General features: G+C 36.3%; 54 protein-coding genes, 1 tRNA gene, 1 other RNA gene and 2 pseudogenes. 32 read left to right on the top strand and 26 right to left on the bottom strand.

Going from position 1 to position 53,822, the window contains the following annotated elements:
- The first annotated feature begins 186 nt into the window (after nucleotides 1-186).
- The 4 genes from IGQ45_08820 (at nucleotide 187) to IGQ45_08835 (ending at nucleotide 3,798) form a co-directional block, all read left to right on the top strand.
- Nucleotides 187-417 (top strand): YgiT-type zinc finger protein, encoded by a 231-nt coding sequence (locus IGQ45_08820; protein MBF2057312.1) that lies wholly within the window; start codon nucleotides 187-189, stop codon nucleotides 415-417.
- Nucleotides 418-699: 282 nt separating this feature from the next.
- Nucleotides 700-1,086 carry a hypothetical protein gene (locus IGQ45_08825; protein ID MBF2057313.1) on the top strand — a complete coding sequence of 129 codons (387 nt, stop codon included), beginning with the start codon at nucleotides 700-702 and terminating at the stop codon, nucleotides 1,084-1,086.
- Nucleotides 1,087-1,422 carry a hypothetical protein gene (locus tag IGQ45_08830; GenBank protein ID MBF2057314.1) on the top strand — a complete coding sequence of 112 codons (336 nt, stop codon included), beginning with the start codon at nucleotides 1,087-1,089 and terminating at the stop codon, nucleotides 1,420-1,422.
- 24 nt (nucleotides 1,423-1,446) lie between these two features.
- Nucleotides 1,447-3,798 (top strand): glycosyltransferase family 4 protein, encoded by a 2,352-nt coding sequence (locus tag IGQ45_08835; protein MBF2057315.1) that lies wholly within the window; start codon nucleotides 1,447-1,449, stop codon nucleotides 3,796-3,798.
- Nucleotides 3,799-4,654: 856 nt separating this feature from the next.
- Here IGQ45_08835 and IGQ45_08840 read toward each other — a convergent pair.
- The 3 genes from IGQ45_08840 to ffs all read right to left on the bottom strand — a co-directional run bounded on the left by IGQ45_08840 (nucleotide 4,655) and on the right by ffs (nucleotide 6,139).
- Nucleotides 4,655-4,894 (bottom strand): 2Fe-2S iron-sulfur cluster binding domain-containing protein, encoded by a 240-nt coding sequence (locus IGQ45_08840; protein MBF2057316.1) that lies wholly within the window; start codon nucleotides 4,892-4,894, stop codon nucleotides 4,655-4,657.
- 44 nt (nucleotides 4,895-4,938) lie between these two features.
- The gene (locus IGQ45_08845; GenBank protein ID MBF2057317.1) at nucleotides 4,939-5,925 is read right to left on the bottom strand and encodes a hypothetical protein; all 987 of its coding nucleotides are present in this window, start codon (nucleotides 5,923-5,925) and stop codon (nucleotides 4,939-4,941) included.
- 116 nt (nucleotides 5,926-6,041) lie between these two features.
- Nucleotides 6,042-6,139: signal recognition particle sRNA small type (gene ffs, locus IGQ45_08850), an RNA gene on the bottom strand.
- Nucleotides 6,140-6,203: 64 nt separating this feature from the next.
- Between ffs and IGQ45_08855 the strand changes: the two genes are divergently transcribed.
- From IGQ45_08855 to IGQ45_08865, 3 genes are all read left to right on the top strand, one after another.
- Nucleotides 6,204-7,436, top strand: a complete 1,233-nt coding sequence (locus IGQ45_08855) for a MarR family transcriptional regulator (protein MBF2057318.1) — start codon at nucleotides 6,204-6,206, stop codon at nucleotides 7,434-7,436.
- A 482-nt stretch (nucleotides 7,437-7,918) separates the two neighbouring features.
- Entirely contained in the window at nucleotides 7,919-9,640 is a 1,722-nt protein-coding gene (locus IGQ45_08860) for a diflavin flavoprotein (protein ID MBF2057319.1), read from the top strand.
- Between the two features lie 338 nt (nucleotides 9,641-9,978).
- Complete coding sequence (locus IGQ45_08865; protein MBF2057320.1) at nucleotides 9,979-10,083, top strand: photosystem II reaction center protein M; 105 nt, start codon at nucleotides 9,979-9,981, stop codon at nucleotides 10,081-10,083.
- Between the two features lie 54 nt (nucleotides 10,084-10,137).
- Here IGQ45_08865 and IGQ45_08870 read toward each other — a convergent pair whose 3' ends face one another.
- The 3 genes from IGQ45_08870 to IGQ45_08880 form a co-directional block, all read right to left on the bottom strand.
- On the bottom strand, nucleotides 10,138-11,055 hold the full coding sequence (locus IGQ45_08870) for a branched-chain amino acid transaminase (GenBank protein MBF2057321.1): 918 nt from the start codon (nucleotides 11,053-11,055) through the stop codon (nucleotides 10,138-10,140).
- A 387-nt stretch (nucleotides 11,056-11,442) separates the two neighbouring features.
- On the bottom strand, nucleotides 11,443-12,354 hold the full coding sequence (locus IGQ45_08875) for a homoserine kinase (protein ID MBF2057322.1): 912 nt from the start codon (nucleotides 12,352-12,354) through the stop codon (nucleotides 11,443-11,445).
- Between the two features lie 117 nt (nucleotides 12,355-12,471).
- Nucleotides 12,472-12,759, bottom strand: coding sequence for a YggT family protein (locus IGQ45_08880; protein ID MBF2057323.1), 288 nt, complete (start codon nucleotides 12,757-12,759; stop codon nucleotides 12,472-12,474).
- 39 nt (nucleotides 12,760-12,798) lie between these two features.
- Here IGQ45_08880 and IGQ45_08885 point away from each other — a divergent pair, with 39 nt between their 5' ends.
- The 4 genes from IGQ45_08885 to IGQ45_08900 all read left to right on the top strand — a co-directional run bounded on the left by IGQ45_08885 (nucleotide 12,799) and on the right by IGQ45_08900 (nucleotide 14,091).
- Nucleotides 12,799-13,233 (top strand): PIN domain-containing protein, encoded by a 435-nt coding sequence (locus tag IGQ45_08885; protein MBF2057324.1) that lies wholly within the window; start codon nucleotides 12,799-12,801, stop codon nucleotides 13,231-13,233.
- Nucleotides 13,223-13,420, top strand: coding sequence for a hypothetical protein (locus tag IGQ45_08890; protein MBF2057325.1), 198 nt, complete (start codon nucleotides 13,223-13,225; stop codon nucleotides 13,418-13,420). Before IGQ45_08885 ends, IGQ45_08890 begins: the two co-directional genes overlap by 11 nt.
- A gap of 123 nt (nucleotides 13,421-13,543) precedes the next feature.
- Nucleotides 13,544-13,660, top strand: a complete 117-nt coding sequence (locus IGQ45_08895) for a photosystem II reaction center X protein (GenBank protein MBF2057326.1) — start codon at nucleotides 13,544-13,546, stop codon at nucleotides 13,658-13,660.
- Nucleotides 13,661-13,761: 101 nt separating this feature from the next.
- Nucleotides 13,762-14,091 carry a winged helix-turn-helix transcriptional regulator gene (locus tag IGQ45_08900; protein MBF2057327.1) on the top strand — a complete coding sequence of 110 codons (330 nt, stop codon included), beginning with the start codon at nucleotides 13,762-13,764 and terminating at the stop codon, nucleotides 14,089-14,091.
- A 30-nt stretch (nucleotides 14,092-14,121) separates the two neighbouring features.
- On the opposite strand, the gene IGQ45_08905 is transcribed toward IGQ45_08900, so the two are convergent.
- On the bottom strand, nucleotides 14,122-14,787 hold the full coding sequence (locus tag IGQ45_08905) for a PEP-CTERM sorting domain-containing protein (protein ID MBF2057328.1): 666 nt from the start codon (nucleotides 14,785-14,787) through the stop codon (nucleotides 14,122-14,124).
- A gap of 283 nt (nucleotides 14,788-15,070) precedes the next feature.
- On the opposite strand from IGQ45_08905, the gene IGQ45_08910 reads away from it, so the two are divergent.
- From IGQ45_08910 to IGQ45_08920, 3 genes are all read left to right on the top strand, one after another.
- A complete protein-coding gene (locus IGQ45_08910) occupies nucleotides 15,071-15,436 on the top strand; it encodes a hypothetical protein (GenBank protein ID MBF2057329.1) in 366 nt (121 codons plus the stop codon).
- Between the two features lie 396 nt (nucleotides 15,437-15,832).
- Nucleotides 15,833-16,804, top strand: coding sequence for a protochlorophyllide reductase (locus tag IGQ45_08915; protein ID MBF2057330.1), 972 nt, complete (start codon nucleotides 15,833-15,835; stop codon nucleotides 16,802-16,804).
- Nucleotides 16,805-17,146: 342 nt separating this feature from the next.
- Entirely contained in the window at nucleotides 17,147-17,857 is a 711-nt protein-coding gene (locus IGQ45_08920; protein ID MBF2057331.1) for a PHP domain-containing protein, read from the top strand.
- A 215-nt stretch (nucleotides 17,858-18,072) separates the two neighbouring features.
- Here the strand turns inward: IGQ45_08920 and IGQ45_08925 are convergent, their stop codons facing one another.
- Together IGQ45_08925 and IGQ45_08930 are read right to left on the bottom strand one after the other, a co-directional pair.
- Nucleotides 18,073-18,354, bottom strand: a complete 282-nt coding sequence (locus tag IGQ45_08925; protein ID MBF2057332.1) for a YggT family protein — start codon at nucleotides 18,352-18,354, stop codon at nucleotides 18,073-18,075.
- 275 nt (nucleotides 18,355-18,629) lie between these two features.
- On the bottom strand, nucleotides 18,630-19,679 hold the full coding sequence (locus tag IGQ45_08930; protein MBF2057333.1) for a hypothetical protein: 1,050 nt from the start codon (nucleotides 19,677-19,679) through the stop codon (nucleotides 18,630-18,632).
- A 171-nt stretch (nucleotides 19,680-19,850) separates the two neighbouring features.
- Here IGQ45_08930 and IGQ45_08935 point away from each other — a divergent pair, with 171 nt between their 5' ends.
- On the top strand, nucleotides 19,851-21,044 hold the full coding sequence (locus IGQ45_08935) for a glycosyltransferase (GenBank protein ID MBF2057334.1): 1,194 nt from the start codon (nucleotides 19,851-19,853) through the stop codon (nucleotides 21,042-21,044).
- Nucleotides 21,045-21,098: 54 nt separating this feature from the next.
- On the opposite strand, the gene IGQ45_08940 is transcribed toward IGQ45_08935, so the two are convergent.
- Nucleotides 21,099-21,947: a glycosyltransferase gene (locus IGQ45_08940; GenBank protein MBF2057335.1), complete on the bottom strand. Its 849-nt coding sequence runs from the start codon at nucleotides 21,945-21,947 to the stop codon at nucleotides 21,099-21,101.
- Between the two features lie 77 nt (nucleotides 21,948-22,024).
- Complete coding sequence (locus IGQ45_08945; protein ID MBF2057336.1) at nucleotides 22,025-23,449, bottom strand: EpsG family protein; 1,425 nt, start codon at nucleotides 23,447-23,449, stop codon at nucleotides 22,025-22,027.
- Between the two features lie 268 nt (nucleotides 23,450-23,717).
- Here IGQ45_08945 and IGQ45_08950 point away from each other — a divergent pair, with 268 nt between their 5' ends.
- Nucleotides 23,718-24,890: a glycosyltransferase gene (locus tag IGQ45_08950; protein ID MBF2057337.1), complete on the top strand. Its 1,173-nt coding sequence runs from the start codon at nucleotides 23,718-23,720 to the stop codon at nucleotides 24,888-24,890.
- 79 nt (nucleotides 24,891-24,969) lie between these two features.
- Here IGQ45_08950 and IGQ45_08955 read toward each other — a convergent pair whose 3' ends face one another.
- A complete protein-coding gene (locus IGQ45_08955) occupies nucleotides 24,970-25,785 on the bottom strand; it encodes a hypothetical protein (protein MBF2057338.1) in 816 nt (271 codons plus the stop codon).
- 182 nt (nucleotides 25,786-25,967) lie between these two features.
- Between IGQ45_08955 and IGQ45_08960 the strand changes: the two genes are divergently transcribed.
- The 7 genes and pseudogenes from IGQ45_08960 to IGQ45_08990 all read left to right on the top strand — a co-directional run bounded on the left by IGQ45_08960 (nucleotide 25,968) and on the right by IGQ45_08990 (nucleotide 33,835).
- Nucleotides 25,968-26,768 carry a D-alanyl-D-alanine carboxypeptidase family protein gene (locus IGQ45_08960; protein MBF2057339.1) on the top strand — a complete coding sequence of 267 codons (801 nt, stop codon included), beginning with the start codon at nucleotides 25,968-25,970 and terminating at the stop codon, nucleotides 26,766-26,768.
- A 334-nt stretch (nucleotides 26,769-27,102) separates the two neighbouring features.
- Nucleotides 27,103-27,318, top strand: a pseudogene (locus IGQ45_08965) (hypothetical protein).
- Between the two features lie 271 nt (nucleotides 27,319-27,589).
- Nucleotides 27,590-28,747 carry an 8-amino-7-oxononanoate synthase gene (gene bioF / locus IGQ45_08970; GenBank protein MBF2057340.1) on the top strand — a complete coding sequence of 386 codons (1,158 nt, stop codon included), beginning with the start codon at nucleotides 27,590-27,592 and terminating at the stop codon, nucleotides 28,745-28,747.
- Nucleotides 28,748-28,896: 149 nt separating this feature from the next.
- Nucleotides 28,897-30,345 (top strand): family 10 glycosylhydrolase, encoded by a 1,449-nt coding sequence (locus tag IGQ45_08975; protein MBF2057341.1) that lies wholly within the window; start codon nucleotides 28,897-28,899, stop codon nucleotides 30,343-30,345.
- Between the two features lie 431 nt (nucleotides 30,346-30,776).
- Nucleotides 30,777-31,277 (top strand): diacylglycerol kinase family protein, encoded by a 501-nt coding sequence (locus IGQ45_08980; GenBank protein MBF2057342.1) that lies wholly within the window; start codon nucleotides 30,777-30,779, stop codon nucleotides 31,275-31,277.
- Nucleotides 31,278-31,299: 22 nt separating this feature from the next.
- The gene (locus IGQ45_08985) at nucleotides 31,300-31,899 is read left to right on the top strand and encodes an aminodeoxychorismate/anthranilate synthase component II (protein MBF2057343.1); all 600 of its coding nucleotides are present in this window, start codon (nucleotides 31,300-31,302) and stop codon (nucleotides 31,897-31,899) included.
- Nucleotides 31,900-32,203: 304 nt separating this feature from the next.
- Nucleotides 32,204-33,835 (top strand): alpha-D-glucose phosphate-specific phosphoglucomutase, encoded by a 1,632-nt coding sequence (locus IGQ45_08990; GenBank protein MBF2057344.1) that lies wholly within the window; start codon nucleotides 32,204-32,206, stop codon nucleotides 33,833-33,835.
- A 200-nt stretch (nucleotides 33,836-34,035) separates the two neighbouring features.
- Here the strand turns inward: IGQ45_08990 and IGQ45_08995 are convergent, their stop codons facing one another.
- Both IGQ45_08995 and IGQ45_09000 read right to left on the bottom strand, forming a co-directional pair.
- Nucleotides 34,036-34,209, bottom strand: a complete 174-nt coding sequence (locus IGQ45_08995; GenBank protein MBF2057345.1) for a hypothetical protein — start codon at nucleotides 34,207-34,209, stop codon at nucleotides 34,036-34,038.
- A 304-nt stretch (nucleotides 34,210-34,513) separates the two neighbouring features.
- Nucleotides 34,514-34,586: transfer RNA gene (locus tag IGQ45_09000), tRNA-Arg, on the bottom strand.
- Nucleotides 34,587-34,906: 320 nt separating this feature from the next.
- Here IGQ45_09000 and groES point away from each other — a divergent pair.
- From groES to IGQ45_09030, 6 genes are all read left to right on the top strand, one after another.
- Nucleotides 34,907-35,218 (top strand): co-chaperone GroES, encoded by a 312-nt coding sequence (gene groES, locus IGQ45_09005; protein MBF2057346.1) that lies wholly within the window; start codon nucleotides 34,907-34,909, stop codon nucleotides 35,216-35,218.
- A 151-nt stretch (nucleotides 35,219-35,369) separates the two neighbouring features.
- A complete protein-coding gene (gene groL / locus IGQ45_09010) occupies nucleotides 35,370-36,995 on the top strand; it encodes a chaperonin GroEL (GenBank protein ID MBF2057347.1) in 1,626 nt (541 codons plus the stop codon).
- Nucleotides 36,996-37,162: 167 nt separating this feature from the next.
- Nucleotides 37,163-38,014, top strand: coding sequence for an AAA family ATPase (locus IGQ45_09015; protein ID MBF2057348.1), 852 nt, complete (start codon nucleotides 37,163-37,165; stop codon nucleotides 38,012-38,014).
- A gap of 9 nt (nucleotides 38,015-38,023) precedes the next feature.
- Nucleotides 38,024-38,251, top strand: coding sequence for a hypothetical protein (locus tag IGQ45_09020; protein ID MBF2057349.1), 228 nt, complete (start codon nucleotides 38,024-38,026; stop codon nucleotides 38,249-38,251).
- Entirely contained in the window at nucleotides 38,251-38,475 is a 225-nt protein-coding gene (locus IGQ45_09025; GenBank protein MBF2057350.1) for a hypothetical protein, read from the top strand. Before IGQ45_09020 ends, IGQ45_09025 begins: the two co-directional genes overlap by 1 nt.
- Before the next feature lies 1 nt (nucleotide 38,476).
- The gene (locus tag IGQ45_09030; protein MBF2057351.1) at nucleotides 38,477-38,887 is read left to right on the top strand and encodes a hypothetical protein; all 411 of its coding nucleotides are present in this window, start codon (nucleotides 38,477-38,479) and stop codon (nucleotides 38,885-38,887) included.
- A 205-nt stretch (nucleotides 38,888-39,092) separates the two neighbouring features.
- Here IGQ45_09030 and ilvC read toward each other — a convergent pair whose 3' ends face one another.
- Complete coding sequence (gene ilvC / locus IGQ45_09035; GenBank protein ID MBF2057352.1) at nucleotides 39,093-40,085, bottom strand: ketol-acid reductoisomerase; 993 nt, start codon at nucleotides 40,083-40,085, stop codon at nucleotides 39,093-39,095.
- 120 nt (nucleotides 40,086-40,205) lie between these two features.
- Nucleotides 40,206-41,168 carry an EamA family transporter gene (locus IGQ45_09040; protein MBF2057353.1) on the bottom strand — a complete coding sequence of 321 codons (963 nt, stop codon included), beginning with the start codon at nucleotides 41,166-41,168 and terminating at the stop codon, nucleotides 40,206-40,208.
- 197 nt (nucleotides 41,169-41,365) lie between these two features.
- Between IGQ45_09040 and IGQ45_09045 the strand changes: the two genes are divergently transcribed.
- Together IGQ45_09045 and IGQ45_09050 are read left to right on the top strand one after the other, a co-directional pair.
- Nucleotides 41,366-43,111, top strand: coding sequence for a diflavin flavoprotein (locus IGQ45_09045; protein MBF2057354.1), 1,746 nt, complete (start codon nucleotides 41,366-41,368; stop codon nucleotides 43,109-43,111).
- A 358-nt stretch (nucleotides 43,112-43,469) separates the two neighbouring features.
- Nucleotides 43,470-44,039 (top strand): annotated as a pseudogene (locus IGQ45_09050) (transposase).
- A 194-nt stretch (nucleotides 44,040-44,233) separates the two neighbouring features.
- Here IGQ45_09050 and ispG read toward each other — a convergent pair.
- From ispG to IGQ45_09090, 8 genes are all read right to left on the bottom strand, one after another.
- Nucleotides 44,234-45,442 carry a (E)-4-hydroxy-3-methylbut-2-enyl-diphosphate synthase gene (ispG, locus tag IGQ45_09055; GenBank protein ID MBF2057355.1) on the bottom strand — a complete coding sequence of 403 codons (1,209 nt, stop codon included), beginning with the start codon at nucleotides 45,440-45,442 and terminating at the stop codon, nucleotides 44,234-44,236.
- 189 nt (nucleotides 45,443-45,631) lie between these two features.
- Nucleotides 45,632-45,997: a type II toxin-antitoxin system HicB family antitoxin gene (locus tag IGQ45_09060; GenBank protein MBF2057356.1), complete on the bottom strand. Its 366-nt coding sequence runs from the start codon at nucleotides 45,995-45,997 to the stop codon at nucleotides 45,632-45,634.
- Nucleotides 45,998-46,001: 4 nt separating this feature from the next.
- Nucleotides 46,002-46,226 (bottom strand): hypothetical protein, encoded by a 225-nt coding sequence (locus IGQ45_09065; protein ID MBF2057357.1) that lies wholly within the window; start codon nucleotides 46,224-46,226, stop codon nucleotides 46,002-46,004.
- A gap of 194 nt (nucleotides 46,227-46,420) precedes the next feature.
- A complete protein-coding gene (locus tag IGQ45_09070) occupies nucleotides 46,421-47,533 on the bottom strand; it encodes a glycosyltransferase (protein MBF2057358.1) in 1,113 nt (370 codons plus the stop codon).
- A 2-nt stretch (nucleotides 47,534-47,535) separates the two neighbouring features.
- Entirely contained in the window at nucleotides 47,536-47,883 is a 348-nt protein-coding gene (locus tag IGQ45_09075; GenBank protein MBF2057359.1) for a single-stranded DNA-binding protein, read from the bottom strand.
- An 84-nt stretch (nucleotides 47,884-47,967) separates the two neighbouring features.
- The gene (locus tag IGQ45_09080; GenBank protein ID MBF2057360.1) at nucleotides 47,968-48,339 is read right to left on the bottom strand and encodes a hypothetical protein; all 372 of its coding nucleotides are present in this window, start codon (nucleotides 48,337-48,339) and stop codon (nucleotides 47,968-47,970) included.
- Between the two features lie 85 nt (nucleotides 48,340-48,424).
- On the bottom strand, nucleotides 48,425-49,078 hold the full coding sequence (locus IGQ45_09085) for an SDR family oxidoreductase (GenBank protein MBF2057361.1): 654 nt from the start codon (nucleotides 49,076-49,078) through the stop codon (nucleotides 48,425-48,427).
- Nucleotides 49,079-49,293: 215 nt separating this feature from the next.
- Complete coding sequence (locus IGQ45_09090) at nucleotides 49,294-49,674, bottom strand: DUF4346 domain-containing protein (GenBank protein MBF2057362.1); 381 nt, start codon at nucleotides 49,672-49,674, stop codon at nucleotides 49,294-49,296.
- 546 nt (nucleotides 49,675-50,220) lie between these two features.
- Here IGQ45_09090 and IGQ45_09095 point away from each other — a divergent pair.
- Nucleotides 50,221-51,063, top strand: a complete 843-nt coding sequence (locus IGQ45_09095; GenBank protein ID MBF2057363.1) for a DUF4382 domain-containing protein — start codon at nucleotides 50,221-50,223, stop codon at nucleotides 51,061-51,063.
- 211 nt (nucleotides 51,064-51,274) lie between these two features.
- Here IGQ45_09095 and IGQ45_09100 read toward each other — a convergent pair whose 3' ends face one another.
- The gene (locus tag IGQ45_09100) at nucleotides 51,275-52,084 is read right to left on the bottom strand and encodes a BtpA/SgcQ family protein (GenBank protein MBF2057364.1); all 810 of its coding nucleotides are present in this window, start codon (nucleotides 52,082-52,084) and stop codon (nucleotides 51,275-51,277) included.
- A 252-nt stretch (nucleotides 52,085-52,336) separates the two neighbouring features.
- Nucleotides 52,337-53,593, bottom strand: a complete 1,257-nt coding sequence (locus IGQ45_09105) for an ankyrin repeat domain-containing protein (GenBank protein ID MBF2057365.1) — start codon at nucleotides 53,591-53,593, stop codon at nucleotides 52,337-52,339.
- Nucleotides 53,594-53,822 lie beyond the last annotated feature (229 nt).

Raw genomic sequence — 53,822 nt, forward strand, 5'->3', positions numbered from 1 at the left:
TTTTTTTGTTGAGAAATTCAACGGGGGTCTTTCACTCACATTTCAAGATAAAAAGGTTTTCGACCATTTTAAGGCATTATTTCACAACAATTCTAATGAAAATATTGATTTTGCTATATTAATTACAGTTTATCATCCAGATTTTAGGATGTATATTAACAATTTTAACAAGAGGTAATCAATCTTATGCTTCCTATTGATAAATGCCTGTTTTGTGAAGGCAAATTAAGTCAAAAAATAGTCACAGAAATTATTAAAAATGATGGGGATACTGTTAGTTTAGAAGTATCAGCCCTAGTCTGTGATAATTGTGGAGAAAGATATTATGATCTTGAAACTATGAAAAAATTTGAGTTAATTAAATATAAATGGCTCTTCTACAGTAGTTATGACAAATTAATAATAAATGATGAATAAAACCTTTGAGAGATAATAGTTTCGGTATTTTAAAAATGCAATTGTTATAAATTTATGGTTGGCATTTCACCTAATACCTGACACCTAATACCTGACACCTTTTTTTAGACATAATTTATCATACTCAAAGTAGAAACGTAATTAATAATACGGCATTTCTATCAGATAATCCGAAGCAAAAGTCAATGTGTACTATTATTTAGATGTATTATCTGATGGTGGAGGGCGCTGAAGCGAATCATTATTTATGGAGGGAAGAAAATCTTAAAATTTAGTTAAATTATGAATAATCTTGAAGATAATGACTTTGAAAACTTAACTAAAGCCATTAAATTAATCCAAAGTCAAGTAAAATGGAAATCAATAAATAAGGCTGAAATCCATTTAGCTAAAAGAATTAAGCTAGGGCATTTACCAAATAATTCATCACTAGATGATTACCAAAAGGTCATTCAAACAATCATTTTAGATGATGAATCTGAAATATATATCTTTCAAGATAATAATTGTTTTTATCCAACTGTCACTAATAAAATTGATTATAAATTTTGGATAGTTATGTTTAGTCTTAGTGGAATAATGGAAACGGCTTTTCCACCTAGTAATCCTGAAAAATATCTCAAGAATAATCCCTTCGTTTATATAGGCAAATTAAAGGAGTTAATCTAAATGAATCAAGTATTAAATCAATATAAAATAAGTCTTGAGTTTCTTGATGTTAGTGGGATGGAGTATTTAGATTTACTAAGTATTAGAGATGAACTAGCTAATTTGACATTCACAGATGAAGAACAAAAAATGATAGCAGAATTAGATCAAATTTTAGTGAAAAATAGTAGTTTAATTTATCAAGAGTTGTCTCGTTTTATAGATTTAACTAAGTACAGACCAAAAAATCAAATTAATCCTCAACAATGGTGGTGGTATTTAGATGTTTTATCTTATTTACCTGTTAACACTAAGTCGTTTACGATAAAACAAGACACTTACTCAGAAATTGCTTAAATCAAAAATAATTTCTCAACTTTTATGATTAAAATTTTACATATCATCGATTATCACTGTTTAGGTGGCGCAGCGCGCTCCATGATTGCCATTGCCAAGTATTCTTCCCGTTTAGACAATCAATTTCATCATCAGGTAATATCATTAAAAGCGCCCTTCCCCGATGCCTTAAAATTGTCAGAGGAAGCCGGAATGGAGTATTTACCATGGCAAGATGAAACGGAAAGAAACGAATTAATCGCCCAAGCGGATATAGTTCATATTCAATATTGGAATAATCCAAGAATGTTTGCATTTATGCAATCAGAATTACCTCCAGCTAGAATAATTACTTGGTTTCATGTGGCTGGAGATCACCCACCGCAAATTATTACAAGGGATTTAATTAATCATGCAGATTTTGCAATACCTTGTAACCCCCACTCCTACGAATTGCCAGTGGTGAAAGCCTTAAAACCAGAAATCAGACAGAAAAAAGTCGGTATGGTATATGATGCCACTGATTTTGAAAGGGTAGAAAACGTGCAACCTAAAGCCCATCAAGGCTTTAATGTTGGTTACATGGGATCACTATCATTCAGTAAGATGCACCCTAATTATATCGCCATGAGCGCCCGTGCCAACATTCCAGATGTGAAATTTATTCTTTGTGGCGGTGGCAATATTGAATTATTGAAAAATCAAGCCAGAGAATTAAACGCAGAGGATAAATTCCAGTTTCAGGGATTCGTAGAAGATATTGCCTCAGAAATTGCCTATTTTGACGTTTATGGTTATCCCCTCTGTGAAGATACCTACGCCGCCGCCGAGTTAAACTTACAAGAAGCGATGTATGCTGGTATTCCCCCTGTAGTATTCCCCCATGGTGGCGTAAAAAAATTAATCATCAATAACTACACGGGTTTAATGGTAGATAGCCCCTTAGAATATAGCCAAGCCTTAGAATATTTGTACCACAATCCAGAGGAAAGAATCAGACTAGGTAAAAACGCCAAAGAATATGCCAGTCAGATATTTGGCGCTGAAAATGCTGCCCGACAATTAAACCCCATTTATCATCGCCTGATGGCATCTCCGAAGAGGGCGCGCGCTTGGAGCATACCTGTGGATGGTAACTTATTAGATGAGCCAGTTTCCTTGTTAGATGTGGTGGATATTCCCCCCGAATTTAAAGGTGCAAAAACTTTTATTGAATCTATCGGTGATACCGCACCTTATTTTCTCACTAATTTAACATCAAAAAATGATCAAGAATTATTTGACACTGATAATAAAATCGCTAATTCTTCCATTCTTTTAGGTAGTGGAGAAGGAGGAGTAATTCAATATCTTAATTATTTTCCTAACGATGGTTTTTTAAGATTTTGGACGGCGTTAATTCTCGAAAAACAAGGTAATGTGGGAGGGGCGCTGAGACAATTAATGTTAGCCTCTGACAAAGGTTGTAAACATTGGCGTATTTCTTGGTATATTGCGCAAATGGCTGAATATTTAGGCGAAATTCAGGTTTTACAACAAGCATTAAATAATCTTGATTATTTAGTACCTAATTTTCAACCAGCAGAAAAATTAAAAATTCGCTTAAATGAATTATTAGAAGCAGAAAAAGAACAAATCAAACTCACAGAGACTAATTATTTAATCTTCCCACATTGGCAAAGTGACGAAGAAGAATTAACCGAAGAATTATATAACCTAATTCATAAACTAGCAATTCTCCCCTCGCCCAGTGGGAGAGGGGCAAAGGGTGACGGAATCATAACCCTAATTATTGACACCACAGGCATCACCGAAGAAGACGCAAATTTAATCCTTTCTGGTATCGCTATGAATTTGATGTTAGAGGAAGAATTAGACTTAGAAAACTCTTTAGATTTTGCCCTAATTAGTAACTTAAATCAACAACAATGGTCACAATTACTAACACAAATTACTGCAAAAGTCAACCTAAAAAATGAAAATCAAACAATTATTAATGAATTAGAAATTGATGATTTAATCACCCTTGATGGTGCCGGAAATAACTATGCAATTTTCCCTGATTGGTCAGCAGATCAAGAACAATTAGCGGAAGAAATTGGTCAAGTATTAACTAATTTAGCTGGAGAAAAAAACTGCACTTTATTGGTTAATGTAGATAATATAGATCAAGAAGAAGTGGGCTTATTTTTCTCAGAAATTGCCATGAATTTAATGTTAATTGATGGTATTGAATTATTTGATACTGTTAATGTTAGTTTTGTTAATTTTATTTTGGATCAGTGGTCAAATTTAGGAGGATTAATTAAGGAAAAAATAACAATAGATAGTGAAAATTTACCAGATAATCTATTTACTATAACAATCCTAAATGATTCACAAGAAAATAACATGTAAGGAGCTTAAGACTTTTTTATATAAAAATTTGGAAAAGTTTTTCTATATTTAGGCTTTGCTGAATAAATCAAAACCCTTTTAAAACAAAGGTTTTAAGTATAATAAAATCTTAAAAAAGTGCCAGAAATAGCCTTTTTTCCCAAAAAATGCCCTCTTTTCTCTACCCAAATCAAAAATTATTGATACAAATGAGCAATTTATGAAACATAAATATTTAGCTTAACTCTTTAATTTATAAGCATTTCACCTGATACCTGACACCCGAAACCTGACACCTCCCCTCACCAAAATACTTTTTCAGCACACTTTATTTATATATTTTTAAAATGATTTAGGACTGCTATGAAATTCAATTACTTTTATTAATATTTCAATGTTAGATAAACAGAAAATAACTCATTATTTAATAACATAAATTAAGTAAAATAATAGTCAGATTATATGATTGCAATTACTCATACAGAAGGAAAATTAACCTTAAACGATTTTTTAGCTCTTCCGGAAACGAAACCAGCCCAAGAGTATTTTAACCATGAAATTATCACAAAGCCAATGCCACAAGGACAACATAGTATAATTCAAACTTATTAAGCTGAAACAATCAATCAACCAAGTTACTAGAAAACAAAAAGTAGCTTTAGCCTTAACAGAGTTACGGTGTAGGTTCGGAGGGCGCTGGGCTAGGATGGTTAATTGATACTCAAGATGAATCAGTAATGATTTTTCAACCCATCAATTTCCCCAAATTAAATCAAGACCAGATATTCAATGGTGGGCGGTGTATCACCCTATAAATTTTTTAACTTGTTTCAATCTTAATTGAAATAACTATAACTGCATTTTTATAAAGCTAAAATTACCATACAGGATCAGAGTAAAGATTTACTATTAATTCATCTTCAATGGGTGGTACAGCACTAATACAGGCACAAATGAGGCTACCATCACCCAATTCTACTTCACAGGCATGACAAGAACCCATCAGGCAACCCGTGGGGATAAACACCCCAGCGCGCGTCGCCACAGCCAATAAAGGTTCGCCAGATTGGGCTTCTACGACAATATCATCAGGTAAAAATCTTACAAAAACATTCATAAATAGGGGTAATAGACAATAAATAAGTATTTATTAGAAATGAATTATCTAGGCAAATAGTTTTCATAACGGAAATAAAACTCCTCTCCGGGTATGGGTTTTTGAAACTCTGGAGGCTGATCAAATTCAGAGGGGGGATAATGGGAACGAATTTCCTTAATAATTTGATAAAACCTATTCCATTGAATCATTACTTCCAATAACCGTTGAAACTGCACATAAATGGCTTGATATTTTTGTTTGAGAGCGATATATTGTATCATCCTAGCGTAATCTTCGTCAGTGCTTTGAGTGATGGGTAACTCAATAATTTTGCCTAACTGCTCAAACCCATTACGATTAGCCTTGACAAGGGTAACAACATCATTAAAATCCTGCAAATTTTTCCGTAACAAATAAGCTACCATATCTGACATTACCCGTAATAGAGATAAATCTTCCACACGGTATTTTTTGAATAGATATAGTAACTTCAATCCTAATTCATCTTGACGGGCTATACTTTCTAGGGTTGTACCATAAGTAGTAATAGCCATAATACCCTCTTCGGTTTTAATGTCAGGGACAATTTCATGTAATTTTTTCTTCAGATCAGTGATAAAATCCTCAGAAGAAGGGTGCTTTTCTAATTCTTCGAGAAGAAAATCATAAAATTGCTGTTGCTTTGTGCTACGGTAAGACAGTTCAATTTGTTCTAGTTTTAAAAAAGCATTTTTCGCCTCAATAGCCACCCAAAATAATGCCACATAGTTTCTCAATCCTTTATACTCACCCATTTCCAACGCAAATAACTGAGATATTTTGATAAAACCAACAAACTCAGGTTCAATAAATTGACTATTATCTAAGGCTTTGGCGATGGGCGCTAGAATCCTTAATTCTCCCATAACTCTCTCATGATGTTCTACCACTTCAGGGGGAATCTGTTCGTGGGGTTTGTGAATTACTTCTTCTATTTTCTCCAACATAGTTTTATCACCCCATAAAGGACGATTCCACCATGGTTGTTGATTAGTTTCTGATTCTTTCATGGATGAATTATTCAAAGTCAGATTAAGATTAACAGGCTAGGAGTTACTATTTTAAGGAAATTGTAGCGTAATTACTAATTTTTAACTATGTTGTGTAGAGATGGAAGGTAAAAATTAGAAGACCCGAATCTTACGCCCATCGAAAGCATCTCGTATTGCTGCTACCTTCCGGTCCTGACAAGGTTTGAGCGTTGCGATTGCATAAGTCCGAGTCACTGACTATAATAACGTTTTATCATAGTGGTTGTCAAATAGAGTAAAGCTCCTCCTAAAAAATCATGGGCAATTTTTCTTTTCGTGGATTGAGACAAACTATTAAGTCTTGGTTGACTCAAAATCAGAACAATAGTGATAATGAAGAAAAAAGCCCTTTTGTAGAAGTGTCACGGGCGCTGGTTAATAAATTGAATCGAAAAATTGATAATTTATCATCTCCCCAAGGTTATCAGAAAGGTATTAGAGACGAACTTACCCAGAGGATTGAGGATTGGCAAAATAATCTTGATGGGTCTAATTCTTTGGTGGTTTTGGGTAATCCAGTAGAAAATATTGCTCAGATTATTAGTGATAGTATTAGTGAATGGCAAAATCCCCTCAAGTTAAAAATTATTACCCCTTTCTCATTACACCAGCGCCCGTCACCCATTACCAACATCAAAAAAGAAATTAAACAAGCATTCAAAATATCTGCAGACTTAACCATCAAACAGCCTGAAAATCAACAAGAATCGGAGGAAAAACAAGAAGATTTAGAGCAACGTATTTCTTTAATAATAATACCCAATTTAGATCAGTGTTTTTTGAGAGCTATCGGTGGCTGGGAAAGTATTATTATTTTGCGCAACATAGTAGTGGATAATCCCCACTGCTTTTGGCTAATGGGTTGCAATCATTGGGCGTGGAATTTTCTTGACTTAGTGTGTCAAATTAAAGCCTATTTTGGGGAAGGATTGCCCCTACCTAGTTTAACGGGAGAAGAATTAGGTCACTGGTTAGAAGATTTAGCGCCCACCACCATTGAAGCTCAGTTTTGGAAAAATCTTAACCTTTCTCAAGATGATAGCTCCAATGTCAGTGAGGAGGAGCGCCGTAAAACTTACTGGCATGATCTTGCCATAGAATCTCAGGGAGTAAGTAGTATTGCGGTTAGTTTATGGCTTCAAAGTTTACGCTTGGCAAAAGAAGTCGTCGAAAATGAAAATATTAATGATCTTAATATCGAAAACTTAGATTTTCGACAGGTTAAACCATGTTTACCCATGTTACCGCCCCTTAGTAGTACCGAGCGTTATCTTCTTCATGCCGTCTTGATTCATGGGCGCATTAATCGCCCTCATCTTGCCCTCAGTTTAGGAGAATCAGAAAGTCACATCGAAGCTAAAATACAAAATCTTTTACGTCTAGGAGTATTGCAAAAACGGTTAGGGGCGCTGGTAGTACAACCTGCCTATTATGAAAAAGTCAAAAATGAATTAGCTAATAATAATTTTTTTGTCGGGGAATTGATTTGAAGGGCAAAGGGCAAAGGGCAAAGGTTTCAATGCTTATAAATTAAAGAGTTAAGCCAAATAGTTATTTTTCATAAATGGTTCATTTATATCAATATCTTAGTTCAATTTATTGAACGATTGGGCTGTTGGTTCCGTGTAATTCATTACACGGTGGGTAAATTACGAAGATATTATCTTTTATAACAGATTGTCAGAACTTGATATTACAGCATATTTGAAATGAATAAACCACGTTTTTTGTTCCTCGCAAAGGCGCGAAGACGCAAAGGCAATCTTTGTGACAATTTAAAGTGTGGTTTAAGGAAATAAAAACTGCTGTAAACCTTATCAATCGAAACTTCGGATTTCTTCAGCAAACCCTAATTAGTGTCAAATTCTTTTTACTTTTTACTTAAAAAGCGCCCTCCACCGTAGAGTAAACAGAAAGAGGGTTTATAATAAAAAAGAAATAATACAAAAAATTTATTAAGGGGGAAATTTTAATGGTTGCAACTCCCATCAAAACCGCAAAACGTTTGACAACTCAGGTGCAAAAAATAGCTACTGATACCACCGTCATCCGTAGCCTAGACTGGGATAGAGATAGATTTGATATTGAATTTGGCTTACAAAATGGCACAACTTACAACTCCTATGTCATTAAAGGAGAAAAAAACGCCCTTGTGGACACCTCCCACGCCAAATTTAAAGACTTATACTTTGCAGAATTAGAAAAAGTTATCGATCCACAAACTATCGATTATTTAATCATATCTCACACCGAACCAGATCACAGTGGCTTAGTTAAAGATTTACTAGCTATAGCGCCCGATATTACCGTAGTAGCTTCCAAAGTTGCCATCCAATTCTTAGAAGGCTTTGTGCATCAAGACTTTAAACGACAAATTGTTAAAAATGGCGATCAATTAGACATCGGTAATGGTCATATTTTTGAATTTATCAACGCGCCCAACCTTCATTGGCCCGATACTATTTTCAGCTATGATCATGGTACAAATACCCTATTTACTTGCGATGCTTTCGGCTTACACTACTGTAGTGCCGATTTGTATGATGAGGATTTAAAAGCCATTTCCCCTGATTACCGTTTCTATTATGAATGTTTGATGGGACCTAATGCCAGATCGGTTTTATCGGCAATGAAGCGCATGGCTGATTTAGGAGAAGTTAATTTAGTTGCCAATGGTCATGGACCTATTTTAAAACATAATGTTCAAGAATTGCTCGACCGTTATCACCGTTGGAGTAGTGAACAAAGTAAAGGTGATAAAATAGTAATTGTGTTCTATATTTCCGATTATGGTTATAGTGATCGACTTTCCCAAGCTATTGCCAAAGGTATTACCAAAACTGGCGTAACGGTAGAAATGATCGACCTCAACGGTATTGATATTAACGAAATTCCCGAAGTAGTGGCGGAGGGCGCTGGAATTGTCATCGGAATGCCTCCTTTAACAGATCAAAACGCTATCGCTAACAAGATGGGCGCTATCTTAGCTTGTGTCAATAATAAGCAGGTAGTGGGCTTATACGAGTCTTACGGCGGTGATGACGAGCCCATTGACCCCCTCTCCTCAAAGCTCCTTGATCTCGGTTTAAATCAAGGATTTGAGCCAATTCGCATTAAAGATACTCCCCACGAAGCCGATTATCAAATTTGTGAAGAATCTGGGGTGGATTTAGGACAAATTCTCACCAAAAAAGCCAAAATCAGCAAACGAAAATCCCTTGATACCGACTTAGATAAAGCCATGGGGCGCTTAAGCGGTGGTTTATACATCATTACCGCGCAAAAAAGTGAGACGAAGGGCGCTATGTTAGCCTCTTGGGTAACACAAGCCAGTTTTGATCCTCCTGGCTTTACCGTAGCAGTGGCAAAAGATCGAGCTATTGAATCTTTAATGCAGGTAGAAGATAAATTTGTACTAAATATTTTAGAAGAAGGCAAGTATCAAAACTTAATGAAGCATTTTCTCAAACGTTTCCCCCCTGGTGCCGATCGTTTTGAGGGAGTAAAAACCCAAACTGCGGAAAATCAATCACCCATTTTGGCGGATGCTTTAGCTTATCTTGAATGTGAGGTAATCAGTCGTATGGACTGCGGAGATCATTGGGTGGTTTATAGTAAAGTTACCACTGGGCGAGTGTCTAAACCTGATGCTTTAACGGCGGTACATCATCGTAAAGTAGGTAATTATTACTAATTTACAACAGCTACGCCCACCTTTATACATTTTCCCATAAAATCGTAAGGGTTGAACATTGTTCAACCCCCACCCCGATAAATAATTTTGATTATTCTAAAAAGAATCTTAGTTCAATTTATTGAACGTAATCTTATTAGCCGTGTAATTCATTTCACGGTGGGTAAAGTGGGAAGCTAGAATCTTTTTTTAACTACTTATCCGAACTTGATATGATTCATTACACGGTGGGGAAACAACGAAGACATAGTGAGAAACCAGTCAAAATCTACAAAGATTAAAAAAGACAAAATTATGATATGGTAGTTGGTGTTAGTTTTATATAAAAAATAAGAAAAATGGAAGTTAATGATCTAGGGTTTGTAGCCACCCTTTTATTTGTACTTGTACCTACAGTTTTCCTGTTAATTTTATACATCCAAACTGGAAAAAACGAGGCTTAATCCTCAATATAATTACAACCTAAGGGTTGAACATTGTTCAACCCCTACTCAAATTTAACTACCAACATTGATAACCGTAACCCAATCTTGATACTGAGAATCTCTATGTTCTGTAATGGCGCTAAGGGTTTCCTTGATTTTATTAGTGATGGGTTTTTCCGCAGGTAAATGATAATTTTCTACTCGCTTAACAGGAGTTACTTTGGCTGCTGTGCCACATAAAAACACTTCATCAGCAATGAATAATTCTGTTTTATCAATATTTCTTTGCTCAACTTCAATACCTAAATTCTGGGCAATGGTAATGATACTATCTCTGGTGATACCTTCTAAAATATCTTGATCAAAACTAGGGGTAATTAACTTATTTTTTCTTACCATAAAAATATTCATCCCTGTGGCTTCACAGACTTTCCCCTGAGAATTCATCAAAATTGCTTCATCGAAACCAGCATCTACTGCTTCAGTTTTGGCTAAGGCAGATGTAATATAAGCACCACTGATTTTGCCTCGTAAAGGTAAACTACGGTCTTCTTGACGATACCATGAACTAATGCGACAACTAATTCCATCAGGGGAGAGATAGTCTCCCATTTCTAACCCGTAAACAAAAAAGTTTTTCTCAATATTGTGTAGTCGTGGGGCGATACCTAAGTCAGATGTATAAACAAAGGGGCGAATATAAAATGGTTTGGAGGGCGCATTTTTACTAACAAAATCTTTAATAACTTGCTCGATTTTATCCGCCCCTAAATCATAATGAAGATATTTAGCGCTGTTGCTGAGTCTTTCACAGTGACGATCTAAACGGAATAATAACACTTCTTGAGGGTTGGCGGGGTTAATTGTTCCTCTCAATCCTCCAAATGCACCTGTACCATAGTGTAACGCATGGGTAGCAATGGATATGTTAGCATCTTTGAAAGGGACAAATTTGCCTTCAAAGTAGGCAACGGGTAAAAAATCAGGCATGGTTTAGTCAATGTTTTTTAGTCAATCTCATTATTATACATCACAATTATGACTTGATGAAAAAGTGGTTTGAGGAGGGCATTTTCATCGTAAGTATCAAAATGCTTTGCCCTAACCCCTCTCCCATAGCAGGGCGTTTTCATTCTCAAAAATGTTAGTTTCTCAAACTAGCCAATAATCTGAAATTCAGAGGTTTTTAACTACTAATAAATCAATTAATAGTAAAAAATCCTCCTGTCTCCCTGAATCTCCCCCCTTTTTAAGGGGGGTTGGGGGGGATCATCCTTATATTGTCTTCTTGTCAAAAACAAATCAATTTTGACCCTGACTTTGAAAACACCCTGCTCCCATAGGAGAGGGGAGAATATAATTTGAAATTATCACAATTTAATCAAGGATAACAGCGCCCTCCACCTCAATGGATAAGGGTTTGACTTGAGGTTTTACCCCCAATTGAGTCCAAGTTGCTTCGATGACTTGTGACACTTGAGAAGTAAGGGAATGATGACAGAGGGTGAGTAAAGTTGGTCCTGCTCCACTAATTACCATACCATAAGCGCCCTCCGCCAATACAGCTTTTTCTATGTCGTCATAACCTTTAATGAGACTACGGCGAAAAGGTTGATGAATTTCATCCCCTAATGCTTCCCGTAACCATGTTTCGTTACCTGTTTCTAAGGCTTTGATTAATAAACCCATGTGAGCGATATTATAAACCGCCTGACTATATGTTAGGGAAGAAGGCAAAACGGCGCGCGCCTTTTCCGTGGCTAATTCAAAATCAGGAATAGCTAACACAAAACTGATGTCAGGGTGACAGGTTATCGGTACAAATTGCCATCCTTGTTTACCCTGCACCGAAAGGATGCAATTGCCCAAGAAAGCCGGGATAACGTTGTCGGGATGCCCTTCTATGGCGATGGCTAACTCCATTAATTCTTCAGAAGTGAGGGGATGGGCGCTGAAGTAATTTGCCCCTAATAAACCCCCCACAATGGCGGTAGCAGAACTTCCCAAACCCCTCGCTAATGGCACTCCTACCTCGATTTTTACCTCGACGGAGGGCGCTGGTTGTCCCATTTCTGCATAAAACTTCAAAAATGATTGATATAATAAATTATCTTCTCCTAATTCAATATTTTCCCCTTCTTTTCCTGAGATAATAAAGGAGGTTTTTTCCGCTAGGGTAAACTCAAAATGGTTATAAAGACTTAAAGCCGCGCCGATACAATCAAAACCAGCGCCCATATTTGCCGTAGTAGCTGGTACTCTAATTTTGACATTATTACTTTTATTCATTGCATTGACTGTTAAAATTTTGTAGGGTGGGCAATAACTTATATGGGCATATTAAAACTTTAGAATTGTCCATTGTCAATTCGCCCTTACGACTTCACTAATGAGTGCCAAGCCTAATTACCTTAATGCCATCGTAATAATACCTTGTTGACCTAACAAAACTTCTCTTAATAGGGTAAAAATCCCTAACCACACAATGGGCGTAATATCAATGCCACCGAGAGGGGGAATAACCTTGCGGGTGGGCGCTAAAAACGGTTCAGTGGGAATATATGCTAACTTATAGGGCAATTCTTTTACGTCAACATTGGGATACCAAGTCATGACGATGCGCCCGATAAATAACAACGTCATCACTAATAATAAAATACCTAGTATAATTGAACTAATAACTGCTAAATTCATAATTTGTTGCTAAAGTTGACTTCTGTTGTACGGTTGAACATGAAAATTTATTTAGATACTAGCGTATATAATCGCCCTTATGATGACCAAAGCCAAGCCAAGATATACTTAGAAACACAGGCAACAATTATTATTTTTAATCTTATCGAAAATCATGAAATAGAATCCGTTAACTCATCTGTTTTAGAATATGAAAACCAACAAAATCCCTTTCCTATTATTCAACAAGCAATTAAAAAATATCTCAAACAAACAACCTTATTTCAGCCCCTAGATGAAACTATCAAACAAAGGGCAAAACAATTAGAAACACAAGGAATAAAAGCTATAGATGCTCTCCACGTTGCTAGTTTTGAAGCCTCAAAAAGTGATTATTTTATAACTTGTGACAAACGGTTATTACGATGTCAAATGCTTAACATAAAAGCCATTAATCCCATAGATTTTATACAGGAATTGGACAATGAAAATTAATCTTAACACAGATCAAGAAATTATCGAAGAAGCATTTAACGTCTTAATTGATCATTTAGACGTGGTAAAAGTAATGCGTTTTTGGGAAATTTGTCACTTAGGACAAGGTGATTATTCTCATATTAAACGGCAACTATTTGAAGATGAAACCGTAGATAGTCTTTATGACAAAATCAAAGGTTTTTAAAACAACCATAATAAATAATTGAACCAACGACTGCTAAATTCATAATTTATTGCTAAAATTGATTTCTATTCTAAGGTAAAATGAAATTGACTATATTTTAGTAAATAAATAGTATATAAGATTATGACACCTTCTTTAGCTAATTTTCTTTGGAGTTTACTTTTAGGCGGCGCTATTGTAATTATCCCTGCTACCGTTGGTTTAATCCTCGTTAGCCAAGCTGATAAAATTCGCCGTTAAGGCATTTTTGGGGTTAACATCCTTACCCCTAACACCCTCACCCCCAACCCCTCTCCCATAGGAGAGGGGAGTTAAATTTTGACTAATATTTTTGATATTTAATGATAGCCACTGACATCGATTCTCAAGCAATTCTCAAAAAAGGTTTTCAAGCGCTTTCTGATTCCATTCGTTTAGAAGTGTTGGATTTGTTGCGCCATCAAGAGTTATGTGTCTGTGATTTGTTGGAGTCAATCGAAGTTAGTCAGTCGAAGTTATCTTTTCATCTCAAAACTCTCAAGGAAGCTGGTTTGGTGCGCTCACGGCAAGACGGGCGCTGGGTTTACTATAGTCTCAATTTACCTCAGTTAGTGGCGTTGGAGCAGTATTTATCAGACTTTCGGCGCACGGTTTCCCTTTCTAATACCCCGAAAAATTCTTGTTGTGATTAACAAGGGGTTTCAACCCCTTGTCAAATAAAATTATTTTTTGCGTTTACGAGTGGCAAAGCCCAATAAACCAATGGTAGCTAAACCAACAACAGCACTAGGCTCAGGAATTTGGGTTAATGTCCAGTTACTAGCGTCGAATGCGAAGATTTCACCAGGATTTTGATCAGAAAAGGAGTCTCCCGCAATAAAGCGATTATCACTCAAAAAGCTCAAGCTAGCCAATGTATTAAACAATAAACCATCGGCGGGTGGAGTCGTCATCATGCTAGGAAAATAACAGCCTGTAGTATCAGGACAAGCAGCAAAGTTCATGTTATCACCGCTAAAGGATAAAATGGGAGTACCTAAAGTTTCAGCACCAGCTGTTGTTCCAAAAGGATTGTTTTCATCAAATCCATGATCAAACAGTTCAGTCAATGCAACAAGGTTAATCAAGTCATCAGATGGTCCAGCAAATACTCCTGCTGTGGTTGTGTCATTGTCGTAAACAACATTGAAGAAACTTGATACATCAATTCTATCACTATCAATCGGTGTACCAGTCAAACGACCACTCCAACTTTGATTACTGGCAGTGTCAACATAAGAAAATTCAAACAAAGATGCCGCTTGTGCCGAGGATACACCAACAAAAGCGCCCGTCACCGTTACCGTCAAACCCAAAACTACCGACTTAGAAGCACGAAAAAATGCCATATATTTTCCTCTTTTTCAGAAAATTTTAATGTTGACTAAATGTATCATAAATCCTCCATAAAGATCACTTTTTTTTTGCGGAAATTATTTAAGTGAGATTACTTAGACAAAATTTAAAGAAATGTAAAAAAAAATCAGAGGGATGCTTAATGAAACTTTGGAAACCACAGCACCTTTTTATGGGATCATTGCAAGAATTAGGTCAACCCCTGAGAAGTTAATATAAGTTAGAGAGTAGTTAGAACTGCGCCCTAATTAACCGATTAATTGAGGTGATTTGATCATGAGTACAGTTACGGACAATGATTTAAAAGAGCTAAAGGATTTACTTAACTCGAAATTTGACAAAATAGACGATAAATTTGAGCAAATTAACTCGAAATTTGACAAAATAGACGATAAATTTGAGCAAATTAACTCAAAATTTGAGCAAATTAACGAAAAAATAGATAATCGCTATCAATTATTAGATAGTAAATTAAATGATATGAAGGTAGAAATCGCTACTATCAAAGGCGATGTTAATGGATTAGGCAAAAGATTAGATAACCTAGATTTTATCGCTAGAAGTGTGATCGGAGGCACTATCCTAGCACTTTTGCTCGGGTTGACTAAATTTCTTTACCCTGACTTATTAAAATCTCTTTGAAAAGTCATTAAATCTTGTTTTGATCCCCCCTAACCCCCCTTAAAAAGCAGGGTGTTTTCAAAGTCAGGATCAAAATTGATTTGTTTTTGACAAGAAGACAATATAAGGATGATCCCCCCCAACCCCCCTTAAAAAGGGGGGAGATTCAGGGAGACAGGAGGATTTTTTACTATTAATTGATTTATTAGTAGTTAAAAACCTCTGAATTTCAGATTATTGGCTAGTTTGAGAAACTAACATTTTTGAGAATGAAAACGCCCTGCTTAAAAAGGGGGGAATTTCAGGAAAATTCCGCAAAAAAGAGGGGAATTTCAGGAAAATTTGAAACTATTAAAACAGGTTTTTAGGGTAAAATTGAAACTTTTAAAATACTTTCTATAAATAACAACAATTAATATGGTAGAACAACAAAAATCAACGGTAATCATCACTGGGGCATCATCAGGCGTGGGTTTGCAAGGGGCTCGGGCGCTGGTGGAGGGAGGGCGCTGGTATGTCATCATGGCTTGTCGTAACCTCGAAAAAACCCAAAAAGTAGCCAAAGAGTTAAACTTTCCTGAAGACAGTTACCAAATTATTCACCTCGATTTAGCATCCCTCAACAGTGTCCGCAAATTTGTGGAAGATTTCCGCACCACAGGGAGAAAATTAGACGCTTTAGTTTGCAATGCTGCCGTTTATTATCCTCTGTTAAAAGAGCCGATGTATAGTGAGGATGGTTATGAAATTAGCGTGGCGACTAATCACTTAGGACATTTTCTACTGTGTAACTTAATGTTAGAAGACTTGAAAAAATCTAACCACACCCATCCGCGCTTAGTGATTTTAGGCACAGTTACAGCAAATCCCAAAGAATTAGGCGGTAAAATTCCCATTCCAGCGCCCCCCAACCTAGGCGATTTAGCAGGAATGGAGCAAGGATTTAAAGCGCCCATCGCCATGATTGACGGCAAAAAATTCAAATCAGGTAAAGCCTACAAAGATAGTAAGCTGTGTAATATGTTAACCATGCGCGAATTACATCGCCGTTATCATGAATCCACAGGCATTATTTTTACGGCACTTTATCCCGGTTGCGTAGCGGAAACAGCTTTATTCCGTAACCATTTTTCCTTATTCCAAAAAATCTTCCCTCTTTTCCAAAAAAATATCACCGGCGGTTATGTGTCGGAAGAGTTAGCTGGAGATAGAGTTGCCATGGTGGTGGATGATCCAAACTTTGATAAGTCTGGAGTATATTGGAGTTGGGGCAATCGTCAAAAAGACGGTAGAGAAGCCTTTAGTCAAGAGATTTCCGATGAAGCCAGTGATGAGAATAAAGCGGTTAAAATGTGGGATTTGAGCGCCAAATTAGTAGGTTTGGCTTAAAAATTTCCCCTCACCCCCAACCCCTCTCCCAGTGGGAGAGGGGAGGATGTTATTAGGGTTTGCTGAATAAATCAAAACCCTTTTAAAACAAAGGTTTTAAGTACAATAAAATATTTAAAAAGTGCCAAAAATAGCCTTTTTTCATCCCAATCAAAAATTATTAATTCTAAATTCTAAATTCTACATTCCCTCCCCTCACCAAAATACTTTTTCAGCACCACCTATTTATATACACCATAAGAAATTTCCATCGTTTTTTTGAGTAAGATTAAAAAAAAATCGGTCAATGGGGGTAAATTTTTGTTAAATTAAACTTAACAATCTTTAATGGTGAGACAATCTATGCTATTGAGCAAAGAAAAAAAACCTTTCTTCTCGATGGGGATTAAATCTAGTAATATAAATCAACTCAAATCAGTTTTCGCTACTATCAATGCCGATAGCTGTCCTTTTCAATACAATTTTCATTTGCATACTAATTGCTCTGACGGACAATTAAGCCCTGAATCCTTGATGGAACAAGCGTTACAAATTGGGCTACAAGATTTGGCTATTACGGATCATCATAGCGTTAAAGGTTATTTTCGTGCTTGTGAATGGATGTTTCGCAAAAAATCCCTTAATCCGGGTTTAAATTTACCCCATCTGTGGACTGGCATTGAAATTACCTCTAATCTTAATGGTACTAATGTTCATATTCTCGGTTATGGATTTGACCCAGACTGTTCGACACTACAAAAGTATCTCACGGGGGAAAGTCCAGAGGGTAGGGATGCTCAAGCTCGACAGGTGATTAATGTATTGCATGAGGCAGGGGCGCTGGTGGTATTAGCGCACCCCGCCCGTTATCGGCGCCCGGCGGTGGAATTAATTGAAGAAGTGTATCAGTTAGGCATTGACGGTGTAGAAACTTACTACTCCTACGGTAATTCTCAGCCTTGGCAACCCAGCGCCCGTCAAACTGAGACAGTAAAAACCATGGCGGATAAATACCATTTATTACAAACCTGTGGCACTGACACCCACGGAAATAATATTCTAGTGCGACTCTAGAAGCAAGGCGTTTTCATTCTCAAAAATCTCAGTTTCTAAAACTAGCTAGTAGTCTCAAATTCAGAAGTTTTTTACTACTAATAATTAATAGTAAAAAATCTCCCTTTCTCCCGTAATCTCCCCCCTTATTAAGGGGGGTAGGGGGGGATCTTCCTTATATCTGCTTCCCCTGCTAAACAAATCAATTTTGATGCCGACTTTGGAAAAACCCTGCTTTAGAAGCCTCCAGCGCCCACCAAACCAATCAATAAGTTAGGCAGTAATTGAAGCACAAAAATAGCTAAGATAGCGCTAAAATCGATGCCTCCGAGGGGGGGAATAACGGAACGAAAAATATTAAGATAAGGATCGGTGATGGGCGCTAGAAAGGAGATAATTTTTCCAGCCCATTCGGCACTTTGAAACCAGCTTAATAAAATTCTGACAAATATTAATACTAAATACAGTTGAATAAAATTAACGACGGTGTTCACCATCAAATAAGTAATACTGTTCATAATTATCCTAAAATTTTCAGTAACTATTCAATCTTAACGGAATTTTTGGCTAACTCATCATTGTTAATTAGGGGTTGCTGAAAAAGTATTTTGGTTAGGGGAGGTATCAGGCTTCAGGTATCAGGCTTCAGGTGTCAGGTTTCAGGAGTCAGGTGAAATCCTTATCTTATAAATTAAAGAGTTAAGCCTTTAAACCTTTGCCCTTTGCCCTTTTTTTTCCTTTGCCCCTTGCCCTTTGCCCTTTGCCCTTTGCCTTTTGCCCTTTTAAAAAATTATTAATCATCCATTTGCCAAGGCTGGGTTAAATTGTCCTCATCAAGAATTTTTCTAGGTTTCATAATTACCAATAATCTGCCCAAAATTTTCTCCGTGGGGCAAGAAGCAAACCAATTAAAAGTTAAATTACCCTCATGATGGGCTAAAAAATAATGTTGAGCATTCCACTCAGTGGCATCTAAATCTACCACCACTAGAATAGGTTCAATTTTTCCCCCTGTATCCTTCGGTAAATCATTACTTTGAGCGAATATCACCACCGGATGTTGAGCTTGTAAGATAACTTGCCAAGAAGGAACAGAAGCCACACTACCACCTTGGGGTAATGTTACCATGCTGAAAGGCTCAATGGGTTCTACGGGGGGAATTTTCTCTAAATCTGCCACCGTTAATGGAAATTTCCCCACCACAGGCAAAATACAAGGTAATTGTTCATCATCTTCCAGACGATACAGGGGAAGAAGAGGGGCGCTGGAGGTTTGAGAGGGGGAGGCAATATCCGTCAATAGCTTTTCTAATTGACTTCGGGCATCCTGAGAGTGAGCAAATTTTAAACCTTCCCCAATTAAACGGGCTTTATCGGCAATGCTTTTTTTATTCTTAGCATTTTTCCAATATTGATAAGCTACTGCATCCCCCGGATGAGAGGTAAAACCCATAGGAATTTGAGCAAGATGGGCAAAAAATTTCATTGCCTTTGCCACTTCTTTCGCCCCGTCAATGTTTAATTTTTTCTCTTGACAAAGCAAACTCGCTTCTTTTCTTTCCTCATGATTGAGAATGCGTAATTCGTATAATACATCACTGCGAGGACCTTGATAATAGGTTAAGGTATCTTCTTCAACTCCTTGGGTAACCAAACTATCATAAACCTGTGAGGCTACTATGACTAAATTTTGTTGACTATTTTGTAAGCCTGTTTGCTCAAAGATTTCTTGGGGAGTAATGCCCATTCCTCTTAATTGGTGGCATTTTTTGCCCCAATCCACCCAGTTACCTTCTTTGTGTAATAGTGATCTTAATAGTTCTTCTTTTTCTGTTTCTGTCATAATATCCAAAGATTAAATTCTGATTATAGTTTAACCAGTTTATCCTTTCTTCATACGGTGGAGGGCGCTGGAAAATAGAATGATCATTATCGATTAACTAATAACGTGAATATGCAAAAAATCTTAATTTAACAATTTATTACTCCGAATATAAAGATAATGAAAAAAATAATGTTGTTTGACCCAAAAATTGGGGGTCATCACTCCAGTTATCTACTTTATTTGATTACCTATTGGTGTCAAAACAAACTAGATGGAGAATTGCATATTGTTACTTCGCCTCAATTTCCCAATCAACATCCTGAAATTATTAACTTAATTGAAAATTACGATACGATAATTAAACTTATTTACATTGAAACTCACGAATATGAACGATGGGAGCAAACATCCAATGTATTTCGTAAAATCTTTTTAGAATGGAACATTTATGTTAGGTATGCAAAGATTATTGAGCCAGATTATGCAGTGTTAATGTATTTAGATAATTTGCAAATACCAATCTTGTTGGGGAAATCATCCCCATGCCCGTTTTCTGGGATTTATTTTCGTCCCACATTCCATTATTTCAAATTTAGCAATTATCAACCTTCTTGGCAAGACAAATTAAGAGCATTGAGACAAAAAATAATTTTATTTCAAGTTTTAAAAAAGTCTAAATTTCAGAAATTATTATGTTTAGATTTCTATGCTGTCGATTACATAAATCAAAAATGTTCCAACAAAAAAGCCATACATCTAGCTGATCCCATAAGAATTAAACCAGTTAATTTTGATCTACTAAAACAGCTTAAAAGTAATTTAAAAATAGATTCAAATCGGATTGTTTTTCTTCTTTTTGGTCGTCTTTTTCCTCGCAAGGGTATTTATGATGTTTTATTCGCTTTAGAATCTTTACCAAAAGAAATTGGCAAGAAAATAACTTTGTTGTTAGTAGGAGAAATTCCTCCCGATCAAAAACAAAGATTATTAAGTCTCACGGCAAAAATTGGTAAGGACAATGAAATACAGATTATTGGTAATTATGGTAGAATACCTGAAGATGAAGTTAGCTTATATTTTTCTTTGTCTGATGTTATTCTGGCGGTGTATCAAAATCATGTTGGTATGAGCGGTATTTTACTTCAGGCGGCGGGCGCGAGAAAACCAGTTATTTCCTCAGATTATGGTCTGATGGGAGAAATAGTGAGAAAATACAAGATGGGATTAGCTATTGATTCATCAAATCAGCAAGTTTTAGTCGATAGTTTGACCGAAGTGGTCAATCAACCTGAATTATTGCATCTTGATACTCAATTATTAGATCAACTCTTGGAAAAGAATGATGTGGATAAATTTTGCCGAACCATTTTTAATGTTAATTGATAACAATTAACACAAAAAGCTAGTAAATGGTATTTTATGTTTGTTTTTATGAATTCATAAAATATCATTTGATTTAGAGTGTAGTTTATCAAGATTAATATTTTGAGTGTAAGTAGGGCGACCACACAGTAATGATTGTCTTAAAAATCTTAACCCGTAATGCCCTAAATTACTGAAACGCCATTTTATTAGATCAATTTTATTAACAGCATTAATTTTTTTGCTCATTAACTCCGCTATCTTTTTGCCTTCTTGACGATGCTCATCCATACGAGAAGAACTTAATTGATTTTGGTGGAGACGAAAACAAGCCACAGGAAAGTCATCTAAAAAACTAAACTTTGCTCCTTTTTGTAAAGCTCTGACAAAAAAATCTCGATCACCACTGAGAAAGTAACTTTCATCAAATCCATTGAGGGAGTCAAAAAGAGTTTTACGAAAAATAGTAGTTTGTTGAGAAAAACCTAATGTAGAAGATAAAAAGGCAGATTCGATATATTGAGGCTTACAGGGTTCATAAGAATAAACAAAACGCCCATACTCATCGGTATAATCACAGCGCCCGTAAACTACATCAGCATTTTCTTTATTTCCCAAAGCGATTAATTTAGCTAAACTATCACAGTATAACCAATCATCAGAATTTATATAAGCAACCCATTCCGTTGTGGCGTTTGCCAAACCACAGTTAATGGCACGATAAATATTTCCTTTTTCTGCATAAATAGTCTTTACACCCCATTTTTGACAAATTTCTAAAGTGCTATCCGTAGAACTGCTATCAACGACAATAATATTGACATCAACATTTACTTGATTTTTCAAAGAGTGTAATGTCGTGTCAAGGGTGAGGGCGCTGTTTAAAGTGGGAATTGCGTAAGTAATTTGATGTAAATATTTCATCTTAATTAAATAAAAAAATGCTTCTCATCGATTTTAATAGTGCAAACTGTTTTATCTAAGTTATCACTAATATTAGTTTATAGTAATAAATCCATACAATGTTTGATATAATCGAATAAATCGGCATTTAATGGCCTCGCTTCCCAAAATGTGACTTGACCTATTCGCTCTTGCAAAAATGCATTAAAATTAGTGGCTTGTTCTCGATACAAATTTCTGATGAATACTGCACTTGTTAAACATAACTGAGTCAAAAAAAGATAATATTGAATATTTTTAGTTTGTATTTGATTGGACATAATAGGAATTAAATAAAAAAATCCTGTCAGACAGGTCAAAAAATAAACAAGTCTGAAATTGAAACCAACAAAAAAAACAATTAAAAAGCTAATTAATAAAGTTATAAAATAGATTAATAAATTATATAAAGCTGGATTATTTTTAAAATTATTAGATGTTTTATTAAAGTTTATATTAAAAATATAAATAAGAAAAATGATTAAATTAATAATCAGTAAAGTCTCTCTACTTTGAAAATTTTCATTTCCACTTAAATAGAGATTTGCCCTGCCTTGTAAGGTATTGTTGCCAAAAGCAGATAAGATTGATAACAAAAAAAATAATACTTCGCGCCCAAACAGGATTAAAGTAATGGTTGAACCAGTCAATATTACTCCCAGTAAATACTTATTTTTATTACTAGCTAAACTTTTTTGAATAAATTGTAAATTCCCAGAAGAAAGCTTAAAAAACAATAAAGGCGTTAACAATAAAGATGTACTGTGAGTAATAAATGTAACTACAAATAATGAAGAAAATAGCAAAAAATTTTCTGTGAATAAGAAAATGATGATAAATACAAAAGAAAAGGTCTGGCGGAAATAGAAAAGTTGATTATAGTAACCATAACTCATAACGTTAATAAGAATCACTAACGGATAATATTTAGGAACAAACTTATAGGTTAGGATTATAAAAGAACTGTTAATCAGGAAAGCTGAAAATAGTAGAAAACTATTAGAATCTAAACCTAAAAATAACATTATGTATTTAATTGTTATCAGTGTTGTTGGTTCTTGTCCAATTTGTCTTAAATACTCTAGAGATTTGATCAAATTAAGATTAAAAATATCTTGAAACCACTGAAAATATCTTTGAGTATCTCCATAAACAAAGATGGTACTATTATAAATACTCAAAATTAAAATACAGGTAAATAAAATAGCTACTATATTGAATTTTAATGTTCTTTTCTGTAATAATTGCTGGAATTTATTATCTAAAATATTTTGTTGCAGAGCTAAATCTGATTCTTCTATTTGTAAATAAATTAATAAAGGAATCAAGGACAATATTGGAATATATAATAAAAAAAATAAACCGATAAATAGAACAATTAGTTGATAAGATTTAAAAGAAGCAAATAGTTGAAGAATTGCACAATTCAAGGTTGTGACTTTATTTTGTTGAAGTTCGCCAGAATCAAAGATTCTATTTATCATGTTCTAATAATGTAAAATAACTAATGGAGTTGTTGCAAGACAGCTTTTTAGGTAATACAGTCATCGAAGCAGTAAGAAGATTAATTACCAAAAAATATTTTTTGTAAGTATTACTTTGCCTATTCTTAGTGATTCATTATACAATAAGATAGGAACAATAGGGCAAGAATGATAAAACAGCGGTGTTAATGAGCATAGTGCTTTTTTTATTTTTTGTCCCTGTTTTCAATTCTGAATCAGATTAATAAAAGTAGTTTTAATATTATCAATGAAAGTAGCCCACATAATCCCATCCATTGCCCCTGTTAGAGGAGGTCCCAGTAAAGCAATTATTGAAATGGTGGACGCACTGCAAAATAAAGGAGTATGTGTAGAAATTATTACAACTAATGATAATGGAAATAATCTATTAAATGTGCCTTTATATCGACAAACTGTTTATGAAAAAGTACCAGTGACATTTTTTCCCCGTTTATGTCTATCAAGTAAGGCCATTCAGGAATTTAATTTTGCATGGTCATTAACCAAATGGTTATGGGGACATATTTCTGATTATGATTTAATTCATGTACACACTCTATTTAATTATCCTTCAACTATTGCTATGGTTATAGCAAAATGGCGAAAGATTCCCTACATTATTCGACCATGTGGTATGCTATTGAAATGGTCATTGCAACAAAAAGCAACCAAGAAAGAATTATATTTAAAACTAATAGAAGAAGCTAATATCAACTATAGTCAAAGGATACACTACACGGCACTACAAGAAAAAGAAGAAGCACAAGTTCTTAATTTAAAAACAAAGGATTTTATTTTACCTTTAGGTTTAACAATTCCTGAATTAATCCCACGCTCGAAAGAAAAACTAATCAATCTTTACGATATTCCAAAAAATATACCAATAATTTTATTTTTATCTCGTATTCATGAAAAAAAGGGGCTTGATTTTTTAGTTAATGCCTTAGGTAAATTATCCCTTGATTTTCGGTTAATTATTGCGGGAAGTGGTGAACCAGACTATGAAGATAAAATAAAAAATTTAATTACCAGTAACAATTTAAAAAATAAAGTAATTTGGGCCGGTTTTGTAGAGGGAGAATTAAAAAATACTTTATTACAAGGTTCAGATTTATTTGCGTTGACTTCCTACTCAGAAAATTTTGGTATTGCGGTTTTGGAGGCTTTAGCTTCTGGCTTACCTGTGGTGATTACGCCGGGTATTGCTTTATCTTCTATGGTTAAGGACAATGATTTAGGCTACATTTGTGATTTAGATATTGATTCTATTTACTTAGCTATAACAAGGGCTTTAAGTAATCCAGAAAAGCTGGAAGATATGAGTCGGCGTGGTCGTAAATTTATTCAGAAAAACTACAGTTGGGATAAAATTGCGAAGGATTTAGTTGATGTTTATAAAGAAATTATTAAGGATAAATAAAGTATTAGTTTATTTTTGTTTATCCCAGCGCCCTCCCCCCAACCTTAACAACTGATTACCTTGCAACATTTTTAATTTCTCAATCTATATAAAAATGATTAGTATATTGACTCTTATATAACTTATCTAAATATTCGGTAGGGAAAGAAATATTTTGCTTAAAATCTTGATATAAATTACTATAAGAAAACTGTTGTTTTTCAGTAATATTACTAGGAATAATTTGAAAATAAGGTAAATTTAAAAATTCTTTGATCGCTTTTTCTTTTTCGTTATTATTTAACTCTAACTTGAGAATTAATAACTCGATATTATCTTTTTTAATAACAAGAAAACCCTTTTCTTTAGGGAAAGGAAAATCATAAACATCAATGTTAAAATTTTTTTCTATTTCCTCTTGAAACCAATTCAAACATAAAAAATGATCAGGATAATATTGGAAGAAAAGATTTTGCAGTTCAGATAAAGTTAAATTAGGTTTTAATTGTTCAGCTAATTCGTTATAACTTTTTAATAAAGGTGGCATTCTTAATGTTTGAAATTCATCATTTAATTTAATAAGTTGAAAAAAATCAGAAATATTACGTTGAACAGGCTCTCTCACTGAGGTAATAATTTTAACGGGTGTTTTAATTTCTTGAATACGCTGTAAGAGTAGCTTATTTTTTTTTGCTAAATAAGGATAATTATAGTAATCATAATTCTGGGTAAGAGTGTGAAGACGATATACTCCTTTATAACCTACATTTTTTAAAGAGAAAAAAAGAGATTCTGAACCAGTTTTAGCCATTTGTAAAATTAATAATGGTTGAGAATTTTTAATTACTAGGTAATCATAATAAATTTTAAATTTCTCTCTTAAAAATAATTTACTTTTTTTTATAAAAATACTCATTTTGTTTGTCAATAATAATTTATTTATGACGATGATAAATTGAAAAGGATAGAGTTTACAGTGTCAACTCTTTTTTTGTCAATTAGAAATTCCCAATAATTATTTTAATAAAATTCCCCAGTATTCACGAAAGGTCACTTAATAGATAAAATAGTAATTGATTACCCCTACAGTCAAGATATATGGATGAAATTCCCACCGCACTAAGAGAGAAAAATCGATCATCCCTGAAAAACCAGTCACTTTTTATAAGTGGGAAGGGCGCTGGAATTAAAACCGTGATTTGGTTTGTCATCGGTATTATTACCGTAATTATACTGTCATTTTCTTTTGGTAAATTAACCAATCGCAATCCAGCGCCCGTCGCCGTAGAAAACACCAAACCAGCGCCCGTCACCATTGAGCAACCAAACATACCACAAGAAGAAGAACAAGTCGTTAATCAAGAAATCATCCCAGAAAACATTTTAGGGCATTTAGCCTACGAACAAGCGCCCGTTAGCGAATTAAAAGCTATTACGGCTGACGGCAGAATCCGTTTAAGAGTTAAAAGTGCCGAAAAATATATCGAAATGGCTACAGACGCGCGCCGACAAGGGATTAATCTCATACCAATTTCAGGATTTCGTGCCATTGACGAACAAGAATACCTCTTTTTTGAAATCAAACAACAGAGAAATCAAGGGGTATCAGAAAGAGCCGAAGTCAGCGCACCTCCCGGTTATAGTGAACATCATACCGGCTACGCCATCGATATTGGTGACGGTGACAACCCAGATACTAATTTAAGCATTAGCTTTGAAAATACTCCTGCTTTTCAATGGTTACAACAAAATGCCCCTCGTTATAGTTTTGAGTTATCTTTTCCCCGTGATAACCTACAAGGTATCAGTTATGAGCCTTGGCATTGGCGTTTTGTTGGTGATACTCACAGTTTAAAAACTTTTTATCAAGCTCGACAAATTACACAACCACTACAATAAAACAATGGATAATTGATAATGGACAATTGATAATTGAGGATTTACGCACTGATGATTGAGTATTAAAACTTCATAACTCATAATTCATAACTCATAACTCATAATTCATAATTCATTTGCCCTCACAACTCCACTTTTTTGGCAACACCTAAATAGTTTTGTGAACAGAGTGTTGCCTTCTATGAAGCAATAGTTAAGAGAATCTAAACAAATATATCTATAAAAAGCCCCTCTTTTCGTCTATCTACATGGATTCTAGGCAATAAACCCTTGATCCCAGATGATTGATAATGAAAAAGAAGGATTAAATTTAAAAAATTTTTATAGTAAGCAAATGATACCGAATAATTGTACCTCAGCTTGTCGTTATTGTCGCTTTTATCATCCCGAAGGACGACGAGGGGGAATGTGTGATCAACTCAATGTTACAGTACAAAGTAACTGGAAATCGTGTAGTTTATCTGTTCCAGCTTTTGGTCATTCTTGGCAACCAGTGCGAGAATTGGCTTTATTAGAAAAATCGTTTTCGTTGGGGTGCGCTACTCCTAAACTTGAGGAAGTCCCCACCATTTCTCCTCAATTTACTGATCAAATACTGACATCGATTAAAACATCTGAACTATCAAAAACTTCCTCATAAGTGACAAGGAAGCAATTTTTCAGTGGAAAACATTAACATTAACAAATAATTATTAAAAATAAAATCATATATCTTTTCAATTAATAATTATTACTTTTTCCCTCCCCTATGATTTTTTCGGATTAAGTTATAATAATTAGACTGCCAAATTTTGTATCTTGGCGGTTATGGTTCAATTTAGATGTCATCTTTGCAGAATTATCTTAGTAAATCTTTACACACCATTAAAAAAGCTAATTGGTATCGTCACGAAAAAACCATTAGCTTTTTATCCCATAGCCTTGTGGAAATAGAGGGGAAGTGGTTAGTTAACTTTGCTAGTAATGATTATCTTGGTTTAGCTTCAGATAGCCGTGTGATAACAGGTGCATTGGAGGCTATTCAAAAATATGGCACCGGTAGCACGGGTTCAAGATTACTAAGTGGTCATCGCCCGTTACATCGTCAACTGGAAGAAGCCTTGGCACAATGGAAAGGCTCAGAGAATGCCTTGGTGTTTAGTTCAGGCTATCAGGCTAATCTCGGCACGATTAGCGCCCTTGTGGGCAAAAAAGATTTAATTTTAGGTGATGAATACAATCATTCCAGTTTAAAAAATGGTGGAAAATTGAGTCAAGCCCATTGTATTGATTATGGTCATAATAATTGCCAAAACTTGGTAAATTTATTAACTCAACATCGTCATAATTTTCGTCATTGTTTGATTACGACGGATACGGTATTCAGTATGGATGGAGACATAGCGCCCCTCGCCGAATTACTAGATATTGCTAATCATTTTGATTGTTGGTTATTGGTGGATGAAGCCCATGCCACAGGGGTTTTAGGGGTGACGGGCGCTGGATGTGTGGAGCATTTTCAACTCAAAGGGGATAATCTCATTCAAATTGGCACACTCAGTAAAGCCATCGGTAGTCTAGGAGGTTATGTGGCAGGGAGTAACCTCCTGGTCGAATTTCTCCGTAACCGTTGCCCCACTTGGATTTATACCACAGCGCTTTCCCCTGGGGATACGGGCGCCGCCCTCACCGCCGTACAAATTATACCCAGCGCCCTTCACCTTAGACAACAATTATGGGATAATATCAACCACTTTAAAAAGTTAGCTAAAATACACCAGATTGAGTTTATGGACAGTGATTCAGCTATTTTATGTTTAAAAACTCCTAATGCTGAAACTGCTCTAGGATTAGCTCAAAAGCTCAATTTAGAAGGGTTTTTAGTTCCAGCCATTCGTCCCCCTACCGTTCCTAGTAGTCGCTTACGATTTTCCCTGATGGCTACCCATAGTCAAGAAGATTTAACCTCGTTAATGAAAATTATGAGTTATGAATTATGAGTTATGAAGTTTTAATACTTAATCATCGGTGCGTAAATCCTAAATTCTAAATTCTAAATTCTAAATTCTAAATTGTCTCAGCGCCCTTCGCTTTCACCTGAAAAGAATTGCTATAGTGGCATACATCACTGTTGATTGAATTAGTTTGTATGTTAAAAAAGTCTTGGTTAAAAATAATTATTAGTCTGATTCCCTTGTGGGTAGAAGTTGCATTATCAACGCCCCTTGCCGCCGCCAATGACGCTTATTGCCGTTTTGATCAAAATGCGATCAATGAAAAAACAAAATTGCGAGAACAAGCTATCAATGGTAATGCCAATCAAAAACGAGCCTATCAACAAATAATCCAACGCCATAGCCAAATGTTAAAAGATTGTCGTAACCGAAATTGGTTAAAAGAACAAGCTATTTGGTTAAGAATTTATCCCTGTGATGTCATGGATGGCTCCATAGAAAAAGTCTTGGATCGCATTGTAGACTTAGGTTATAACACTGTTTATGTAGAAGTTTTTTTCGATGGTAGAGTATTACTGCCACAAAATGCGAATAATACAGTATGGCAAAGTGTAGTCAATAAACCGGGTTATGAAAATCGAGATTTATTTGCCGAAACCTTACAAAAAGGTAAAGAGAGAGGGTTAAATATGTATGCTTGGCTATTTTCCCTTAATTTTGGTTATTCCTATAGTATTAGACCAGATCGCACCGCAGTTTTAGCTCGTAACGGTAGAGGACAAAATAGCTTGGCGGTAGTAGATGATGGCTCACAAGTCTTTGTTGACCCCTATCACCCCCAAGCCCGACAGGATTACAGTCAATTACTCCAAGCAGTTTTACAAAGAAGACCCGATGGCGTATTATTTGACTATATTCGTTATCCTCGTAGTGCCGGCGCTGAATCCGTAGTAAGTAATGTGAAACAATTATGGATTCATAGCGAAGCATCGAAACAAGCTCTTTTCAGACGGGCGCAAAATCGGCAAGGGCGCTGGTTATTAGAACGTTATGTTAATCAAGGATTTATCAATAACAATGACTTAGAAGAAATGCGCCGACTTTTTCCCGATGAATTAACCCCAGTATGGCAGGGGAGAAGCCCCATTGCCCCCAATGATTTGGCTACTTTACAAGTTGATATATGGTATTTTACCGTTGCCCATGCAGCGCAAGGAGTAGTTGATTTTCTTGATTATGTTAGTAATCAGGTGAAACAAAGAGGAATACCAGCCGGCGCTGTATTTTTCCCCGAAGGTAATCAACCCGTAGGGCAAATTGGTTTTGATTCTAGGGTGCAACCTTGGGATAGTTTTAGTCAGAGTTTAGAATGGCATCCCATGTCCTATGCTTTATGTAGTGGTGCTCAATGTATTACCCAGCAAGTGCAGAGAGTCATTGACAGCGCCCGTAGCCCTAGCCAAGTCAAACCGGTTTTAGCCGGATATTGGGGCAGAAACGATGGCAAGCGCCCTTCCCTTGAAACCCAAATGCAGGGTATTCGTAACAGTAATCGGGGCGTTACTTCCATTTCCCATTTTGCCTATTCTTGGATTGAGGCAGAGCATACCAGAGAGCGCGAACGCTGTCCCATGATGGAATAATGGTAATTTAGAATTTACGCACCAATTGAGTATTAAAACTTTTTACTTTTTATACCAAGTTCATTTGATCAGCCGAAGGCTGCCGCTGCGCGATCACTTATCAATCAGTTAAAAATAATCTTAGTTCAATTTATTGAACGGAATACTATTGGTTCCGTGTAATTCATTACACGGTGGGTAAATTACGAAGATATAATCTTCCAGAACACATTACTTGATATTACACTGGGAGAGTAAAAACCCATCATTGTCCATTCACTCTTATGCCTTTTGCTCAATCGGAACAAATATTATAGTATTGAGTCAAAAAAAGATAAATAATAAAAACAAATCTGAAGAAAGTATTAAATTATACCCTTCACATTTTCATAGATCAGTTTATACTTAGGTATCAATGATTGAAAAATTAACTCTTTCGAGGAAAAAAGCCCATGGGTAATCTTCTTAAAAATAAATCTTCTCTTGATGGGGTGACGGGCGCTGAGTTATTTCCCAGCAGTCAATCTAGCCACATACTTCCCGACTATACCCCTCAAGGGGATAGGGGTTCGGCTTGGCAAATAGCGCCCGACTTACTGAGCAGTTTCGGTTATGCTTGGGCTGGTGTGCGCTATGGATTCAAAACCCAGCGAAATTTCCGTATTCATTGTCTTATGGCAGTGGTGGCAATAGGTTTTGGCTTTTATCTCCACGCCACCGCCGTGGAAATGGCTGTGATTACCCTTACCTGTGCCATGGTTATGGTATTGGAATTACTCAACACTGCTTTGGAATCCGTGGTGGATTTAACAGTAGGGAAAACCTATCATCATCTCGCTAAAATTGCCAAAGATTGTGCGGCGGGCGCTGTTTTAGTCTCAGCTATTTGTGCCTTATTAGTAGCCAGTTTCATTTTGTTACCTCATGGGTTAAACTTAATAGTCTCAATCTAAATCAGACAGAGGAGCAAAAAGTTTGATTCTGGTTATCGATAACTACGACAGTTTTACATATAATTTAGTTCAGTATTTAGGGCAATTAAGTATTGATTTCGCTATTGCCAAAGAAATCAAAGTGTATCGTAATGATGAAATCACCCTAACACAACTAGAACAGTTAAACCCTGATGCCATCGTGATTTCACCCGGTCCGGGTAATCCCCAATCCGCAGGAATTTGTCTGGAATTAGTCCAAAAATTTGCCTCCACATACCCCATCTTAGGAGTATGTTTAGGACATCAAACCATTGGCGAAGCCTACGGCGGTAAAGTTATTTCAGCGCCCTCCCTCATGCACGGTAAAACCTCATCTATCAACCATAATAATCAAGGGGTATTTACCAATTTAAAAGATTCTTTCCAAGCCACTAGGTATCACAGTCTTATCGTAGAAAAATCGACACTTCCCCCCGTTTTAGAGATGACAGCTTGGACGGATGATGATTTAATCATGGGTATTCGTCATCGAGATTTCCCTTGGGTGCAAGGGGTACAATTTCATCCTGAAAGTATCCTCACTGATTCGGGATTACAAATTCTGCGTAATTTTCTGCAATCCATTGTTGAACTTCCCTGACATCCTATGGCAACGAGAATAGTTTTGAAGTAGGTAAATTATCGTGCAAAATTAATTATTTAGCGAAAATACAAGTGGTTTGTTGAACAATGAAGAATTAATTATTGCTACTCAGTCAGAACCCTGTCACCTGTCATCTAACTACTTTGCTAAAGTCTTTGATTTATAAATATCTCGGACTTTTCCCCCCCTCCTCTTCCCTTTTCCCTACCTCAACGAAACCATTTTTTTAGCAACCTCTAACTAATTATTCATTCTCTGATACATTAGTGGCAGTTAAAAAAAAAGACAGACAAACTTTTATATGAGTATCATCACTGTTACTACTAAACCATTTTCCGACCAAAAACCCGGTACTTCGGGCTTAAGAAAAGCTGTTACGGTTTTTCAACAACCTCACTACCTCGAAAATTTCATTCAAGCCATTTTCGATACCCTCGAAATGGAAGGACAAACCCTCGTGTTAGGTGGTGACGGGCGCTATTACAACCGCCAAGCTATCCAAATTATTCTCAAAATGGCTTCTGCTAACGGCGTTGGTCGTGTTTTGGTTGGTTGTGAAGGAATTTTGTCTACTCCTGCCGCCTCTTGCTTAATTCGTGCTAATAACGCCTATGGTGGTATTATTCTTTCTGCTTCTCATAATCCGGGTGGTCCTGATGGTGACTTTGGAATTAAGTACAATGTTACTAATGGTGGTCCAGCGCCCGAAAAAGTCACAGAAGATATTTACCAGCGCACTTCTACCATCGATAAATATTACATTTTAGAATCTGCTGATATTAATTTGAATCAGGTAGGATCATTTAAAATGGGTGCCATGGATGTGGAGGTGTTAGATTCGGTACAGCCTTATAGTGAGTTAATGGAATCTCTATTTGACTTTGATTTAATTCGTCAACTGCTCACCAATGGCAAGTTTACCATGTGCATGGATTCTCTCCACGCCGTTACAGGTCCTTATGCTAAGGCAATTTTTGAGCAAAAATTAGGGGCAAAATCTGGCACTGTCACCAATGGAAAACCGTTGGAAGATTTTGGCGGTGGTCATCCTGATCCTAATTTAGTTTATGCTAAAGACTTGGTAAAGATTCTCTTTGGAGATAATGCGCCAGATTTTGGCGCCGCTTCCGATGGGGATGGCGATCGTAATATGATTTTAGGAAAGCATTTTTTCGTTAATCCTAGTGACAGTTTAGCGGTGATTACAGCTAATGCTCATCTTGTCAAGGGTTACAAAGATGGTTTAAAAGGGGTAGCGCGCTCCATGCCCACCAGCGCCGCAGTGGATAGGGTAGCGGAAAAACTTGGTATTGATTGCTATGAAACCCCGACGGGTTGGAAGTTTTTTGGCAATTTATTGGATGCTGATAAGGCTACTATTTGCGGAGAGGAAAGTTTCGGGACAAGTTCTAACCATATCAGAGAAAAGGATGGTTTGTGGGCGGTGCTTTTTTGGTTAAATATTTTAGCAGTGCGTGGTGAATCAGTGGAAGCTATCCTCAAATCTCATTGGGCAACCTACGGGCGCAATTATTACTCTCGTCACGATTATGAGGAGGTAGCAACGGAGGGCGCTAATCAATTAGTTGATAGTTTACGCTCTCAATTTGATACTCTTGTGGGTCAGCAATACGGCAATTATACCGTAAAATACGCCGATGACTTTAGTTATACTGATCCTGTGGATGGTAGTGTCACCACAAAACAAGGTATCAGAATCGGTTTTACTGATGGTTCAAGAATTGTTTTCCGATTGTCTGGTACTGGAACGAAGGGCGCTACTGTAAGGGTATATCTGGAAAGTTATGAGTCTGACACAGCTAAACAAAATTTGGACACCCAAGAGGCTTTAGGGGATTTAATTAATATTGCGGAAGAAATCGCTCACATTAAAAAATATACTAATCGTGATGTGCCTACCGTAATCACTTAATCGATAATGCCTTCCACTTATCCTTTTGAGAATCCGGTGGAGGGCGCTGGTTGATGAAGTTTTGTTGGGTTACGCCATCGCTAACCCAACCTACAAATTAAATTATCGAATAATAAAGGGTTTAAAATCAAATTTTTTAAGACGTAAGCAAAAAAACAAGGTAGTCTAAGCTATCTTTAAATTTACCTTTGCCCTTTTGACTAATCTTCGGGAAAAGTAGCTTGTAATTCTTCCACTAACTCTTCTAATTCCTCCAGTGCTTGATTTACGTCTAAGCGCAAATTACCTATATCTGGTTTTTCTAATAATTTCGTTAATAATTCACGCCCAGAAGCAATAGTTTTAACTTTTTCTTTGATAAGTGCTTGATCCATAATTATTGCGGTTAATTTTTCCTTCAGTATAGTATAGTGTCGAGTCATATTTACTTATTTGACACTCGAAAAACTAACAATCAAGCTATCGTAACAAGGCAAGGCAATGGGGCAATATCAATATCTTAGTTCAATTTATTGAACGAAAAATTATTAGCCGTGTAATTCATTACACGGTGGGTAAACTGCGAAGAGATAACCTATTTGTAACTAATTATCCTAACTTGATATGACAAGGGGAGCACATCCCCTTGCCTTCTCTTGGTGATATACAATTAATTAATTTTGTACGATAACTTAAATACGAGTACGAGAGGAATCGAACCTCTGACACCCAGAACCGGAATCTGGTGCTCTATCCCCTGAGCTACGCACCCATCACCAACAATCATAACATTTTTTCTTACGGTTATCAATTACCGAATAATAAAGGGTTTAAAACCTTGTCTTTTAAGACGTGAGCAAAGAAACATAGTAATTCAAGCTAATTTGACATTTACTGTTGCTTTTTACCCCTTGCCCTTTTGACCCGAAAATGCCATAGAGAAAACTAAATTTTTAGGTTCGGAAACCCGTACAATTACTACCATTGCTATGGTTGATCAATTTCGGTTAAATTAGCACTCGTAAGGTGAGAGTGCTAAAAAAATACTCCACCGCTAAAGTTAAACAAAGAAAAACAAGGAGTAAACTATCAATGGCAGCAATTACCATTAACGTATCCACCGTAAAACCATTAGGTGATCGTGTATTCGTCAAAGTTAGCGAAGCAGAAGAAAAAACTGCTGGTGGTATCTATTTACCTGATAATGCTAAAGAAAAACCCCAAGTTGGTGAAGTAGTCACCGTAGGCGATGGTAAAGTAAATGATAAAGGAGAGCGCACTCCTGTAGAAGTAAAAGTTGGTGATAAAGTTCTCTACTCTAAATATGCTGGAACTGACATCAAATTAGGTAGCGATGACTATGTTTTACTCTCCGAAAAAGACATTCTCGCTGTAGTTTCCTAGAAAGGGCAAAAGACAAAAGTTAACTTTACGCTCAAAGTGTTGTTTTGTCTAATGCTTGAATAAAATCAATGGGTTAAGGTACGCAACCCAGAAAAACTGAAACAGTACCACAAATTATTACAAATTATAGAGAAAATCAAGAGAATCAATTATGGCAAAATCTATCATTTACAACGAAGAAGCGCGCCGCGCCCTCGAAAAAGGTATCGACTTATTAGCTGAAGCTGTAGCCGTAACCCTTGGTCCTAAAGGACGTAATGTTGTTTTAGAAAAAAAATTCGGCGCCCCTCAAATCGTCAATGACGGTGTAACTATCGCCAAAGAAATCGAATTAGAAGACCACATCGAAAATACTGGAGTTGCTTTGATTCGTCAAGCCGCTTCTAAAACCAACGATGTAGCCGGTGACGGTACAACCACCGCAACGGTTTTAGCCCATGCTATCGTCAAAGAAGGTTTACGCAATGTGGCGGCGGGCGCTAATCCTATCGCTCTTAAACGTGGTATTGATAAGGCTACTGAGTATTTAGTAGTTAAAATTGCCGAACACGCCAAAAAAGTAGAAGATAGCAAATCTATTGCCCAAGTGGGTTCTATTTCTGCGGGTAATGATACCGAAGTGGGTGATATGATTGCCCAAGCGATGGAGAAAGTCGGTCAAGAAGGCGTAATTTCCCTCGAAGAAGGTAAATCTATGGAAACTGAATTGGAAATTACCGAAGGTATGCGTTTTGACAAGGGTTATATTTCCCCTTACTTCGTTACCGATACCGAACGCATGGAAGCGGTTTTAGAAGACCCTTTCATCCTTATTACCGATAAGAAAATCACCTTAGTACAAGACTTAGTACCTGTTTTAGAACAAGTTGCCCGTCAAGGTAAACCGTTATTAATCATCGCTGAAGACATCGAAAAAGAAGCCCTTGCTACTTTAGTTGTTAACCGTCTTCGTGGTGTGTTAAACGTAGCTGCCGTGAAAGCTCCCGGTTTTGGTGATCGCCGTAAGCAAATGTTAGAAGACATTGCCGTGTTAACTGGTGGTCAAATGATTAGCGAAGATGCTGGTTTAAAATTAGATACCACCACCGTTGACCAATTAGGTACTGCTCGTCGTTTAACCATTACCAAAGATAGCACTACTATCGTGGCTGAAGGTAACGAAAAAGACGTTAAAACCCGTTGCGATCAAATTCGCCGTCAAATTGATGAATCCGATTCTTCCTACGACAAGGAAAAACTACAAGAGCGTTTAGCAAAATTAAGCGGTGGTGTAGCTGTGATCAAAGTAGGCGCTGCTACGGAAACTGAAATGAAAGATCGTAAGCTCCGTTTAGAAGACGCTATCAACGCTACTAAAGCGGCCGTAGAAGAAGGTATTGTCCCCGGTGGTGGTACTACCTTAGCGCACCTCGCCCCTGAGTTAGAATCTTGGGCTACCGCTAACCTTGAAGCTGAACAGTTGACGGGCGCTTTGATTGTGGCGCGCGCTTTAACCGCACCTTTAAAACGTATTGCGGAAAATGCTGGTCAAAACGGCGCCGTTGTAGCAGAAAGAGTTAAAGAAAAAAACTTTAACACCGGTTATGATGCAGCTAACAACGAATATGTTGATATGTTAGCGGCTGGTATCGTTGATCCTGCTAAAGTTACTCGCTCTGCCATCCAAAACGCTTCTTCCATCGCTGGAATGGTATTAACTACTGAGTGTATTGTAGTTGATAAACCTGAAAAAGATAAAGGTCAAGCCCCTGCTGGTGGCGGTGACTTTGATTATTAATCCTTGAAATTTTGTTGTGTTGGGTTTCATTCTTTAACCCAACCTACAAGATAAATAAATGGGTGGGCAATGCCCACCCTTTTTTTATGTAAAAATATATTATTGTTTATAATTTCGTTAACTATTGAAAATGTTAGTATTATATTAATTAAGTCAAAGAGGTAGTTGTGGTCAAAATTTTTTCTCCAAAACAGCAAAATCCGAATTTTTTATCAAATAAACTCATTGGTATAGACGAACAAAAAAAAACATTAGAAGCATTTTGTCAATTTGTTTGGTCACAAGATTGGCAAGAACAATCTAAAACACTTCATTTTATGTCAACTATCCTATTATATGGTCCTCCTGGTACTGGAAAAACCTCATTGTTAAAAGAAATTGCCAACAATTTTGAAATAAATGGTATTAAATATTATCGAGAAAGTTTAGACCTTTTAGTTGACAAAGAGTTGGGGGAAACATCAAAAGCAATTAAAGAGTTATTTGACCAAATTATTGAACAGGGAAAATGTGGAAAAAAAGTATTTTTACAGTTAGATGATATAGATTCCGTGTTATCTTCCCGTTTTATGAGTAATGAATCATCAGGAGTGAGACGAGGAGTCAATACATTCTTAATACAACTCGATGAATTATTACAAATAGAATTTGAATATACGCCTATAATTGCGGCTACAACAAATATGTTTTCAAATTTAGATTCAGCTATTAAAAGGAGATTTTCCTTAAAGATTAAAGTTGATCCTATTTTAAATAGAATGCAACTTGAGGATTTGTTAAGTCCTATTGAAAAAATAATTGGTAGTCAATTACAAATTAATTATGATTTAATAGAAAGTATTACTAAAGAAAAAAAACTTACTCCCTATGATATTATATTAGTTATGCAAAAGTTATTTTTAAATAGCTTAATTGGAAATGAAATTAAATTTCAACAGTTTACTGATGAATTAAATAGTTCTGAATCTTCAAAAGTCTCTTTTGAAAAACAAGAACAGGCTTATTCTTTACTTCAATAAAGGAGGATTATGACAGAGACAAGAAGTTCAGGAAGGAAAGCTATTGATTCATACATAAAACATGAGGATATAGTTGATAATGCCGTTAAATTAGGTCAAAAGAATGGCTTAAAAGTAGAGGCGACTCAGGGTAATGACTCAAAAGGGGACATCAAAGTAGCAAAGGAAGATTCAAAAAAATATTTGGATTTACTAGCAGATACTATTGATAAAAATCAAGCAAGGAGAAATAAGTAATGTCTGAAAATTCTGATTATATTGAGGTTAAATCATATTCTTCGGCTATCCCTCCAAGTAAAGCAAAAAAAATAGCTAAACAAGGAGTTTCAGGAGTTATCTCAGGTGGTCGCATATCTGATGAATCAAAAAAGATATTTAATAAGCATGGTATATGGCATAGAGAAAATGTTGAACCTAGTGATTTAGAATCTGAAAGTAGAGAAATTGAAAAGGAGAATTAGTATGGATTTTGACTTTTATGATAAAAAATTAAAACCAGTTGGGACAGTTAGTGTGGGGGCGGAATTAATGAAAAAAATTATGTCAACTACAACTATTCCTAAATTAGAAACTAATGGAGAACTTCCTCTAGATAGTTCTCTTGATAATGACGAAGACGAACTCAGTGATTTGATTACATTGTCAACTATTGAAAAAGATTTTATTGGTAAAGAATTAAGTGAACTTTTATCTGGGGAATTTTATAAGGAAATTGAGGAAAAAAAAGGAAATTCAATATCAGATTATGATGAAACAGTAAAAAAGAAAGTATCCGATGACAATAGAAATACTTACAAAAGCAACCCGCAAGTTGTTGTAGAGTTGCTTTCATATCTTGTAAATGACGATATTACTCATTTTCGTTTAGGTTAATAAGCTAGGCTGCATTTAATTGGCTATTTAAAGGTCAAGCCCTTGCTGGTGGCGGTGACTTCGACTACTAAAATTTAGTTAGTTTAGATAATTGTAGGGTGGGCATTGCCCACCCTTTTTTATGGTTTTAAAAATAAAAAATTAAATTTATGTTTCCCAAAGCTATGAGAACAAGGGGCTTAAGCCCCTTGCCATATGTAAAGAATTATTTTTTCAACCAACTAAACATAGCGCGCAAATCCTTCCCAACTTCTTCGATGGTTTGTTCAGCTTCCTGACGGCGCATGGCAGTAAAACCGGGTTTACCCGCTTGATTTTCTAAGACAAACTCTCTGGCAAATTGTCCAGATTGAATTTCACTGAGAATTTTTTTCATTTCTGCACGGGTTTGATCAGTAATGACTCTAGGTCCTCTGGTATAATCACCATACTCAGCAGTATTAGAAATACTATTGCGCATATTTGCCAAACCGCCTTCCACGATTAAATCAACAATCAATTTAACTTCGTGTAAACACTCAAAATAAGCTAACTCAGGTTGATAACCAGCAGAAACGAGGGTATCAAAACCAGCTTTAATCAACTCAGACAAACCACCACATAATACCGCTTGTTCACCAAATAAATCGGTTTCGGTTTCTTCACGGAAACTGGTTTCTAAAACCCCAGCGCGCGTCCCACCAATGCCTTTGGCATAAGCCATAGCACGATCACGGGCTTCTCCAGAAGCGTTTTGATATACAGCAAATAAACAAGGTACACCTTGACCTTGTTCATAGGTACGTCTGACTAAATGACCTGGTCCTTTGGGCGCTACCATTACCACATCCACATCTTCGGGCGGAACAACTTGCCCAAAATGAATATTAAAACCGTGCGCAAATAATAAGACTTTACCTTTGGTTAAATAAGGGGCGATTTCTGTTTCGTAGATCGTGCGCTGGACTTCATCAGGTAGTAAAATCATAATCCAGTCAGCAAGGGATGATGCTTCGGCAACGGTATGAACTTTCAAACCGGCTGATTCTGCTTTGGGTTTTGATTTACTGCCTTCGTAAAGTCCAACAATAACATTAACACCGCTTTCTTTTAAGTTGAGCGCATGGGCATGACCTTGAGAACCATAACCGATAATTGCCACTGTTTTATTAGCAATTAGGTCTAAACTGGCATCATTATCATAGTACATTTGAGCCATAAAAAATTTACCTCTATAACATTTTATTTTATTCAGCAACCTTCTATGATAACCGAAATGAGTTATGAATTATGGATTATGAATTATGAATTATAATCTCCCCTTCTCCTTGTCTAAAAATTACTCCTCCAGCGCCCCTCGCCGACTAAGGAATTGCCGTTGATTGATTAGATAAATACTAACTAGGGTAAAACTAACCCCTAACCATTGCAATAATGATAATGTTTCCCCCAACCATAAATTACCAAAAGTTAAGGCAAAAACAGGGGTTAAAAAAGTTAAAGCGCTCAAGCTGGTAATATTTCCCTTTGAAGCTAAGTAAAAAAATAAACCATAAGCCACTGCACTACCTAAAATTGTGGCATAACTTAAAGACAACCACCCTGACACATCAAGGTTAAGCCATTGTGAACTCTCGTGGAGGGCGCTGAGAGCCAACAAAACCAATCCCCCCAAAATCATGTGCCATCCTGTGGCTACAACTGCATCAACATGACGAGATACAAAAGGAATCATTACTGTGCCAATAGCCATAGAAACAGAAGCCAGTAACATCCACCACTCGCCATTATTGAGTAAATCTTGAGCATCAAAAGCTAAATGGCTCCAATTACCATGTAACAAATCACTAATCCACACATCAGGTAAACCAATTAAACTGATGCCCAAAATACCCATCGATAAACCTAACCATCCCCACAAACCGATCATATCCTTAAATAACCAACGACACAAAACCGCTACTATTAGAGGTTGAGAATCAATCATTACTGATCCTAAACCGGCGCCCGTGCGCTGTAAACCCCAAGTTAAAAATCCTTGAAACATGGCGCCGTCAACTAGACCAAAAATAAAAATCCACCCCCAAGCCTTCCATGATTGAGGCTGTGATTTGCCTTTCAAAACAGCAAATAATAACACCAATATTCCCGCTGGAAGAATACGAAAACCTCCTAAAAAAAATGGTGTTGTCTGGGGAATAATATCCTTCATGGCTACCATAGCCGTACCCCAAAGAAAAAAGGGTAAAATTAAAACTATGGGGTTAAAAGATATGGGTAATGAATTTTGATTAGATTCCATTAATTTCACGGTTGTTACATTTCTTAATATTATCAAAAAATTAACGGGTAATTCATTACCAATGTAGAAACTTTCCATACAACGCCTCGATTGAAATGTTAATTATCTATTTTTTAGGAAGACTTAGTTAGAGCAAAGCAGGAAATGCCCCAAGATTTGCTAAGTTAGAGAAAAAGAATATCGGGAGTAAAGATCAGATGACAAAAGCCAAAGATGTACAAATAGCGCCCGTCGCCCTTGATACGAGAGTGTTTCGTAGTCGTACATGGGATCGGTTAAAATTCGAGGTAGAATATAGCTTGAGTCGAGGTACAACCGCTAATTCTTTTGTTATCAACGGGGATAAAATCGCCCTTTTTGATCCGCCGGGGGAATCTTTTACTGATATTTTCTTGGATGCTTTGGCACAAAGAATCGAATTAAGTACCGTTGATTACGTCATTTTAGGACATATTAACCCCAATCGAGCCGTTACCATTAACGCTCTTTTACAAAAAGCACCCTCCATCACTTTTATCACATCCAATACGGGGGCAAAATCTTTACAAACGATATTTGATAATAATTTCGCTGAAACCAGCGCCCGTCACCCCCTCAAAATCCAAGCCGTCAAAACCGAATCATCCCTTGATTTAGGTAAAGGGCATATCTTAGAATTTTTGACCACTCCTAACCCCCGTTATCCTGATCAACTGCTCACTTTTGACACTAAAACAAATGTATTATTTAGTGATAAATTATTCGGCGCCCATGTGTGTGGCGATCAAGTTTTTGATGAGGGTTGGAGTATTTATCAAGAAGACAGAAGGCATTATTTTGATTGTGTTATTGCCCCTTATACCACTCAAATAGGCAAGGCTTTAGAGAAAATTAAAGAAAAACCCTCCCACATTTACGCCCCTAATCATGGTCCTCTGGTACGTTACGGATTAACAGAATTGACGGGGTTATATCAACAGTGGTTAGCAAGTCAGCAAAACCAAACCCTCAATGTAGCCTTAATTTATGCTTCCGCTTATGGTAATACTGCCACGTTGTCGGGTGCTATTGCTAGAGGTATCACCAAAGCAGGGGTAAGGGTGGAATCCATTAACGCTGAATTTGCCTCCAGTGAGGAGATTAAAACCGCTATTCAAGAGTGTGACGGCTTCATTTTTGGTTCGCCTACTCTCGGAGGTCACGCGCCGACACAGATTCAAAGCGCCCTCGGCATTGCTTTAGCTAATGGGGATAGTAATAAGTTGGTGGGCGCTTTTGGTTCGTTTGGTTGGAGTGGGGAAGCCATCGATTTATTAGAAAATAAGTTTCGAGATGGTGGTTATCGTTTCGGTTTTGATACTATTCGAGTTAAATTTAAGCCCACTGAGGCGGTATTAAAAACCTGTGAGGAAGCCGGTACAGATTTTGCCCAAGCCTTGAAAAAACGCAAAAAAGCCCTCAAACCGAAAGAGTCTGCCGTAAATACCCTCGCCGCGCGTACGGAACAAGCCATCGGGCGCTTGGTTGGTTCGTTATGTGTTGTCACCACTACTCGGCAAGAGGTGAAGGGCGCTATGGTGGCTTCTTGGGTATCTCAAGCGACTTTTAACCCTCCCGGTTTAACGGTGGCGGTGGCAAAGGAAAGGGCTATCGAATCGTTATTGCCCATCGGTAGTTATTTTGCCCTCAATATTTTGGAGGAAGGGAAGCATATTGAGTTAATGAAGCATTTTCTTAAACCTTTTGCACCGGGGGAAGATCGTTTTGTTAATGTAGAACATGATATTGCCGATAATGGTAGTCCCATTTTAAATCAGGCTCTGGCTTATGTGGAATGTGAAGTGAAAAACCGTTTAGAATGTGGCGATCATTGGGTTTTGTATGGGGTGGCGCGCGCTGGTAAACTATTAAAAGATGATGGTATTACCGCGGTGCATTACCGTAAATCTGGTACACACTATTAATAACAATTGATAATAGACAATTTAGAATTTACGCACTGATTATTAAATAAACATCTATAACAATAAGAATTTTTGCACCGTGAAACAGGCATCTTACTTCTATTTCTGGAGAAGTCTAATATCAAGTTCGCTTAAATAGTTACAATTAAATTCTTGCACAACGCTAAGAAAATCAACATTTCTATTTATAAGTGATCATCCGAACTTGATATAATATGCTTTTCTTTTATGCAATTAAAACATAAGATTACAGGTACTACACGAGGATAGTAAAACTTCAAAATTGTCAATTTTAGCAATTTTTATCCTTATGAAGTACAATCAGTTTAGATTTTAATTGAAACTAATGTAAACAAAGATGAAATCATACTCTGTTGAGCTTAGACAAAAAATAATTGATGTTTATTTACAAAATAAAGTCTCCATCAGAACATTAGCACAAAGATTCTCCGTGGCAAAAAGTTTTGTTCAAAAGATTATTAAACAATATAAAAATACTGGTGATATTTCCCCTCTGAAGAGAGGAGGGGCAAGTCAATGTAAAATTAAAGATAACAACTTATTAGTTTTAGAAAATATCATCAAGAATCATAATGATTATACATTAATAGAACTTTGTGAATTATTTACTTTAGAAAATAGAATTAAGCAATATTTATGGAGCGGTAAATGGATTAACTTTTGAGGCTTTTATAGTGAGAAAATTAGTACCAAAATTATGGAAAGGAGCTTGTGTAGTAATGGATAACGCCAAAATTAATTTAGGGAAAAGTATTAGAGAAGAAATAGAAAAAGTCGGAGCAAAATTAATATATTTATCACCCTATTCACCAGATTTTTTACCCATAGAGAATTTTTGGTCAAAGAAAAAGTAAGTAAAAACGATATTCATGGTTGGTTTACTCATTGCTGTTGCTATACCTCATAACGATAAAAAAACGCTATATATAAATAACTACAGAATCATTATAATTATGTCCTTAATAGCAGTGATTAACCGCTCTAATTTTCTAATTAGGGGTTGCTGAAAAGATGGGAAGTGAGAAGTGGGTAGTAAAAAAGTTTATAAATTCTGTCAAATTTTACGACAAGGGGCTTAAGCCCCTTATTAGAACACAAATACTAAGGATCAACCCAGCGCCCGTCATCCTTGATTAAATTGATCAATTCTGCCACGCCATCAGCTTCGGGAACTTTTTTGATTTCATCGCGCCCACGATACAAAGAAATAAAACCGGGTTGTCTGCCCACATAACCATAATCAGCATCAGCCATTTCTCCCGGTCCATTGACGATACAACCCATCACGGCAATATCTAAACCCGTTAAATGCTTAGTAGCTTCGCGCACCTTGTGCAAAACTTCCTCTAAATTAAACAAAGTACGACCACAGGAAGGACAAGCCACATATTCCACCATGGTTTTACGCAACCCTAAAGCCTGTAAAATACTATAACAAACAGGGATTTCTTTTTCGGGCGCTTCTGTGAGCGAAACTCTAATGGTGTCGCCGATGCCTTCCGCTAAAAGGGTGGCAATACCAGCAGTAGATTTAATACGCCCGTATTCCCCGTCTCCTGCTTCCGTTACTCCTAAATGTAAAGGGTAATCCATGCCGAAATCATCCATTCTTTTCGCCATCAAACGATAAGCAGCCAACATGACAGGCACTCTTGAGGCTTTCATGGAAATGACTAGATTACGAAAATCGAGGGATTCACAAATGCGGATAAATTCCAAAGCAGATTCCACCATCCCTTCAGGGGTATCACCATAGGTAAAGAGCATTCTTTCCGCCAAAGAACCATGGTTAACGCCGATACGCATGGCTTTTCCTTGATCCCTTAAGGAAATCACCAAGGGTTCGAGAGTTTCCCTAATTTTGTCGCCAATTTGCTCAAATTCGCTGTCACTGTATTCCGTGCGATCATTTTTCGGTTTTTCAAAAACGTATAAGCCCGGATTGATGCGCACTTTATCAACGTGTTTGGCAACCTCAAGGGCAATTTTCATGCCGTTATGGTGAACATCTGCCACAATGGGAACAGGTTGATAGGTAGAGGCTAATTTTTCTTTAATTTCTGCTAAGGCTTTGGCGTGTGCCATACTAGGCACAGTAACGCGCACAATTTCGCAACCGATTTCATGGAGACGGCGAATCCCTGCCACAGAACCATCTATATCGAGGGTGTCTTCATTAATCATCGATTGTACTACCACGGGGTTATTACCTCCCACCATGACGTTACCAACTCTCACAGGGCGTGTTTGACGGCGGTGAATAGTGGTGTCAAAGAGGTGGAGGGCGCTGGGTTTTTCGATAGTTTGCATAGATTTACAGGGATAACTGCTATATTTCCTTTTTGTTAATTATTTTACCTTTAAAGGGGTAAGCTCAAAAGGTTAAAAATTAATGTTATTGCTTTTAAGAGATTATCCCACTATAGTTTTGTCAGAATAAGAGTATGATTTCCAAGTCTTAAATTAAGAGAAAATAGTTGTAAACAGAAGTAGATAAAATCAAGAGGCAATCTTAGTTTCTTTTTTAGTTAAACTTTCTTCTAATAGCGAATTAATTAAACTATTTATAGTCATCTTCTCTTTTTTTGCTAATGTTTCTAAACGTTGGTATAAATTTTCAGGTATTTGCTGAATAAAATTATCCTTGTTTTTCTTGCTACTCAACGGTTTAGGAATCGGAAAACCCATACTTTCTAAAGCATTAATAGTTTCTTGTAAAGCGTCAAAACCGTTTTTCATTGCTTCTTCTGGAGTTTCACCGTCAGAAATACATTCATTAAAATCAGGAAAAGAAATTAAATAACCACCGCCTTCTTCTTCCCTTAATGGTCTTATTTCAAAAGAATATAAAAATAAATTATTCATAACTTTAATTCTCCACAAAATCGATAAACTTTTTAATATAAATTGGTTTAATTGGACCATGTGCAGGTATTGGTAATGTTTTCCCATCACTTCTAACAAAAACCACATGAGAAGTACCTTTTTGTCTCCATTCTATACCAATATTTTGTGCAACAGTTTTCACGTTTTCAATCCGCCAATCATGGAGATTGAGTTTCATTTTTGCTAAAATTCTATCAGCTTTGCTCATTATCAGTATTTTTGAGAATATGGGGTAATGCTTGATTTTAGAAATAATTTCGGATAATTTAAAATATCCATAACTTTTCCGCTAATTTTTTTCCCATAACTCATTATCCTAGTAAAGTTAAGTTTTTGACAAAGTTAAGTTAGATATTTAATTTACAAACCAAGATGGATGAATAGATTCTTTACAAATGCGTCTTACCTTAAAACGGATTGATAAAACTGGGAAAATTGCTCTTGAAAGACTTTAACGCTATATTTTTCAGCATTGAGACGACATTGATAAGGGTTGAATAAGGATTTTTTTTCCTCAAATATCTTGACTGCTTCCATTAGAGATTCCTTATTTTGTTCTTTAAATAATACACCTGTACCATTTTTTGGATATTCTCGAATATCTAACACTGTTTCCCCAGCGCCCCCCACCGCATAAGCAATTACAGGTGTACCACAGGCTTGAGCTTCCACTATGGCAATACCAAAATCTTCTAACGCCCCATACACAAAACAACGCGCTTTTGCTAAATAATATTTCATGGTGGCAAAATCAACGCGCCCTAAAAAAGTAATGTTACTTTTTGCCATGGATTTGAGGGAGTTATATTCACCACCATCACCGATAATTAGCAATGGTTTGCCCAATTCGTTAAAGGCTTCTACTAATAAACTAACTTTTTTGTAGCTCACTAATCGACACACTGTAATGTAAAAATCTTCTTTTTCCACCTGTAAAGGAAAATCATCCACCGCCACAGGAGGATAAATTACCGTTGCTTCACGCCCATAACAGCGCCCGATGCGCTTGGCGATGTGGTGAGAATTAGCAATGAAATAATCCACTCGATGACTAGAAATTACATCCCATTGCCGTAGTTGATGTAATATGTAACGAGCTACAAAACTTTTAAAGCCTTTACCGCTATCCCGTAAATAATCAAAAGTTAAATCCCAAGCGTAACGCATGGGGGAATGGCAGTAACAAATATGTACTTGATAAGGAGTAGTAATCACTCCCTTAGCTACAGCATGGGAGGAAGATATAATGACATCGTACCCTGTTAAATCTAACTGCTCAATAGCTAAAGGAAAAAACGGTAAATATTGCTGAATGTGACGGGCGCTGGAAGGCAAATGCTGTAGAAATGTTGTGCCAATTTTTCGCTTATATAAATAGCTATTAGGATTAGTGGATTCAAAGTCAATCAAAGCATATAAATCAGCAGAGATAATGTTTAAAATTTCCTTAACTACTAATTCTGCACCCCCTGTGGCATAGGGGGTTAACCATTCATGAACTAAAGCCGTTTTCATGCCTAAAATTCGTCATTACTAGACTGATTATCTCTCTTTGAGCCTAATAAGTCTAAACGATCTACTTTAATAACAGGTTTAGAACGATTAGCGCCAGTACTGCGATCGCTCCAAGTCTCGATTTTTAAACTACCTTGCACACCAATCAAACTACCTTTTTGAGCGTAATTGGCAGCAATTTCTGCGGTTTTTCCCCATAATTCTAATTCAAACCAATCTGGTTGATCATCTTTTTTGCTGACACGATTAACTGCCAAAGTCAGCCGACATTTGACACTTCCAGAATCAAAGTAACGAACTTCAGGACTTGAGCCAGTGCGCCCTACCAAATGAACTAAATTTAAACCCATAATTTTTCTATAGACTCCCTAACTAGATTATTTGTATTATAGTCTCATATTTTGCCTGACTCCGTAACATCAGTAAAATAATTTTCATGACTTATAACTGACCGTAATAGATTTATGAGTTTCTGAAAAAAGTTTGATAAAGAAATGAAGATATTGTTTAGAGTGATTAATTTCTTCTTCTTCAAAATTAAAATCTTGAAATAAACTATAAAAATTTAGATATTCCATATCATAAACGATTCTTACTTGTTCTTTTTGCCATAATAAGTCGGCAGTAAGTCTTAAATCAATAGCTTCGGCGATACTTTTTTGAGCATCAGAAACCTTGAACTTTACTAAAAATTGAGGACGTAACCATAATTTTTTTCCTTTAGAAATATTATCAATAACTTGACAAGAGAGAGAATAATCAAGTACATCTAAACAAACAATTTGACTAGGAATAAAATCACTCACAAGTTTATAATTAGGCGTAAAAACAACAATAACTATTGAATAGTAATTGATAATGAATAATTCAAACTTTGTCCTTTTGACGGGTTTAGCTAGAAAATAATTCTTGCCAATCCATAGATTTAGCTTCCGCTTGAGCGACAATTTCCAAAATACGATTATTAGTTTCAGGATAGAATAATGACTCAACACAAACTTCTGCTACTTTTTGACGAGGAATTGAGCCTTCAAATAATGTATCAGCGCCCTTCACCACCACAGGATAATTATTTTCCTCATTTTTTAGCCCTCCCGGTCTAATTATGGTATAGTCCAAGCCACTGGAAATTAAATATTTTTCTGCTTGTTTTTTCCAAAATAAGACTAAACCAAATAAATTGAGAGGATGGAAAAAGCGCGACACACATAAAGAAGTTACAAAAATAAAACGTTTAATTTGAGCGTCTTTAGCGACATTAATTAACTTTTTGCTACCCTCATAATCCACTTGATAAAAAACGGTCGGATTAAGCTCAGGGGTTGCCCCTGTAGCGCATATCACCGTATCACAAGTTTTCACGGCGGAAGCATAGGTTTCTGGTTTTAACACATCACCCACCACTAATTCTACTTCTAGTGGTAATAATTCTTGGGCTTTTGCCTTATCTCTGACTAAGGCACAAACTGAAATATTTTTTTTGACTAACTCGGCAACAATTTTTTTGCCCGTTTTCCCTGTGGCGCCCGCTACAAATACTTTCATTCTGAATATATGACTAACTAAATTACTACTTTTATCATAAAGCAGTAACTCATCAATTAGACTTTTCCCACAATTAGGATTTTTGCACTGTGAAACAGGCATCTTGCCTGTATTTCTGAAGAAGTCTATTAAGATATATTTTTTGTCAATTCTTTCACCTAATACCTGACACCTGAAACCTCCCCTCACCAAAATACTTTTTCATCAAACCCTATTTAATCTTGGATATATTCTTCCCCTGTTTTGAGAGCAATCTCTGCTCGCATAAATTCTCTGCCTAAATAACCAGCATGATCTAACATGGTGACGGGCGCTGGTTTAGTTTTTTCCAATAATTGAATACAAATCTCTTTGGCTGTTTTTCCTGTAAACACACGATTAGCCTGTCGTACTTTTCCCCCTTTACAAGCAATAACTTCCCCAGTGTCAGGATCAACAGCTAAACCTTGATCATTGATGGCATTGGTATAATGTTCAGCACAAATTAACTGTTTTTCTCGATCTACATAAATTATAAAGTAACCTTCAGGGTCTAGTTCAATGAAACGATTAGAAAGGTGATTATCTGAAGTTGATAATTGTAATAATTTAGTCATCTAATTTTTTCTCAAAACTTTTCTAGTTTTGGCGAGATTTATTAATTTCTCCCTTTTTCTGTAACTATTTTAACCAAATTTTCCTGAAAGATTGTCAATATTACAAATATTGGCATATAGCAATAATAAATGAGTTGTGAAAATTATTTTATCCTAAAAGGCAAGAGGCAACGGGGATGGTATCTTCAATGTTTTTTTTAATAATTCATTTTCACGAATGATTTAAGACTGCTATAGAAGTTCCATTAATTTTTTAGTCAATGTAATTGGTGGATTAATTGCTTATAGATGGCAAGATAAAAAACTGAAATTACAATGGGAAAAAGAGGATGTAAACTCATTTCATTATCAGGATTAGTAGTTTAAATTGATAATTCAAAATACATAAAAATACATTGGAAAGAGATACCAGTTCCTTCTCGTTCATAGCAAAATTCACCAATGTCAGAAATCAAATACTTTTTTATTAATGCCCCACAGGGGGAATGAATAGCTTAGTAAATTTAGTTACAATTACCCAAGTAATATTAATTAATACATTAGAGAATGAAGAAAGTTTTAACTCGCAAATTGACAGGATTCTTATTAGTGGGTATTTTGTTATCTAGTTGTAGTGCAGAACAAACCACCACTAATAATGATAATGCTGAGAGTTCCAGCGCCCCTCAAACCGGCGAATCATTTTTACGACTAACGGCAAATGGAGAAGATTTTGTCAGAGAAGGTTTTGTCACTAAAGATGGCTGGAGCATTGACTTCGACAATGTTTACGTTACTATCAATAATGTTACCGCTTATCAAACCGAACCGCCTTTTAATGCTGAATCAGAAGATGAACTACAAGCTACCGAATCGGTAACACTTGTCAGTAGCCCTACTGCCATTGATTTAAAATTAGTTAACGAAAGTAATCCTACCGTATTAGTAACCGAAGTACCAGCGCCCCCCGGCACTTACAATGCTCTTAGCTGGGAAATTTATAACGAACCAGATAATCCAGAAGCATTGATTTTAAAAGGAAAAGCCACCAAAGATGGCGAGACAGTGGGCTTTTCTCTTAGTTTCCCTGTCAATATTAGCTACAGCTGTGGCGAATTTGTGGGAGATGACAGAAAAGGAATTTTAGAAGAAAATAGTACAGCAGAACTAGAAATGACCTTTCATTTTGACCATATCTTCGGAGATGCTGAGTTAGATGCCGAAGATGAATTAAACCGAGGGGCGCTGGGATTTGCACCCATGGCACAACTAGCAAAAGATGGAACTTTAGAAGTAAATTTGGAACAATTACAACGTAGTTTAACCCCAGAAGAATACGAAAAGCTCGATAAAAGTGTCTTATCATTAGGTCATGTTGGAGAAGGCCATTGTCGCATGGATAATAAATAATGAACAATTGATAACGGACAACGGATAATTGATAATGAAAAACTGTTAATTAGGGTCTGCTGAATAAACTCAGAAGTGTTGATTCATAAGGGTTAAGACATATTATAAGCATCTAAAAATATCCAAAATAACCCTTTTTTTTAATAAAAATGCAATTAAAACACAAGATTACAGACACTACACGAAGATAGTAAAACCTCATAATTGTCAATTATCCATTGTCCATTACCCTCACCGCCTCCACAAATTGAGAAACCCTAGTGGGGTCAATAGTTTCTTGAATATTACCATGACGTTTTAAAGAACTAGCCACAATTACCCCATCAGCGCCCGTCATCAACTCAGCAATATTATCCACATCAGCACCACTACCAATCAAAACAGGCGTACCTCTAACAGCCTGTTGTGCCGACTTTAAATCATCTAAACTAGGAGGTAAGCCCGTTGCACCGCCAGAAATAATCACCCCATCCGCCAACCCCCTTTCTACCGTATCTTGAACCGCCGTTACCAAATCAGCCCCCACTCCGAGGGGATAAGCGTGTTTAACCAACACATCCGCAAAAATTGCCACATCCTGCCCCAATTCACGCTTATATCGCTGTAACTGTTGAGCCTGACCTTCAATAATACCTTGATCCGTCACCATAGCGCCCGTATAGACATTAACCCGAATAAACTTAGCCCCCACACAAGAAGCGATAGCCATCCCCGTCATACCATCATTACGGAGAACATTTAAACCAATTGGTAACATCACTAAATTCATAATCCGATCTACAATCAAAGTCATGGCACTAATAACAGCTGGATCAACTTGATTTTTAGCAAAAGGAGCATCAAAAAAATTTTCCACAATAATACCATCAACTCCCCCAGCTGCTAAAGCAGTTGCTTCCTGTTCAGCCCTTTCCATAACGCCGTGTAAATCGCCATTCCAACGAGCCGAAGTGGGTAAGGGCAATAAATGTACTACCCCAATAATGGGATTTTTCTTGCCAAAGATTGTTTCAGTTATCATAAAAGTTGAGATAAAATTTCCTCTGTGAGGAACTGTAATATAGTTTTTTTATTTTCTTCGCAAGTTATCATTTTAATGGTGCATGGCAAAAGTGCCAAATTAATTAAGCGCAATTGACAATGGATAATTGATAATTGATAATTGATAATTATGAGGTTGATCATTTCACTGTCGTATCCATTATTTTGTTTTCTTAAACAATGAGGATTTTGCAGGGTGAAACAGGCATCTTGCTTGTGTTTCTGAAGATGTCTAATGCTCTTTTAAAAACTCAGCTACTTGATGAAATTGATTATATTCTGCCAAACTTTCTGCCGTATGCCCTTGATTATTACGATGATCAATGTTAATACCTTTTACTTCAACTAATAATTTAACACCTTCTAAATGTCCTCGGTGAGCAGACCACATCAAAGCGGTGCCTCCCCCTTTATCTACTAAATTTACATCAGCACCATATTGTAATAAACAACGAATCATATCCAGATTATTTTGATCGCACATTTTCATTAAAACTGTTTTACCATCAGCCAAACGAGCGTTAGGATTAGCGCCCTCCTTCAAAAGAATATAGATAATATCAAGATAATTATTAACAGTGGCGATACTTAAAGGCGTTTCTTGGTGATTACTATGATTAGGATTGGCACCATATTTCAATAATTCTGCCACAATTTCTCCATGCCCTTGTAAACAAGCAATGAATAAAGGAGTATCCTTTTGTCGATTAATTACATTCACCAGCGCCCCTCTTTTTAGTAATAACTTAACTAAATGAAAATGTCCCTCCAAACAAGCTAAATGAAGTGCAGTTTCCCCATCAATATCCTGTAAATTAACATCTGCACCCTTATCCAACAACATCGTGACAATTTTTATATTGCCTTGCCCACAAGCATTCATTAAGGGGGTAAAATCATCTCGATTACCTCGATTAACGTCAATATCTTGATTTAATAAAGTTTTAACCAAAGAAGTATTATTGTAGTCAATGGCAGTATTTAAAGCGCCCTCCCCCGTATAAAAATCAGCCCCCTTCTTAACTAAAAATGACACAATAGAAGCATGATTAGCCTTGATAGCGAGGTATAAAGGATTATCACCATCCAAATCTTGGTGATTAATAGAAGCACCAGCATCAACTAACATTGCCACTATTTCCCCATAACCTCGATAAGAGGCAATCATTAACGGTGAAGTATCATCATTATTAGTTAAATTAACATCAGCACCATATCTAATGAGCAACCGACATATATGGTTGAGGTGAAGGGCGCTGGCATAAAGCAAAGGTGACATTAAATGAGGATGATTACGAAAATTAACATCAGCACCCGACTTTAACAACAACTCCACCATCGAGAAATTTTTGCGCCACACTGCATAAATTAAGGGAATATTGTGCCTATCATCAACAACATTGACATTGCAGTCCTTCAGTAGCAATGACTGAACTAAAACCAAATTATTTTCCTTAACCGCCTGATGTATTGTTGCAAGAATATTCATAAAGTCAACCACATAAGCCCAGAATGAGATGCAAACATTAATATTTTCTTTGAGTTGTCTATATATTAATCTATCATGACCATTAGGAAGTGACAGAATCATGATTTACGGTGGAGGGCGCTTGTCCTTAATCGAATTCTCCAAAAATAGAATTTTGCATCGTAGTTCGTTCGGGCTTCTAGCCCGAATAAATTAGTAGGGTGAGCATCGCCCACCAAAACCAGAAGAT

The organism is Cyanobacterium sp. T60_A2020_053, from assembly GCA_015272165.1.
Lineage (GTDB): Bacteria > Cyanobacteriota > Cyanobacteriia > Cyanobacteriales > Cyanobacteriaceae > Cyanobacterium.

Coding starts and splice junctions, on each gene's coding strand:
- IGQ45_08820 (MBF2057312.1), top strand. CDS start 187: ATGCTTCCTATTGATAAATGCCTGTTTTGTGAAGGCAAATTAAGTCAA.
- IGQ45_08825 (MBF2057313.1), top strand. CDS start 700: ATGAATAATCTTGAAGATAATGACTTTGAAAACTTAACTAAAGCCATT.
- IGQ45_08830 (MBF2057314.1), top strand. CDS start 1,087: ATGAATCAAGTATTAAATCAATATAAAATAAGTCTTGAGTTTCTTGAT.
- IGQ45_08835 (MBF2057315.1), top strand. CDS start 1,447: ATGATTAAAATTTTACATATCATCGATTATCACTGTTTAGGTGGCGCA.
- IGQ45_08840 (MBF2057316.1), bottom strand. CDS start 4,894: ATGAATGTTTTTGTAAGATTTTTACCTGATGATATTGTCGTAGAAGCC.
- IGQ45_08845 (MBF2057317.1), bottom strand. CDS start 5,925: ATGAAAGAATCAGAAACTAATCAACAACCATGGTGGAATCGTCCTTTA.
- IGQ45_08855 (MBF2057318.1), top strand. CDS start 6,204: ATGGGCAATTTTTCTTTTCGTGGATTGAGACAAACTATTAAGTCTTGG.
- IGQ45_08860 (MBF2057319.1), top strand. CDS start 7,919: ATGGTTGCAACTCCCATCAAAACCGCAAAACGTTTGACAACTCAGGTG.
- IGQ45_08865 (MBF2057320.1), top strand. CDS start 9,979: ATGGAAGTTAATGATCTAGGGTTTGTAGCCACCCTTTTATTTGTACTT.
- IGQ45_08870 (MBF2057321.1), bottom strand. CDS start 11,055: ATGCCTGATTTTTTACCCGTTGCCTACTTTGAAGGCAAATTTGTCCCT.
- IGQ45_08875 (MBF2057322.1), bottom strand. CDS start 12,354: ATGAATAAAAGTAATAATGTCAAAATTAGAGTACCAGCTACTACGGCA.
- IGQ45_08880 (MBF2057323.1), bottom strand. CDS start 12,759: ATGAATTTAGCAGTTATTAGTTCAATTATACTAGGTATTTTATTATTA.
- IGQ45_08885 (MBF2057324.1), top strand. CDS start 12,799: ATGAAAATTTATTTAGATACTAGCGTATATAATCGCCCTTATGATGAC.
- IGQ45_08890 (MBF2057325.1), top strand. CDS start 13,223: ATGAAAATTAATCTTAACACAGATCAAGAAATTATCGAAGAAGCATTT.
- IGQ45_08895 (MBF2057326.1), top strand. CDS start 13,544: ATGACACCTTCTTTAGCTAATTTTCTTTGGAGTTTACTTTTAGGCGGC.
- IGQ45_08900 (MBF2057327.1), top strand. CDS start 13,762: ATGATAGCCACTGACATCGATTCTCAAGCAATTCTCAAAAAAGGTTTT.
- IGQ45_08905 (MBF2057328.1), bottom strand. CDS start 14,787: ATGGCATTTTTTCGTGCTTCTAAGTCGGTAGTTTTGGGTTTGACGGTA.
- IGQ45_08910 (MBF2057329.1), top strand. CDS start 15,071: ATGAGTACAGTTACGGACAATGATTTAAAAGAGCTAAAGGATTTACTT.
- IGQ45_08915 (MBF2057330.1), top strand. CDS start 15,833: ATGGTAGAACAACAAAAATCAACGGTAATCATCACTGGGGCATCATCA.
- IGQ45_08920 (MBF2057331.1), top strand. CDS start 17,147: ATGCTATTGAGCAAAGAAAAAAAACCTTTCTTCTCGATGGGGATTAAA.
- IGQ45_08925 (MBF2057332.1), bottom strand. CDS start 18,354: ATGAACAGTATTACTTATTTGATGGTGAACACCGTCGTTAATTTTATT.
- IGQ45_08930 (MBF2057333.1), bottom strand. CDS start 19,679: ATGACAGAAACAGAAAAAGAAGAACTATTAAGATCACTATTACACAAA.
- IGQ45_08935 (MBF2057334.1), top strand. CDS start 19,851: ATGTTGTTTGACCCAAAAATTGGGGGTCATCACTCCAGTTATCTACTT.
- IGQ45_08940 (MBF2057335.1), bottom strand. CDS start 21,947: ATGAAATATTTACATCAAATTACTTACGCAATTCCCACTTTAAACAGC.
- IGQ45_08945 (MBF2057336.1), bottom strand. CDS start 23,449: ATGATAAATAGAATCTTTGATTCTGGCGAACTTCAACAAAATAAAGTC.
- IGQ45_08950 (MBF2057337.1), top strand. CDS start 23,718: ATGAAAGTAGCCCACATAATCCCATCCATTGCCCCTGTTAGAGGAGGT.
- IGQ45_08955 (MBF2057338.1), bottom strand. CDS start 25,785: ATGAGTATTTTTATAAAAAAAAGTAAATTATTTTTAAGAGAGAAATTT.
- IGQ45_08960 (MBF2057339.1), top strand. CDS start 25,968: ATGGATGAAATTCCCACCGCACTAAGAGAGAAAAATCGATCATCCCTG.
- bioF (MBF2057340.1), top strand. CDS start 27,590: ATGTCATCTTTGCAGAATTATCTTAGTAAATCTTTACACACCATTAAA.
- IGQ45_08975 (MBF2057341.1), top strand. CDS start 28,897: ATGTTAAAAAAGTCTTGGTTAAAAATAATTATTAGTCTGATTCCCTTG.
- IGQ45_08980 (MBF2057342.1), top strand. CDS start 30,777: ATGGGTAATCTTCTTAAAAATAAATCTTCTCTTGATGGGGTGACGGGC.
- IGQ45_08990 (MBF2057344.1), top strand. CDS start 32,204: ATGAGTATCATCACTGTTACTACTAAACCATTTTCCGACCAAAAACCC.
- IGQ45_08995 (MBF2057345.1), bottom strand. CDS start 34,209: ATGGATCAAGCACTTATCAAAGAAAAAGTTAAAACTATTGCTTCTGGG.
- groES (MBF2057346.1), top strand. CDS start 34,907: ATGGCAGCAATTACCATTAACGTATCCACCGTAAAACCATTAGGTGAT.
- groL (MBF2057347.1), top strand. CDS start 35,370: ATGGCAAAATCTATCATTTACAACGAAGAAGCGCGCCGCGCCCTCGAA.
- IGQ45_09020 (MBF2057349.1), top strand. CDS start 38,024: ATGACAGAGACAAGAAGTTCAGGAAGGAAAGCTATTGATTCATACATA.
- IGQ45_09025 (MBF2057350.1), top strand. CDS start 38,251: ATGTCTGAAAATTCTGATTATATTGAGGTTAAATCATATTCTTCGGCT.
- IGQ45_09030 (MBF2057351.1), top strand. CDS start 38,477: ATGGATTTTGACTTTTATGATAAAAAATTAAAACCAGTTGGGACAGTT.
- ilvC (MBF2057352.1), bottom strand. CDS start 40,085: ATGGCTCAAATGTACTATGATAATGATGCCAGTTTAGACCTAATTGCT.
- IGQ45_09040 (MBF2057353.1), bottom strand. CDS start 41,168: ATGGAATCTAATCAAAATTCATTACCCATATCTTTTAACCCCATAGTT.
- IGQ45_09045 (MBF2057354.1), top strand. CDS start 41,366: ATGACAAAAGCCAAAGATGTACAAATAGCGCCCGTCGCCCTTGATACG.
- ispG (MBF2057355.1), bottom strand. CDS start 45,442: ATGCAAACTATCGAAAAACCCAGCGCCCTCCACCTCTTTGACACCACT.
- IGQ45_09060 (MBF2057356.1), bottom strand. CDS start 45,997: ATGAATAATTTATTTTTATATTCTTTTGAAATAAGACCATTAAGGGAA.
- IGQ45_09065 (MBF2057357.1), bottom strand. CDS start 46,226: ATGAGCAAAGCTGATAGAATTTTAGCAAAAATGAAACTCAATCTCCAT.
- IGQ45_09070 (MBF2057358.1), bottom strand. CDS start 47,533: ATGAAAACGGCTTTAGTTCATGAATGGTTAACCCCCTATGCCACAGGG.
- IGQ45_09075 (MBF2057359.1), bottom strand. CDS start 47,883: ATGGGTTTAAATTTAGTTCATTTGGTAGGGCGCACTGGCTCAAGTCCT.
- IGQ45_09085 (MBF2057361.1), bottom strand. CDS start 49,078: ATGAAAGTATTTGTAGCGGGCGCCACAGGGAAAACGGGCAAAAAAATT.
- IGQ45_09090 (MBF2057362.1), bottom strand. CDS start 49,674: ATGACTAAATTATTACAATTATCAACTTCAGATAATCACCTTTCTAAT.
- IGQ45_09095 (MBF2057363.1), top strand. CDS start 50,221: ATGAAGAAAGTTTTAACTCGCAAATTGACAGGATTCTTATTAGTGGGT.
- IGQ45_09100 (MBF2057364.1), bottom strand. CDS start 52,084: ATGATAACTGAAACAATCTTTGGCAAGAAAAATCCCATTATTGGGGTA.
- IGQ45_09105 (MBF2057365.1), bottom strand. CDS start 53,593: ATGAATATTCTTGCAACAATACATCAGGCGGTTAAGGAAAATAATTTG.